At 72.9% G+C, this 56,485-nt stretch carries 50 protein-coding genes and 1 pseudogene (1 of these 51 cut by a window edge); 21 read left to right on the forward strand and 30 right to left on the reverse strand.

Translation table 11 applies throughout. The annotated features are described in order from the left end of the window. A pseudogene (locus tag ABZ215_RS21195) lies at positions 1-616 on the forward strand (iron-sulfur cluster-binding domain-containing protein); the annotation flags it as partial. On the opposite strand, the gene ABZ215_RS21200 reads toward ABZ215_RS21195, so the two are convergent. Further along, on the reverse strand, positions 578-823 hold the full coding sequence (locus ABZ215_RS21200) for a helix-turn-helix transcriptional regulator (protein ID WP_354711180.1): 246 nt from the start codon (positions 821-823) through the stop codon (positions 578-580). The pseudogene ABZ215_RS21195 and the gene ABZ215_RS21200 sit on opposite strands and share 39 nt — an antisense overlap. Further along, positions 824-1,303, reverse strand: a complete 480-nt coding sequence (locus tag ABZ215_RS21205; protein WP_020419835.1) for a DUF2975 domain-containing protein — start codon at positions 1,301-1,303, stop codon at positions 824-826. A gap of 154 nt (positions 1,304-1,457) precedes the next feature. Between ABZ215_RS21205 and ABZ215_RS21210 the strand changes: the two genes are divergently transcribed. Genes ABZ215_RS21210 through ABZ215_RS21230 form a run of 5 tightly spaced genes read left to right on the forward strand, consistent with a single transcriptional unit; the run spans position 1,458 to position 6,872 of the window. Next, a complete protein-coding gene (locus tag ABZ215_RS21210) occupies positions 1,458-2,819 on the forward strand; it encodes an SLC13 family permease (RefSeq protein WP_354950966.1) in 1,362 nt (453 codons plus the stop codon). A 16-nt stretch (positions 2,820-2,835) separates the two neighbouring features. Next, positions 2,836-4,041, forward strand: coding sequence for a CoA transferase (locus ABZ215_RS21215; RefSeq protein WP_020419833.1), 1,206 nt, complete (start codon positions 2,836-2,838; stop codon positions 4,039-4,041). Then, positions 4,034-4,954, forward strand: a complete 921-nt coding sequence (locus ABZ215_RS21220) for a hydroxymethylglutaryl-CoA lyase (protein ID WP_354950968.1) — start codon at positions 4,034-4,036, stop codon at positions 4,952-4,954. The genes ABZ215_RS21215 and ABZ215_RS21220 overlap by 8 nt, the downstream gene beginning before the upstream one ends. After that, positions 4,951-5,889 (forward strand): D-glycerate dehydrogenase, encoded by a 939-nt coding sequence (locus ABZ215_RS21225; RefSeq protein WP_354950970.1) that lies wholly within the window; start codon positions 4,951-4,953, stop codon positions 5,887-5,889. The genes ABZ215_RS21220 and ABZ215_RS21225 overlap by 4 nt, the downstream gene beginning before the upstream one ends. Beyond that, complete coding sequence (locus tag ABZ215_RS21230; RefSeq protein ID WP_354950972.1) at positions 5,886-6,872, forward strand: glycerate kinase; 987 nt, start codon at positions 5,886-5,888, stop codon at positions 6,870-6,872. Before ABZ215_RS21225 ends, ABZ215_RS21230 begins: the two co-directional genes overlap by 4 nt. Here the strand turns inward: ABZ215_RS21230 and ABZ215_RS21235 are convergent. Both ABZ215_RS21235 and ABZ215_RS21240 read right to left on the reverse strand, forming a co-directional pair. Further along, positions 6,838-7,632 carry an IclR family transcriptional regulator gene (locus ABZ215_RS21235; RefSeq protein ID WP_020419829.1) on the reverse strand — a complete coding sequence of 265 codons (795 nt, stop codon included), beginning with the start codon at positions 7,630-7,632 and terminating at the stop codon, positions 6,838-6,840. The genes ABZ215_RS21230 and ABZ215_RS21235 overlap by 35 nt on opposite strands. A 23-nt stretch (positions 7,633-7,655) precedes the next feature. Next, entirely contained in the window at positions 7,656-8,777 is a 1,122-nt protein-coding gene (locus tag ABZ215_RS21240; protein ID WP_354950974.1) for a PHB depolymerase family esterase, read from the reverse strand. Positions 8,778-8,951: 174 nt separating this feature from the next. On the opposite strand from ABZ215_RS21240, the gene ABZ215_RS21245 reads away from it, so the two are divergent. Then, a complete protein-coding gene (locus tag ABZ215_RS21245; protein ID WP_354950976.1) occupies positions 8,952-11,156 on the forward strand; it encodes a serine/threonine-protein kinase in 2,205 nt (734 codons plus the stop codon). A gap of 487 nt (positions 11,157-11,643) precedes the next feature. Here the strand turns inward: ABZ215_RS21245 and ABZ215_RS21250 are convergent, their stop codons facing one another. The 3 genes from ABZ215_RS21250 to ABZ215_RS21260 are packed head-to-tail and all read right to left on the reverse strand — an operon-like array spanning position 11,644 to position 14,075. After that, entirely contained in the window at positions 11,644-12,780 is a 1,137-nt protein-coding gene (locus ABZ215_RS21250; RefSeq protein WP_354950978.1) for a thiolase, read from the reverse strand. Beyond that, positions 12,780-13,184 carry a Zn-ribbon domain-containing OB-fold protein gene (locus ABZ215_RS21255; protein ID WP_354950980.1) on the reverse strand — a complete coding sequence of 135 codons (405 nt, stop codon included), beginning with the start codon at positions 13,182-13,184 and terminating at the stop codon, positions 12,780-12,782. The genes ABZ215_RS21250 and ABZ215_RS21255 overlap by 1 nt, the downstream gene beginning before the upstream one ends. 18 nt (positions 13,185-13,202) lie before the next feature. Beyond that, entirely contained in the window at positions 13,203-14,075 is an 873-nt protein-coding gene (locus ABZ215_RS21260; protein ID WP_354950982.1) for an SDR family NAD(P)-dependent oxidoreductase, read from the reverse strand. 184 nt (positions 14,076-14,259) lie between these two features. On the opposite strand from ABZ215_RS21260, the gene ABZ215_RS21265 reads away from it, so the two are divergent. From ABZ215_RS21265 to ABZ215_RS21275, 3 genes are all read left to right on the forward strand, one after another. Next, positions 14,260-15,105, forward strand: coding sequence for a MaoC/PaaZ C-terminal domain-containing protein (locus tag ABZ215_RS21265; protein ID WP_354950984.1), 846 nt, complete (start codon positions 14,260-14,262; stop codon positions 15,103-15,105). Between the two features lie 91 nt (positions 15,106-15,196). Continuing rightward, positions 15,197-16,507: an MFS transporter gene (locus ABZ215_RS21270; protein WP_354950986.1), complete on the forward strand. Its 1,311-nt coding sequence runs from the start codon at positions 15,197-15,199 to the stop codon at positions 16,505-16,507. A gap of 186 nt (positions 16,508-16,693) precedes the next feature. Further along, positions 16,694-17,317: a VCBS repeat-containing protein gene (locus tag ABZ215_RS21275; protein ID WP_354950988.1), complete on the forward strand. Its 624-nt coding sequence runs from the start codon at positions 16,694-16,696 to the stop codon at positions 17,315-17,317. 45 nt (positions 17,318-17,362) lie between these two features. Here ABZ215_RS21275 and ABZ215_RS21280 read toward each other — a convergent pair whose 3' ends face one another. Next, positions 17,363-18,832 (reverse strand): MFS transporter, encoded by a 1,470-nt coding sequence (locus ABZ215_RS21280; RefSeq protein WP_354950990.1) that lies wholly within the window; start codon positions 18,830-18,832, stop codon positions 17,363-17,365. Between the two features lie 121 nt (positions 18,833-18,953). After that, positions 18,954-19,562: a helix-turn-helix domain-containing protein gene (locus ABZ215_RS21285; RefSeq protein WP_354950992.1), complete on the reverse strand. Its 609-nt coding sequence runs from the start codon at positions 19,560-19,562 to the stop codon at positions 18,954-18,956. A 131-nt stretch (positions 19,563-19,693) separates the two neighbouring features. Between ABZ215_RS21285 and ABZ215_RS21290 the strand changes: the two genes are divergently transcribed. Beyond that, positions 19,694-20,866: an acyl-CoA dehydrogenase family protein gene (locus ABZ215_RS21290; RefSeq protein ID WP_354950994.1), complete on the forward strand. Its 1,173-nt coding sequence runs from the start codon at positions 19,694-19,696 to the stop codon at positions 20,864-20,866. 4 nt (positions 20,867-20,870) lie between these two features. Then, positions 20,871-22,967 carry an acetate--CoA ligase family protein gene (locus tag ABZ215_RS21295; protein ID WP_354950996.1) on the forward strand — a complete coding sequence of 699 codons (2,097 nt, stop codon included), beginning with the start codon at positions 20,871-20,873 and terminating at the stop codon, positions 22,965-22,967. On the opposite strand, the gene ABZ215_RS21300 is transcribed toward ABZ215_RS21295, so the two are convergent. Further along, positions 22,954-23,955, reverse strand: coding sequence for a YafY family protein (locus ABZ215_RS21300; RefSeq protein WP_354950998.1), 1,002 nt, complete (start codon positions 23,953-23,955; stop codon positions 22,954-22,956). The two genes, ABZ215_RS21295 and ABZ215_RS21300, sit on opposite strands and share 14 nt — an antisense overlap. Positions 23,956-24,017: 62 nt before the next feature. On the opposite strand from ABZ215_RS21300, the gene ABZ215_RS21305 reads away from it, so the two are divergent. Further along, positions 24,018-25,124: an epoxide hydrolase family protein gene (locus tag ABZ215_RS21305; protein WP_354951000.1), complete on the forward strand. Its 1,107-nt coding sequence runs from the start codon at positions 24,018-24,020 to the stop codon at positions 25,122-25,124. 296 nt (positions 25,125-25,420) lie between these two features. Here the strand turns inward: ABZ215_RS21305 and ABZ215_RS21310 are convergent, their stop codons facing one another. From ABZ215_RS21310 to ABZ215_RS21330, 5 genes are all read right to left on the reverse strand, one after another. Beyond that, entirely contained in the window at positions 25,421-26,236 is an 816-nt protein-coding gene (locus tag ABZ215_RS21310) for a class I SAM-dependent methyltransferase (protein WP_020419823.1), read from the reverse strand. After that, a complete protein-coding gene (locus tag ABZ215_RS21315; RefSeq protein WP_354951003.1) occupies positions 26,233-26,745 on the reverse strand; it encodes a GNAT family N-acetyltransferase in 513 nt (170 codons plus the stop codon). The genes ABZ215_RS21310 and ABZ215_RS21315 overlap by 4 nt, the downstream gene beginning before the upstream one ends. Next, entirely contained in the window at positions 26,742-28,118 is a 1,377-nt protein-coding gene (locus ABZ215_RS21320) for an FAD-binding oxidoreductase (RefSeq protein WP_354951005.1), read from the reverse strand. The genes ABZ215_RS21315 and ABZ215_RS21320 overlap by 4 nt, the downstream gene beginning before the upstream one ends. Before the next feature lie 81 nt (positions 28,119-28,199). Continuing rightward, the gene (locus ABZ215_RS21325) at positions 28,200-29,795 is read right to left on the reverse strand and encodes a helix-turn-helix transcriptional regulator (RefSeq protein ID WP_354951007.1); all 1,596 of its coding nucleotides are present in this window, start codon (positions 29,793-29,795) and stop codon (positions 28,200-28,202) included. Between the two features lie 40 nt (positions 29,796-29,835). Next, on the reverse strand, positions 29,836-30,468 hold the full coding sequence (locus ABZ215_RS21330) for a hypothetical protein (RefSeq protein WP_237334705.1): 633 nt from the start codon (positions 30,466-30,468) through the stop codon (positions 29,836-29,838). Here ABZ215_RS21330 and ABZ215_RS21335 point away from each other — a divergent pair. Beyond that, positions 30,461-30,823, forward strand: a complete 363-nt coding sequence (locus tag ABZ215_RS21335) for a hypothetical protein (protein ID WP_354951009.1) — start codon at positions 30,461-30,463, stop codon at positions 30,821-30,823. The genes ABZ215_RS21330 and ABZ215_RS21335 overlap by 8 nt on opposite strands. 369 nt (positions 30,824-31,192) lie before the next feature. On the opposite strand, the gene ABZ215_RS21340 is transcribed toward ABZ215_RS21335, so the two are convergent. After that, positions 31,193-32,788, reverse strand: a complete 1,596-nt coding sequence (locus tag ABZ215_RS21340; RefSeq protein WP_354951011.1) for an MDR family MFS transporter — start codon at positions 32,786-32,788, stop codon at positions 31,193-31,195. Beyond that, positions 32,785-33,360, reverse strand: a complete 576-nt coding sequence (locus ABZ215_RS21345; protein WP_020419816.1) for a TetR/AcrR family transcriptional regulator — start codon at positions 33,358-33,360, stop codon at positions 32,785-32,787. Before ABZ215_RS21345 ends, ABZ215_RS21340 begins: the two co-directional genes overlap by 4 nt. A 123-nt stretch (positions 33,361-33,483) precedes the next feature. Between ABZ215_RS21345 and ABZ215_RS21350 the strand changes: the two genes are divergently transcribed. Continuing rightward, positions 33,484-34,185 (forward strand): alpha/beta hydrolase, encoded by a 702-nt coding sequence (locus ABZ215_RS21350; RefSeq protein WP_354951013.1) that lies wholly within the window; start codon positions 33,484-33,486, stop codon positions 34,183-34,185. A gap of 57 nt (positions 34,186-34,242) precedes the next feature. Here ABZ215_RS21350 and argG read toward each other — a convergent pair whose 3' ends face one another. The 9 genes from argG to ABZ215_RS21395 form a co-directional block, all read right to left on the reverse strand. Then, a complete protein-coding gene (gene argG, locus ABZ215_RS21355; protein WP_020419814.1) occupies positions 34,243-35,700 on the reverse strand; it encodes an argininosuccinate synthase in 1,458 nt (485 codons plus the stop codon). Positions 35,701-35,860: 160 nt separating this feature from the next. Further along, complete coding sequence (locus tag ABZ215_RS21360; protein ID WP_020419813.1) at positions 35,861-37,012, reverse strand: VWA domain-containing protein; 1,152 nt, start codon at positions 37,010-37,012, stop codon at positions 35,861-35,863. Further along, the gene (locus ABZ215_RS21365) at positions 37,009-39,195 is read right to left on the reverse strand and encodes a DUF5682 family protein (protein WP_354951016.1); all 2,187 of its coding nucleotides are present in this window, start codon (positions 39,193-39,195) and stop codon (positions 37,009-37,011) included. Before ABZ215_RS21365 ends, ABZ215_RS21360 begins: the two co-directional genes overlap by 4 nt. Beyond that, positions 39,192-40,271, reverse strand: a complete 1,080-nt coding sequence (locus tag ABZ215_RS21370) for an AAA family ATPase (protein WP_027930041.1) — start codon at positions 40,269-40,271, stop codon at positions 39,192-39,194. The genes ABZ215_RS21365 and ABZ215_RS21370 overlap by 4 nt, the downstream gene beginning before the upstream one ends. Further along, on the reverse strand, positions 40,268-41,677 hold the full coding sequence (locus ABZ215_RS21375; protein WP_354951018.1) for a DUF5691 domain-containing protein: 1,410 nt from the start codon (positions 41,675-41,677) through the stop codon (positions 40,268-40,270). Before ABZ215_RS21375 ends, ABZ215_RS21370 begins: the two co-directional genes overlap by 4 nt. After that, on the reverse strand, positions 41,674-42,945 hold the full coding sequence (locus ABZ215_RS21380; protein ID WP_354951020.1) for an SWIM zinc finger family protein: 1,272 nt from the start codon (positions 42,943-42,945) through the stop codon (positions 41,674-41,676). Before ABZ215_RS21380 ends, ABZ215_RS21375 begins: the two co-directional genes overlap by 4 nt. Before the next feature lie 371 nt (positions 42,946-43,316). Next, on the reverse strand, positions 43,317-43,934 hold the full coding sequence (locus ABZ215_RS21385) for an antibiotic biosynthesis monooxygenase (RefSeq protein WP_354951022.1): 618 nt from the start codon (positions 43,932-43,934) through the stop codon (positions 43,317-43,319). Positions 43,935-44,038: 104 nt separating this feature from the next. Then, positions 44,039-45,721, reverse strand: coding sequence for a hypothetical protein (locus ABZ215_RS21390; RefSeq protein WP_354951024.1), 1,683 nt, complete (start codon positions 45,719-45,721; stop codon positions 44,039-44,041). Positions 45,722-45,979: 258 nt separating this feature from the next. Further along, on the reverse strand, positions 45,980-46,426 hold the full coding sequence (locus tag ABZ215_RS21395) for an SRPBCC family protein (protein ID WP_354951026.1): 447 nt from the start codon (positions 46,424-46,426) through the stop codon (positions 45,980-45,982). A gap of 103 nt (positions 46,427-46,529) precedes the next feature. Here ABZ215_RS21395 and ABZ215_RS21400 point away from each other — a divergent pair, with 103 nt between their 5' ends. After that, the gene (locus tag ABZ215_RS21400) at positions 46,530-47,255 is read left to right on the forward strand and encodes a ferritin-like domain-containing protein (RefSeq protein ID WP_354951028.1); all 726 of its coding nucleotides are present in this window, start codon (positions 46,530-46,532) and stop codon (positions 47,253-47,255) included. Between the two features lie 189 nt (positions 47,256-47,444). On the opposite strand, the gene ABZ215_RS21405 is transcribed toward ABZ215_RS21400, so the two are convergent. Then, the gene (locus ABZ215_RS21405) at positions 47,445-48,692 is read right to left on the reverse strand and encodes a LuxR C-terminal-related transcriptional regulator (protein ID WP_354951030.1); all 1,248 of its coding nucleotides are present in this window, start codon (positions 48,690-48,692) and stop codon (positions 47,445-47,447) included. Between the two features lie 127 nt (positions 48,693-48,819). On the opposite strand from ABZ215_RS21405, the gene ABZ215_RS21410 reads away from it, so the two are divergent. Together ABZ215_RS21410 and ABZ215_RS21415 are read left to right on the forward strand one after the other, a co-directional pair. Next, complete coding sequence (locus ABZ215_RS21410; protein WP_354710763.1) at positions 48,820-49,905, forward strand: S-(hydroxymethyl)mycothiol dehydrogenase; 1,086 nt, start codon at positions 48,820-48,822, stop codon at positions 49,903-49,905. Beyond that, positions 49,902-50,528 (forward strand): MBL fold metallo-hydrolase, encoded by a 627-nt coding sequence (locus ABZ215_RS21415; protein ID WP_354951032.1) that lies wholly within the window; start codon positions 49,902-49,904, stop codon positions 50,526-50,528. Before ABZ215_RS21410 ends, ABZ215_RS21415 begins: the two co-directional genes overlap by 4 nt. Positions 50,529-50,779: 251 nt before the next feature. On the opposite strand, the gene ABZ215_RS21420 is transcribed toward ABZ215_RS21415, so the two are convergent. The 3 genes from ABZ215_RS21420 to ABZ215_RS21430 form a co-directional block, all read right to left on the reverse strand. Continuing rightward, complete coding sequence (locus ABZ215_RS21420; RefSeq protein ID WP_354951034.1) at positions 50,780-52,222, reverse strand: DHA2 family efflux MFS transporter permease subunit; 1,443 nt, start codon at positions 52,220-52,222, stop codon at positions 50,780-50,782. Positions 52,223-52,373: 151 nt separating this feature from the next. Beyond that, positions 52,374-52,832: a MaoC family dehydratase gene (locus ABZ215_RS21425; RefSeq protein WP_354951036.1), complete on the reverse strand. Its 459-nt coding sequence runs from the start codon at positions 52,830-52,832 to the stop codon at positions 52,374-52,376. Between the two features lies 1 nt (position 52,833). After that, positions 52,834-53,727 (reverse strand): SDR family oxidoreductase, encoded by an 894-nt coding sequence (locus ABZ215_RS21430; RefSeq protein ID WP_354951038.1) that lies wholly within the window; start codon positions 53,725-53,727, stop codon positions 52,834-52,836. Positions 53,728-53,904: 177 nt separating this feature from the next. Between ABZ215_RS21430 and ABZ215_RS21435 the strand changes: the two genes are divergently transcribed. The 3 genes in view from ABZ215_RS21435 to ABZ215_RS21445 are tightly spaced (at most 12 nt apart) and all read left to right on the forward strand, a layout consistent with a single transcriptional unit that may run on beyond the window. Further along, complete coding sequence (locus ABZ215_RS21435; protein ID WP_354951040.1) at positions 53,905-55,527, forward strand: AMP-binding protein; 1,623 nt, start codon at positions 53,905-53,907, stop codon at positions 55,525-55,527. Between the two features lie 12 nt (positions 55,528-55,539). Then, entirely contained in the window at positions 55,540-56,118 is a 579-nt protein-coding gene (locus tag ABZ215_RS21440; protein ID WP_237334726.1) for a TetR-like C-terminal domain-containing protein, read from the forward strand. Then, a protein-coding gene (locus tag ABZ215_RS21445; RefSeq protein ID WP_354951042.1) for a GDSL-type esterase/lipase family protein crosses the window boundary here: on the forward strand, positions 56,115-56,485 show its beginning. The gene runs 763 nt beyond the window's last position; the window shows 371 of its 1,134 coding nt (coding positions 1-371); the start codon lies at positions 56,115-56,117; its stop codon lies off the right edge, out of view. Before ABZ215_RS21440 ends, ABZ215_RS21445 begins: the two co-directional genes overlap by 4 nt.

Raw genomic sequence — 56,485 nt, forward strand, 5'->3', positions numbered from 1 at the left:
GTTCGGTGCTCGTGCTGGCGGTCGCGCGGTTCCTCACCGGGCTCGCGGTGGGCGCCGCCGTCTCCGCGGGCATGGCCGAGTGGACCCTGCACTACGGGGGCCGCAGCCGGACCTCGATGGCGTTCGTCAAGGACCTGGAGTCCTACGGCTCGCGCGTCGTGGTGACGCCCGAGGACGAGGCGGGGATGCTCGACCTGGACGCGATCCTCGCCCCGCCACGGAAGTCCACAGTGGTCTACTGCTGCGGTCCGGCCGGGCTGATCGATGCGGTCGAGACCCGGTGCCAGGCCTGGCCGCCCGGTTCGCTGCACGTCGAACGGTTCACCGCGGTCGAGCACGGCGGCGAGGCCCGCGAGTTCGAGGTCGAGCTGCGCGCGAGCGGGATGGCGGTCACCGTGCCCGCGGAGCTGTCGATCCTGGAAGCGGTGGAGAACGCCGGAGTGCGGGTGATCTCCTCGTGCACCGAGGGGATCTGCGGGCCTGCGAGACGACCGTGCTGGACGGCGAGATCGACCACCGCGACTCGGTCCTCGACGACGACGAGCGCGCGGCCGGTGACGTGATGATGATCTGCGTGTCACGGGCGAAGGGCGCCCGCCTGGTCCTCGACCTCTGAGTCGTCGGGCACCCATTCCAGCAGGTCGCCGGGCTGGCAGCCGAGCACCCGGCACATCGCCTCCAGTGTGGAGAAGCGCACCGCCTTCGCCCGGCCGTTCTTCAGCACCGCGACGTTGGCCGGGGTGATCCCGACACGCTCGGCGAACTCCCCGACGCTCATCTTGCGCTTGGCGAGCTGGACGTCGATGCGCACGACGATCGGCACTCAGATCACCGCTTCCATGTCGGTGCGCAACGTGGTGGCCTGGCGCAGCAGGGCGCGCATCACGACCATCAGCAGGCCCACCACGGCGACCCCGACCACCAGCAGGAACAGCACGAGCGGGAGGCCGGGGTCGTCGGCGTTGACGCCGACGTAGAGGAACACCGCGACGAGCACGGCCCACCCGGCGGCGATCGCCCCGACGATCACGTTCACCCAGCGCATCGAGGCTTCGCTGAAGATGCGGTCCTTGCGGACCATGGTGAGCAGCTGCCACATCGCGACGATCACGACCTGGACGCACAGCACCCAGAACACGGTGATCGCGGTGGCCGGCCACCTGAGGTAGGCCATTTCGGGGTCTTCCCGTGCCATGTGTGCGAACTGCCCCGGCAGGGACATCACCTGGAACAGCACCAGGATCCCGAACAACGCGACGAGGAAGATCCGGAGGAGGGGGACGACCCAGCGTTCGGCGAGCATGCGCCGAGTATCGCGCGGTATCTATCGAAAATCAATGCATTCCTGTCGTTTCGCGTCTGTCGCGCATGATCGGCATCCACTGTTGACTCACATTGTGGGTCTGTGCTCATAATGTGGCGACAGTGCAACGAGGCACGAGCGACAGGACAACCGCATGTCAGACACCGCAATACTGATCAACACCGGGGTCACGGTCGCGGCCATCGTGGTGTTGATCGTCCGCTTCCGGCTCAACCCGGTGATCGCGCTGGTGCTCGGCTCCTGCTACCTGGGGCTGTCCACCGGTCTCGGCGTGAGCAAGACGGTCGAGGAGATCACCACCGGCTTCGGCGACGTGATGGCCGAGATCGGCCTGCTCATCGCGTTCGGCGTGCTCATCGGCGCGATCCTGCGTGATCTGCGGGCCATCGAACGCCTGGTGGACAAGCTGCTCAAGGTGTTCGGCGAACGCCGGATCCCCTACGCGATGGCGCTCACCATCGCCACCGTGCTGCAGTCGATCTTCCTGGACGTGCTGCTGGTGATCTCCGGGCCGCTGGCCAGGGGGATCGGCAAGCGGCTCGGGCCACGCGGCGTCGCGCGGATGGCGACGGCGCTGGCGATCGCGCTGGAGTGCGGCATCGTGTTCACCGTGCCCGGCGTCGGTGCGCTGGCACTGGCCGGGCTGCTGCATGTGCCGCTGGGCAAGTACCTGCTCTTCGGGCTCGTCGTGGTCATCCCGACGGTGACCATCGCGATCGCGATCATGTCGGTGCTGTTCGCCCGCGGCTGGTGGGACCCGGCCAAGGACGAGATGGCCGACGAGATCGTCGCCCCGGAAGCGCGGCCGCAGGGCGGTCCGGGCACCGTGGCCGCGGCCGACCTGCGCAAGCCGCCCGCCCTGCCGGTGGTGTTCAGCCCGCTGCTGGGCGCGCTGGTGCTGATCGCGACGGGCGCGGTGGCCGAGATGCTGGAGTGGTCCAACCCGGTGGTGGCGTTCCTGTCCAGCCCGGTGGTCGCCCTGCTGCTCGGCCTGGTCGGCACCTGCCTGATCGGCCGGCGGTACATGGGGCAGCCCGCGGTGGAATCGGCGCTCGGCTCCGGCCTGCGGGACAGCGGGCAGATCCTGCTGCTCAACGCCGTCGGCGGGTGCCTCGCGGCGGTGCTGGCCGCGGCCGGGCTCGGCGACATCCTCGGCAAGTACTTCTCCGCCAACACCTGGGCGCCGCTGCTGCTGGTGTGGCTGATGGCCGCGGTGCTGCACATCGCGGTCGGGTCGGTGACGATCTCCGCGATCACCTCGGCGGGCCTGCTCGCCCCGATCGCGCCGTCACTGGGCCTGGACCCGGTGCTGATCGCGTTGTCCGCGGGCGCCGGATCGCTGTTCATGGTCCACCTGACCAGCAACACCTTCTGGCTGCTGCAGTCGCTGCTCGGCCAGACCACGCGTGGCGCGCTGAAGACCGTCTCGGTGGGCGTCTCGGTCGCCTCCGTGGTGGCGCTCGGCCCGATCCTCGCGCTCAACCTCGTCCTCTGAGAACGGGAAGGAACAGATGGACACCGAACACGCACACCTGCCGCTGCGCGGCGTCCGCGTGCTGGAGCTCGGCAACTACATCGCCGGGCCCACCGCCGCGCGGCTGCTCGCCGACCTGGGCGCCGAGGTGATCAAGGTCGAGCGCCCCGGCCGCGGGGACGAGCTGCGCAACTGGCGGCTCTACGCGGGCACGGTGTCCATGCTGTTCCACACCGTCAACCGCAACAAGAAGTCCATCGCGGTCGACCTGCGCACCGGCGAGGGACGGGACATCGTGCTCGACCTCGTCCGGCGCTGCGACGTGGTGATCGAGAACTTCCGGCCCGGCACGCTGGAGAAGTGGGGGCTGGGGCCGGCGGAGCTGGAACGCGCCAACCCGGACGTGGTGCTCGCGCGGATCTCGGCGTTCGGGCAGACCGGCCCGCTGGCCGACCGGCCCGGGTTCGCCGCGGTGGCCGAGGCGATGGGCGGGATGCGCAACCTGGTGGGTGAGGCCGACCGGCCGCCGTCCCGGGTCGGCGTGTCCATCGGGGACTCGATCGCCGGGCTGTACGCCGCGTTCGGCGTGATGGTCGAGCTGTACGAGCGGGCCGTGGTGCCCCGGCGGCGGCCGCTGCGGGAACGGGTGGTCGACGTGGCGTTGCACGAGGCCGTGTTCTCGATGATGGAGTCGCTGGTGCCGGACCACCTCGCCTACGGCGTCGAGCGGCGGCGCGTGGGCGGGCGGATGGAGGGCATCGCGCCCAGCAACGCCTACGAGTGCGGCGACGGCGCGAGCGTGGTGATCGCGGGCAACGGCGACTCGATCTTCCGCCGGTACATGCTCGCGATCGGCCGCCCGGACCTGGCCGACGACCCCGGGCTGGCGGACAACGCGGGCCGCTGGGCGCGACGTGACGAACTGGACGAGGCGATCGGCGAGTGGACGCGTGGCCTGGACCGCGACGAGGTGCTGAAGATTCTCGACGAGGCCGGGGTGCCAGCCGGGCCGATCTACACGGCGGCCGACATCTGCGCCGACGAGCAGTACCGGGCGCGGGCGATGATCCAGCCGCTGCCGGTCGACCCGGGCACCGGAGAGGAGGTGCCGATCGGGTTCCCCGGGGTGGTCCCGGTGATCGGCACCGAGTCGCTGCCCCTGCGCACCCCCGGACCGCGGCTCGGCGAGCACACCGACGAAATCCTGAACCTGCTCGGCCGGAAGGACGCCGGAAATGACTGACCTGCGGGACGTGACGTTGCGGGACGGCCTGCAGCTCACCGGGAAACCGCTGCCCACGGCGCGCAAGGTCGCGGTGGTCCGGGAACTCCTGGCCGCCGGGGTGCCGAGCGTCGAGATCGGCTCGATGGCGCGGCCGGACCTGGTGCCGCCGCTGGCCGACACGCTCGACGTGATCCGCGCGCTGGACCCGGACGAGCTGGCGCGCTGCTGGGTGTGGGTCGCCACGCCCCGGCACGTCGAGCGCGCGGCGGAGGCCGGGGCGGTCAACTTCCAGTACTGCTTGTCCGCCTCGGACGCGCACAACCGCGCCAACATCGGGCGCTCCACAGAGGACAGTCTGGCGGCGATGCCGCGGGCGGTGGCTGCGGCGTCGGGTGGCCGTGTCCAGCTGTGCATCGCCACCTCGTTCACCTGCCCCTTCGAGGGAGTGGTGCCGGAGGAGCGGGTGCTGGCGATCGCGCGTGACCCGCGCGCCGAGGGCGCCGGGGACATCGTGCTGTGCGACACCCTCGGCCAGGCCGTGCCCGCGCAGGTGACCAGCCTGGTCGCGCGGGTGGCCGCCGAGACGCCGCCGCGCCGCATCGTCTACCACGGGCACGACACGTGGGGCCTGGGGGTGGCGAACACCCTGGCCGCCATCGCGGCCGGAGCGTCCGAAGTGGATGGTGCGCTCGGCGGACTCGGCGGGTGCCCGTTCGCCCCCGGCGCCAGCGGCAACGCGTCCACCGAGGACCTGCTGTTCGCGCTGCGGCCGTCGTGGCTCACGCCGTCGTCCTTCGCGCGGATCGTGCGGTTGTCCGGTGCGCTGCTGGACGAGCTCGGCGAACCCAACCGGTCGCGCGCGGCGCAGGGCGCCCGCACCAGCGCGACGGCCTTCCCGTGGGCGCTCGGCGAAGAGGTGAGCTGCCGGTGAGGTTCTTCGTCACCACGCCGCTGCCGGAACCCGGGATGACGCTGCTGCGCGAGGCCGGCACGGTGGTGGTGCCGGAACGGTCACCGGACCTGGGCGAGGTGTGCGCGTCGGGGGAGTACGACGTGGTCGTCGCGCAGCTGACCGACGTTTTCGACGCCGACGTGCTGGCGGGGGCCCGGTTGCGCGGCATCTCCAACTACGCGGTCGGCTACGACAACATCGACGTGGCCGCCGCGACCCGGCGCGGCATCCGGGTGTGCAACACGCCCAGCGTGCTCACCGACGCGACCGCCGACGTGGCCATGCTGCTGATCCTGGCGACCGCGCGGCGGTGCGTGGAGGCCGATGCGTTCGTGCGCGCCGGGCGGTTCACCGGGTGGGAGCCGTCGCTGCTGCTGGGCGGGGACGTCAGCGGCGCGTCGCTGGGGCTGGCCGGGTTCGGCCGCATCGCGCGCGCGGTGGCGCGGCGGGCGCTCGCGTTCGGGATGACGGTGCGCTGCACCAGCCGGCGGCCCGTCGACGAGCCGGGTGTCGAGCGGGTGGGCTGGGACGAACTGGTCGAGCGGTCGGATTTCCTGTCGCTGCACGTGCCGCTGACCGCGGAGACCCGGCACCTGGTGGACGCTTCCGTGCTGCGGCGGATGAAGCGCTCGGCGATCCTGATCAACACCGCGCGCGGCCCCGTGGTGGACGAGCGTGCGCTGGTGGAGGCGTTGCAGAGCGGGGAGATCGCGGGCGCCGGGCTGGACGTCTACGAGGACGAGCCCCGGCTGGCGCCCGGCCTGGCCGACCTGCCGAACACGACGCTGCTGCCGCACGTGGGCAGCGCGACGCGGTCGGTGCGGGCGAAGATGGCGGAGTCATGCGCCCGGAACGCGATCGCGCTTGCTTCGGGTGCGGCGGTGCGGGTCGTGAACCCGGAGGCCGCCGCGTGAGGGTGGTGGTCGCGCCGGACAGTTTCAAGGGCACCTACAGCGCGGGAGAAGTGGCGTCGGCGATCGCGGCCGGCCTCGGGTCGGCCGGTGCCGAGGCGGTGCCCCTGCCGGTGGCCGACGGCGGCGAGGGCACCGTGGACGTCCTCAGTGGACCGCTGGGTCTGTCCGCGCGTGCTGCCGCGTCCCGCAACCCCTGGGGCGCCGAGTGTCCCGGCTCGATCGCGCTCAGCCGCGACGGCGCCGCCTTCGTGGAGCTGGCGTCGGTGTGCGGAATCACGACCCCGCACGACGGGGTGCGGGACCCCGTCACCGCGTCGACCTACGGCGTCGGGATGCTGATGGTCGCCGCGGCGCGCGCCGGTGCGCGGGAGGTCGTCGTCGCGGCGGGCGGGTCGGCCACCAGCGACGGCGGCGCGGGCGCGCTGCGGGCCCTTCGCGCGGCCGGCGGGCTTCCGGTGCCGGTCACGGTGCTGACCGACGTGACGACGCCCTACCGCGACGCCGCGCGGGTGTTCGGCCCGCAGAAGGGCGCGGACCCCGCGCAGGTCGAGGTGCTGACGTCCCGGTTGCGCGCGGTGGCGTCGGCCCTGCCGCGGGACCCGTGGGACGTGCCGGGAACGGGCGCCGCCGGTGGTTTCGCGGGCGCGATGTGGGCGTTCGGCGCGTCACTCGTGCCGGGCGCCGGATACGTGCTCGACGCGCTGAACTTCGACGCGCAGGTGGCGTCCGCGCAGGCGGTCGTGGTGGGGGAGGGGCGGCTGGACGGGCAGAGCACGCAGGGCAAGATCGTGTCCGCGGTGCTCGCCCGCAGCCCCGGCGTGAACCGCTTCGCGGTGGTCGGCTCCCTGGGCCCCGGCGCCGAAACGATCCGCGACGAGTTCACCGGCGTGCTGGTGGCGAGCACCCCGGAGAAGATGCGCGCCGCGGGGCGGGTGATCGCCGGGCGGCTCAGGCCGGGTAGCGGCCGCCCAGGGCGCGCGTGATCCGTTCGGCGTGCTCGACCAGCACGTCGACCCACTCGAGGCACTTCTCGTACGGCATGCGCATGGTCGGGCCGCTCACCATCACCGCGCCCACCAGGTCCGCCGCCGAGTCGAACACCGGGGCCGCCAGGCCCGAGGCGCCGTCGACGCGCTCGCCGACCGTGATGGCGTACCCGTCGGCCGCGGTCTGCTTGATCAGGCGCCGCAGCTCGTCCCGGTCGGTCACCGTGCTCTCGGTCAGCTGCGGCAGGTCCTCCCGCAGCACCTCGTCGGCCAGGCCGGGCGACCAGGCGAGCAGCACGCGCCCGGACGAGCCGACCGTGATCGGCGCGATCTTGCCGACCGACATCTCCCGCCGCAGCGCGTGCCGCGTCTCGGCGACCGCGATGCACACCCGGTGGCGCCCCTCGGCACGGAAGAAGCACGCCGTCTCACCGGTGGCGTCCCGCAGGTCCTTCAGCACCGGGTTCACCACCGACAGCACGTCGAGGTCCTTGCCCGCCGCCGCGCCCCAGTACGCCATCCGCACCCCGAGCCGGAACCCGTCCCCGGCGCGGTCGAGGAAACCGTGCGCCACCAGGTTCGTCACCAGCCGCTGGACCGTCGACTGCGGCAGCCCCGTCTTGTGCTGCAGCTCCCGCAGCGTGAGCGACGGCTGGTGCAGCGTGAATGCGTCCAGGATGTCGACGATCTTGCCCAGCACGAGCAGCGGACGCTGACCGCCCTCACCGTCCGCCCTGCGCTCGTCCGCGGTGCTCATACCGAAAAGGTACGGCACGGGCCTCAGATCGGCGCGCAATCCGGCTTGTCGGTCCAGTTCGCGCCGCACAGGTACAGCGTGATGGGCGCGGTGTAGCCGTAGCGCGCGCCGAGCGCGTTGTACTCGGTGACGTCCACCCGCCCGGCCACGTAGTGGTCGGTGGCGGTGCCCACGGCGGTGTCGCTGTACGTCGGCGTGCCCGGGCCGGAGCTGTCGTCGGCGATGCCCCAGAAGCGGCCCATGTAGTAGGCCGCGCAGATGTTCACGTCGAGCAGGTACGCGCCGGCGGCGCCGCACTGCGTGGTCCCGGTGCCCGGGTCGACGGGCTGGCCGTGCCCCATTCCGCTGATCTCGTAGTACTCGACCTTGCCGCCGTAGACCCGGTGCCGCTGGCCGGCGACGGTGTCGGTCACGTCCGGCGTCTGGTCGGTGCCCGCCACGTTGGTCCACTGCTCGACCAGCTCGGTGGCGTTGCGCGGGGCGACGGTCGTGTCCGCGGTGCCGTGCCAGATCGACACCAGCGGGTGGGCGCCGGTGTGGTCGGCGGCGGCGCGCACCTTGTCGCCCCACTGGGCGGGGGTCAGGTCGGTGCCCGGGTTCATGCAGCTGAAGGCGGTGACGGTGGTGGTCGCGCAGCCGTAGGGCAGCCCGGCGACGATCCCGCCGCCTGCGAACACGTCCGGGTAGGCGGCGAGCATGACCGCGCTCATCGCGCCACCCGCGGACAGCCCGGTGACGTACGCCGACGACGAGCCGAGATCGGCTTTGGTGCGGTCGACCATCTGCTTGACCGACAGCGCCTCACCCGAGCCGCGGCGGGTGTCGGCGGGCTCGAACCAGTTGAAGCAGCTGTTGGCGTTGTTGGCGGAGCTCTGCTGCGGGAACACCACCGCGACGCGCCACTGGTCGGCCAGCTTCATCCAGCCGGTGCCGGAGGCGTAGCCGGTGGCGTTCTGGGTGCAGCCGTGCAGCGCCACCACGACCGGGCGGCCGGCGGGCAGGCCGTCCGGGGCGTAGCGGAACATGCGCAGGTTGCCCGGGTTGGAGCCGAAGCCGGTCACCTCCTGCAGGCTCGCGGCCTGCGCCGGTGGGGAGAAGCCCATCAGGGCCAGTACGATCGCGAGCAGGACGGCACGTCGGAACATCGGGACACCTCCACGTCGAGGCCGGAACCGGTGCCGCTGATGGTAAGAACCGGTCATCGCGCTGACCGCGTTGCCGGGCAACACAATCGCGAGGACGATCATGGTGGCGGTCACCATCGCGAATACCGCGGTTTCGGTGGCGCGACCGGGCCGTTCGTGCTCTGATACCGGATCATGGACCAGCGGTGGCGGGTGCCCGGCTACAGCGAGGTGGAGGTGCTCGGCGCCGGCGGTTTCGGCCAGGTCGTCCTGGCCAAGCACGAGGCCTCCGGGCAGCTCGTCGCGATCAAGTACCTGCACTCCGAATTCCTGAGCGACCCGGGGATCCTCGACGGGTTCCGCCGTGAGGCCCACCTGTTGCACGGTGTGCGCAGCCCGCACGTGGCGCGGCTGCACGAGTTCGTCGAACGCCCCGAGGGCGCGGCGCTGGTCATGGAGGCAGTGCCCGGGGTGTCGCTGCGGGTGCTGCTCAACGCCGAGAAGCTCCTGGCGCCGGAGTCGGCGCTGGCGATCCTGAAGGGCTCGCTGCTCGGGCTCGCGGCCGCGCACGCCGTCGGCGTCGTGCACCGCGACTACAAGCCGGGCAACGTGCTGGTGTCGCAGGCCGGGGAGTCCAAGCTCGTCGACTTCGGCCTGGCCACGCTGGACGGGCAGGCCGGGCTCGCCGCCGGGTCGCCCTCCTACATGGCGCCGGAGCAGTGGGCGGGCCTGCCGGGGATGCCCGCCACCGACGTCTACGCCGCCACCTGCGTGTTCTTCCAGTGCATCACCGGGCACAAGCCGTTCGAGGCCGACACGTCGGAGCGGTTGCGGGCCCTGCACCAGTCCGCGCCGGTGCCCCTCGCCACCGTGCCCGAGCCGCTGCGGGCGCTCATCGCGCGCGGCATGGCCAAGGACCCCGGGCACCGTCCGGTGACCGCGGACGCGTTCGTCGCCGAGCTCGAAGCCACCGCGCGGGCCGCCTACGGCCCGGACTGGGAGGAGCGCGGCTGGAAGCGGCTCGCGGCGCCGATCGCGGCCCTGACGGCGTTGACCCCGTTGGCGTTGCTGGTCACCGCCGGGTCGGCCGCGGCACCGGCCGCGGTCGCCAGTGCGCCCGCCGGGGCGGGGATCGCGGCCGCGACGATCGGCAAGGCCGTGGTGGGTGTGCTGGTGACCGCGTTGCTGGCGGTCGGCGGTCTCCTGGTGTACCAGCAGTTCGACGACGAGCCGCCGCGGCAGGCGGTGCTGAGTGTCGAGCTGACGAGCACGACGGGCAGCGATCCGGCGTTGCCGGTCACCTACGACCTGCAGTACCCGGTGGTGTCCGGGCACGCGGACTCCGGCGCCGAGCAGCGCCTGAACGCGGCGTTGAAGGCGCCGGTGGACGAGCGGCTGGAGTCGATGCGGCGGACGCTGGCCGATCCGGACACCCTGGCCGAGGTGCGGCGCCGCGGCGAAACCATCGGGATGCGCACCGTCGCCGCGATCACCATGCGGACGCAGGCGTTGCTGTCGGTGCGCTACGACCACGACCTGGAGTCGGAGTACTTTTCCCATTCGAGCTGGCGGTTCCCGGAGAGCGTCACCGTGAACCTGACGACCGGGCAGGTGCTGGGCCCGAGGGACGTCTTCCGCGCCGACATCCTCACGGCCGATGGCATGGCCGCGCTGACCGAAGCACTGGTCGCGCACTCGGACCGGGGTTTCTGCCACCTGACCGGCATCGACGGCGAGGGCCCGCTCGCGTCGATCGACCTGGCGGAATCCCCGGCGGGCGGCGACCACGTGCCGGCCGCCGACGTGTCCTTCACCGACACCGGGGTCGATTTCCTGGTCCAGTACGAGGACCTGGGCTGCGCGACCGCCAGCGGGATGGAGACGATCACCGTGCCCTACGGGGAGGCCGGTGACCTGCTGCGGCCGGAGCTGCTGGCGATGCTGGACCGGACCGCGCCGGGCGCGTCGTCCACCTCCGCGGCGCCGGCCCCGGACGTCTACCGGGACGCCCGGTTCGGCTTCAGCGTGCGGATTCCGGAGGGCTACCAGCAGCGCGCCTCGGGTGACGGCGTCGAGTTCACGCGCGGCGGCGCGACGATGCGGGTCTGGGGAGCCAACAACACCACCGGACTGTCCACAGCGGACGCCCTGGCCGAGGCGGTGCGGACCGCGGAGTCCGAGGGCGGCCGCGTGACGGTGCAACGAGTCGAGGGCGAGCTCTACACGCTCTCCGGCTACGCCGGCGACGGCCACATCTTCTACGAACGCGGTTTCGTGGGCCCCGGCTCGAGGGCGACCCTGCGCTGGGACTACCCCCGGGCGAGCAAGGAGTCCCTCGACGCCGCCGTGAGCCGCACGGTGAAGACCTTCACCCCCGGCGACCTGACGAAGCCCCACTGAAACCGGTGAGCACCGCCGCCCACCGGTTCGGCCCTTCGCCGGCCCTGGGCCGTGTCTGACAGAGATCGCGGTCGGTGCTTTGGTGGTCGGAATGCCGCTGGTCGTGTCGCGGCTCGAGGCGCTTTCGGATGAGCAGTGGGCGTTGAGCGAGAACGTGTTGCCGGTGCGGACGGGGAGGCCAGGCGTCCGTTTCGGATGCGCCGGCCCATCAGCACGCCACGACCATCACCCACCACACAGGGGCTGGTTCGAACCACACGAAACCCCGAATCGAGCCGGCTGACCGCGCCATCGGCCGCCTCGCGCGGCGGCTGGACCACCAAGCGCTCAGGACTTCTGCGGACGCAACGTCATCGAACGCAGCCGGAACCAGCTCGAACAATGGCGCGGCATCGCCACCCGCCACGACGAACTCGCCACCCTCTACCGCGCCGCCATCCTCATCCACGACGTCATCACCTGGACAAAGACACTGTCAGACACGCCCCTAGGTGTGGTTGCTCAGCACGAGCGTGCCCGCGGCCATGAACATGCCGCCGTTTCCCTGCGCCACGCTGATCTCCACGCCGGGCACCTGGGCGGCGGCCTGGCCGCGCAGCTGCCGGACCGATTCCTGCACCAGGAACATCCCGTACATGCCCGTGTGGGTGTAGGACAGGCCGCCGCCGTTGGTGTTGAGGGGGAGGTCGCCGCCGGGGGCCGTGTGGCCCTCCGCGATGAAGGCGCCGGCCTCGCCGCGGCCGACGAAGCCCATGTCCTCCAGGCCGTAGACCGGGACGTGCGCGAACGCGTCGTAGATCATCAAGTGGTCGACGTCGGCGTGGGTGATGCCGGCCTCGGCGAACGCGTCGGCGGCCGAGCGGCGGAACGCGGCGGAGGTGGTGAAGTCCGCCATCTGCGAGATGAGCGGCGACTCGAACGTCTCGCCCGTGCCGAGGATGTGCACCGGCGGCTGGGGCAGGTCGCGGGCCCGCTCCGCGGAGGTGATCACCAGCGCCCCGCCGCCGTCGGTGACCAGGCAGCACTCCAGCAGGTGCAGGGGGTAGGAGATCATCCGGGACGCCAGCACGTCCTCGACCGTGATCGGGTCCCGGTGGCGGGCCCGCGGGTTGCGCGCGGCCCACATGCGCTGCACGACCGCCACCGACGCCAGTTGCTCGGCGGTCAGCCCGAACTCCTTCATGTACCGCAGCAGCGGGATGGTGAACATGCTCGGCGGCCCGGTCACCCCGTACGGCGCTTCGAACTGGGCGTTCGGGCCGGACGCCGGGAACGCGCCGCGTGCCGCGCCGACCCGGAACCGGCCGGACTCGCCGTGCGTGATCAGCACCGTCGTCGCGTGCCCGGCGCGGATCGCTTCGACCGCGTGCCGCACGTGCAGCAGGAACGACGTGCCACCGACGCCGGTGCCGTCGATCCACCTCGGCTGGATGCCCAGCGCGTGCGCCACCACCACCGGCCCGGGCGAGGACACGCTCGCGATGCCGTCGATGTCGGACATGCGCAGGCCCGCGTCGGCGACGGCGTTGCGCGCGCCTTCGGTGTGCAGGCGCAGCGTGGAATGCCCGGGCAGCACCCCGATCTCGTCGGTCTCGGCCGCGCCCGCGATCACCACGTCGGACATCACGCCACCTCCACCGGGGTGAACTGGGGGATGGTGACGTCGCCGCGCTGTTCGAACACCACCCGCAGGTCCATGTCGAGCACCAGGTTGCCGGGCGTGTTCGCCACACCCACGATGTTGGTCATCATCCGCGGCCCCTCGGCCAGCTGCACCACCGCGATCGCATAGGGCGCCTCGTCCTCGAAGCCGGGGGCGGGGCGGTGGGTGATCGTGTAGGAGTAGAGCGTCGCGCGCCCGCTGGTGGTGAACCACTCCAGCGCGCCGGAAGCGCAGAACGGGCAGCACGGGCGTGGGTAGAAGAACGGCCGCCCGCAGTCGAGGCAGCGTTGGATTCGCAGCTCGCCGCGCGCGGCGGCGTCGAAGAACGGCCGCGTTTCGGGGGTGGGCACCGGGACCGGTTTCATGTCGCTCCTTGGGGCGGGTCAGCGGCCGAGCAGCGGGCCGAAGGCCTGCTCGATCCGCGCGGCCAGGGTGTCGGCGTCCCACGGGCCGGTGCCGAAGATCCGGCTGACCGGTTCGGGGTTGTTGTAGAGCGCGACCTGGTAGCCGGCGGCGTGCAGGATCCGGCCGGTGATCCACCCGGACCCGGTGCCCGCCAGGTACCCCACGAGCGGGGCGACGTTGTCCGGCGAGTGCTCGCCGGAGGCGGGGGAGCGGCGCCGGTCGTCCGGGATCGAGTCGGTCATCCGGGTGGCGGCGCCGGGGGAGACGGCGTTGACGGTGACGCCGTAGCGTGCGAGCGCCCGGGCGCTGGAGTAGGTCAGCCCGACGATGCCCATCTTCGCGGCGGCGTAGTTCGGCTGGCCGGGCGCGCCGTGCAGGCCGGAGACCGAGGTGAAGTTGATGATCCGGTTCTGCGCGCCGGCCTCGCCCGCCGAGCGCCAGTGCGCCGAGGCGAATCTGGTGGTGTTGAACGTGCCCTTGAGGTGGACGCGGATGACGTCGTCCCACTCGCGCTCGCTCATGTTGAAGATCATCCGGTCCCGCAGGATGCCGGCGACGTTGACCAGCACGTCCAGCCGTCCGAACTCGGCGAGCGCGGTGCCGACCAGCTTTTCCGCCGCGGTGTGGTCGGAGACGTCGGAGGTGTCGGCGACCGCCTTCCCGCCCGCCGCGGTGATCTCCCCGGCGACGGTGGCGGCGGGCCCGGTGTCGGTGCCCGAACCGTCCAGTTCCGTCCCGAGGTCGTTGACCACGACCTGGGCGCCCTCGGCGGCGAGCAACCGCGCCACCGACGCCCCGATCCCCCTGCCCGCTCCGGTCACGATCGCGACCCGTCCGTCCAGGCGTCCCATGCGTTTCCGCCTTCCCGCCGCAGGTTTTAGAACTTGGTTCTGGAATTACTGTCGGCTCGGCGGGAACGCCTGTCAAGAGTCTTGACAGTGGTCGCCGGGATGTCCGTTAATAGACGAATCGAATTCTAATATTCGTGTCTGGTCCACCGAAGCGGCAACGGCGCCGCAGCGAGGAGGAAGGCACGTGCCCCTCAACCACGACGTGATCGGGCTGGCGTCCGAACCGGCCGAGAAGAGCTGGACCAGCACGGACGCGCTGCTCTACGCACTCGGCGTCGGCGCGGGCCAGGACGATCCGGCCGGCGAGCTCGAGTTCACGACGGAGAACTCGGCCGGTGTCGAACAGCGCGTGCTGCCCACGTTCGGGGTCCTGGTCGCGCAGGCGCCGGGGCGCCGCGACCTCGGCGACTTCGACCGGGCGATGCTGGTGCACGCCGAGCAGGCCGTGGAACTGCACCGGCCGCTGCCGCCGTCCGGCACCGTCCGGGTGAGCACCACCGTGACCGGCATCCACGACAAGGGATCCGGGGCGCTCGTCGTCAGCGAAGCGCGCGCGGCCGACGCCGCGGGAACACTGGTGACCACGCGGAGTTCGGTCTTCATCCGCGGCGAGGGTGGATTCGGCGGCTCACGCGGCCCGGTCACCGAGTGGAAGGAACCGGCGCGGCCGCCGGACCACCGCGTGACCTACCGGACCCGGCCGGACCAGGCGCTGCTGTACCGCCTGTCCGGGGACCGCAACCCGCTGCACTCCGACCCCGCGTTCGCCGCCAGGGCCGGGTTCCCGCGCCCGATCCTGCACGGCCTGTGCACCTACGGCGTCACCGGCCGGGCACTGCTGCACACGCTCGCCGGGTCCGACCCGGCGCGCTTCGCCGGGATGTCGGGGCGGTTCAGCGCGCCGGTGTTCCCCGGCGAGGCGCTGACGGTCTCGATGTGGACCGACGGCGAGCGGGTCGCGTTCCGCACCACCAAGGAGGACGGGACCGTGGTGATCGACCGCGGCACCGCCACGATCCGGCTCGGCTGACTCCCGATCACACGTACCCGGCGCGGCACCCGCGCCGGTGATGCCGCACGCGTTTGTCCACCCAGGGAAGGGGCGATCCCCAGTGAGGTTGTTGCCGATACGCGAGCTGACCGAGTACCCGACCGGCGCGCGCCGGATGCGGATCCTCACGATGGCGGTGCTCGCGATCCTGATCGGGTCGTACGAGGCGCAGATCGCCCCGGTGGTCCCGTTGCTGCTCAAGGATCTGCACATGTCGCTGGCCACCTACGGGCTGGTGTCGGCGGCCGGTGTGCTGGCCGGCGCGATCGCCTCGGCGATCGGCGGCAGGCTGACCGACCACGTCGGACGGGTGCGGCTGCTGGTGCCGTTGATGTTCGCCACGGCGGTGTGCTGCTTCCTCATGGTGACCGTGCATTCGCCGACGCAGCTGCTGCTGGTGCGGGTCGTGCTGTCTGTTGTGGACGGCATGGCGATGGCGGGCACCGCGCCCCTGGTGCGGGACTTCTCGCCGCGGATGGGGCGCGCTCAGGCGTTCGGGTTCTGGACGTGGGGACCGGTCGGCGCGAACTTCCTCGCCGCCGCGGTCGCCAGCGCCACGTTGCCGGTGTTCGACGACAACTGGCGCTCGCAGTTCGTGATCATGGGCGCGTTCTCGCTGGTGGTCTCGGTGGTGATCATGTTCAACATCGCGGACCTGTCGCCGGAGCTGCGGGCGCGCATCCAGCAGACCGAGCAGCAGGCGGTGCGGGTCGGCCGGGACGGGCCGGCGCGGGCGCGGGAGCTGTTCCGGCACCGCAACATCTGGGCCCACGTCGTCGGGATCTCGCTGTGGCTGGTCATCTACATGACGCTGTCGCTGTTCGGGCAGACGATGCTCGCGGCGGCGTTCGAGCTGAACGCGTCGACGGCGTCGGGCATCATGTCGGCGTTCTGGGTGCTGAACCTGCTCACGCTCGTGGTGATCGGCCGGGTGTCGGACCGGTTGCAGCTGCGCAAGCCGATCTGCGTGGCCGGGTCCGTGGCGGCCGTGCTGGTGACCGGGTACCTGATCCTGCTCATGGGCGATCCGGGGGTGTCGCACCTGCACCTGATGATCACCGGCGCCCTGCTGGGTGGCGCGCTGGGCGTGGCCTACGGCCCGTGGATGGCGAACTACTCGGAGGACGCCGAAGACGTGGACCCGCGGTTGCAGGGCAGCGCGTGGGGCATCTTCGGGGCGCTGTCGAAGATCATGGCGGTGGTCGTGCTGTTCGTGATCCCGCACCTGGTGGAGGCCGCCGGGTGGCGCACTTGGCTGGCCATCGCGGCGTTGTGCCTGGTGCTGTTCATCCCGGCGGTCTTCGCCTTCCACGGCCCGTGGCGCGCACACCGCGGCCGCACCCCGGAGACCACTTCGTCGCTGGAACGCACGGCGAACTGACGGCTTTGTACACGCGACAGCGGGGCAGGAGGTTGCCTCGCTGTCGCACATGCCACTGCCGATGCACGCGATCCTCCCGGGCAGCGTGAACCCCGGGAGGACCGCGCTTCGCCAGTCGTTCCCGGCGGCGGGCCGGTCCGGACGCCGGGACAGCAGTCCCGGCCGGACGACGGGAGGTTCGCGATCATGAGAACTCTGTCCTGGACCGCCGCGGCGGCGGCGTTGCTGGCCTCGGTGGCGCTCGTGCCCGGGGTGGCGTCCGCCGCGCCGGCACCGCAACGGGCCGCCGTGGACCTCGACGGCGACGGGACACCGGACCTGGCGACGCTCCGCACGACGGGCGTCGACGCGCAGCGGCTGGAGTTCACCGTGCGGGGCGTGACGACGGGGGCCGACCTGACCGGGCAACCCGCGCCGATGCGCGTCACCGACGTCGACGGCGACGGCAGGCAGGAGGTGGTGGTGACCGAGGTCGTCGGCGCCAACACGCTCTGGTACGGCGTGTGGGACTACGACGGCACCGGCCCCCGCACGCTGTCCACATCGGACGGTGAGAAGCTGTACCTGTACGAGGGCGGCGGAGTCACGACCCGGCTGGGCTACGAATGCGCAGGCAACTCCTTCGGGGGCCGGGATCTCATCACCCTGCGAGCGCGCATGGACGAGGGCACCCCGGCCCTGACCTACAGCGGGCTGCGGGTGCTCTACGAGATCAGCGACGGGATCGCCCGCGAGGTGACCACCTACACCATCACCTCGGTGCCGCAGGACGATCCGGTGCTGCGCACCACGCCGGAGAGCTGCGCCTGACGGTGGCGGACCGGCGGGCACCGGGATTCCCGGCTGCCCGCCCGGTCAGCCCACCGTGGTCCGGTCGGCGGCGAGCCGGTTCGCCGTGGTCCGGCCGGTCAGCGACACCAGGACCGCCATCAGGGAGATCGCCGTCATCACGCCGAGCGCGAGGCGGTAGCCCGCGACCAGGCGGCCGATCTCTGAGGGGTGCGCGTGGGACAGGGTGCCCGCGAACACCGACGGCCGCACCGCCGCCGGGAGCGGGCTCGTCACCAGGGACAGCGCCAGCGCGGTGCTCATCACCACCCCGGTGTTCTGCACCATCAGCCGCATGGCGTTGACGATGCCGACGCGGTCCGGGGGCAGCTCGTCGAGCAGCGCCGTGGTGTTGGCGGGCATGAACATCCCCGATCCGGCGCCCAGCAGGACCAGTGCGGCGCACACCGGGAGGTAGGCGCCGTCCGCGGAGAGGAACACCAGCAGCACCGCCAGCCCGGCCGTCCCGACGACCGTGCCCAGCGCGGCGACCGCCCGTGCGGACATCCGCGCGTGCAACGGGCCGGCGCACGCCGAGGCGATCATCGCCGCGACCGACAGCGGCAGCACCTTCAGCCCGGCCGACACCGGGTCCTCGCCGTGCACCGCCTGGTAGAACAACGCCACCAGCAGCACCACGGCCATCCGCGCCACCGTGTTGAGGAACGACGCCAGCAGCCCGAAGGTGAACACCCGGTCGGTGAACAACCGCACGTCCACCACCGGGTGCGGGCTGCGCCGCTCGACCACCGCGAACACCGGCACCAGCGCGGCGAACACCGCCAACCCGGTCAGCACCACCGGATCCGTCCAGCCGCGGTCCCCGGCCTGGGACAGCCCGAACAGCAGCCCGCCCAGGGACACCAGCACCAGCAGGTTCCCGGGCACGTCGATGCCGCGGTCCTGGCCGGCGCCGCTCGTGCGGCGCAAGGTGACCGCGCCCCACGCCAGGCACACCAGGCCCAGCGGCACGTTGAACCAGAACACCCACTGCCAGCCGAACCGGTGGGTCAGGAACCCGCCCAGCGTGGGCCCGATCAGCTGCGCCACGGAGAACGACGCGATGTAGACACCCATGCCGCGGCCGAGGTGACCGCGGGGAAAGGCGTCGGTCAGGATCGCGGCGCTGTTGGTCAGCAGCATCGCGCCACCGGCCGCCTGCACGACCCGCAGCCCGACCAGCCACCACGCGCCGGGGGAGAAGCCCAGCAGCAGGCTCGCGCCGGTGTAGGTGGCCAGCCCGCACAGGTACAGCGCGCGCCGCCCGAACAGGTCCGCCAGCCGCCCGAACACCACCATCAGCACGGTGTTGGCGAGCATGAACGACAACAGCATCCAGCTCGCCGCCGCGGTGCCCGCGGAGAAGTGCCGGACCACCTCGGGCAGCGCCACGTTGAGCGAGCTGCTGCCCAGCGCCGTCAGGATGCTCGCCATGCTCACCACCGACAACGCCCGCCACGCGTAGCGGAGCTGCTCCCGATCGGCCGGCTCGGACATGCGTGCGCCCTCCCGAGGTAATCCTAGAATCTCATTCGATCCTATGCAGCCCACGCGGACAGGCACTCCCGCAAACGGGTTGTCCGGAAGGGGATTGCGTCCGGGGTGTCCGGTTTGGACCTCAGACGTCGAGCGGGTTGAGCCGCCGGATGAGCACGATCGCCGCGTCGGCGATCCGGTTGGCCTCACGCCGGGTGGACGACGTCGCGATCTCGCGGGCCGCCTCGCCGATGAGGCTGGTCAGCACCGCGACGGTCAGCCGGTCGACCGAGCTCGTGCCCTTGCCGAGCAGGACCGCGTTCTGCCGCACCCACTCCCGGCCGCGCGTGCGGCGGACCAGCTCGAACCCGGGCGGGCCGTCGCCGTCCATGAACATCCGCACCAGGTCCCGCCGCTGCCACGAGCCCTCGAAGAACGCCCGCGCGCCCACGATGAACAGCTCCAGCGGGTCCTCCTCGCCGCCTGCCCGCGCCTTGGCCACCGCGGCCGACGCCGCGTGCTCGTGGGCCGACTGGTGGTCCTCCCACAGCGCCAGGAACAGCTCGGTCTTGCCGCCGAAGTGGTGGTAGAGGCTGCCGACGCTGGACTCGGCCCGGCGCACCACCTCGGCGATGCTGGCGTCGGCGAAGCCCTGCTCGCAGAACACCTCGCGGGCGGCAGTGAGCATCACCCGGCGCGTTTCCGCGGTCCGGCTCCACTGCCAGGCGTTGCCGCTCGACTTGCGTGGCATTCGGGCCTCCTCGCTGTCCGCTCCGATGATAGGACAGGTTCCCGCCGTGCTCTTGACACGGCGGCGCGCGGACTCCAATCTGAGTTGATTCCTAGAGTTCGGTTCTAGAAATTCCCGAGAGGACCTCGCCCATGGTCGACTTCTCGCTCTCCACCGAAGAACGGCAGATCCGGGACACCGTGCGCGCGTTCGTCACGCGCGAGGTGGTCCCGCTGGAACCGGAAGTGCTGCGCAACGAGCGCGCCGGGCGGCCCGGTCTCGACCCCGACGTCATCAAGGAGCTGCGCGCGAAGGCGCGCGAAGCCGGCTTCTGGGGTGTCAACACGCCCGAGGAGTACGGCGGGATGAACCTGGGCGCGGTGATGGCCGCGATCGTCGCCATGGAGACCGGCCGCACGTTCGTGCCGTTCAGCTTCGGCGGCACCGCCGACAACATCCTCTACTTCGCCAACGAGGAGCAGAAGCAGCGCTACCTGATCCCGACCATCGAGGGTGAGCGCCGGTCCTGCTTCGCCATCACCGAGCCCGGCGCCGGGTCGGACGCGCGCAACATCCGCACCCGCGCCGTGCGCGACGGCGGCGACTGGGTGATCAACGGCGAGAAGGTGTTCATCACCGGCGGCAACGAGGCCGACTTCGTCATGGTGTTCGCGGTGACCGACCCGGACAAGGGCGCGAACGGGGGCGTCACCTGCTTCCTCGCCGACCGCGACATGGGCTGGAAGTCCGAGCCGATCCCCACCATGGGGCAGTGGGGCCCGGCCTCGCTGGTGTTCGACAACGTCCGGGTGCCAGCCGAGAACGTCCTCGGCGAGGTCGGTCACGGCTTCGACCTGGCGATGCGCTGGATCGGGCAGGGCCGCTACCTGATCCCGGCGCGCGCGATCGGGGCGGCGGAGCGGATGCTGAAGATGGCGATCGACCACGCGAACATCCGGCACTCGATGGGCCACCCGATCGCGGAGTACCAGGCGATCCAGTGGCAGATCGCGGACTCCCAGGTGGAGATCGAGGCGACGAAGTGGCTCACGCTGTACGCGGCGTGGCGGGTGGAGAACGGCCTGGACGCCCGGCACGCGTCGTCGATCGCGAAGCTCAACGGCGCGCTGATGGCCAACCAGGTAGTCGACCGGGTGCTGCAGATCCACGGCGGCATGGGGTACACGAAGGAACTGCCCATCGAACGGTGGTATCGGGAGCTGCGGTTGCTGCGCATCTTCGAGGGCACGGACGAGATCCAGCGCCGGACCATCGCGCGCAACCTGCTCAAGGGGCACGTGCGGCTCGGCGGGATCGGGGAGTGACCGCATGACGGGATCGCTGCGCGAGCTGTTCCGCCCCGAGTCGATCGCGCTGGTCGGCGCCACGGACAAGTCCGGGTGGTCGCTGTCCACTTTCGACAACCTGCGCAACCACCTGTTCGCGGGCAAGGTGTACCTGGTCAACCCGCGCACCGAGGTGGTGCACGGGGAGGCGGCGTACCGCAGCCTGTCCGAGATCGGCGAGCCGGTCGACCTCGTGTACGTCATGGTGCCCACGACGGCGGTGCTGCCGGTGCTGCGCGAGGGCGCCGGGCTGGGGATCCGCAACTACGTCGTGCTCACGGCGGGGTTCGGCGAGACCGGGCCCGAGGGCAAGCGGCTCGAGGACGAGATCGTGGCGTTCGCCCGCGAGCACGGGCTGACGGTGCTCGGCCCGAACGGCAACGGCTACATCAACGCCGCCGGCCGGACCACGCCCTACGGGCTGCCGATCCCTGCGCCACTGCTGGCCGGCCCGGTCGGGGTGGTGCTGCAGAGCGGGGCGCTGGCCAGTTCGGTGCTGTCGTTCGCGCAGGCGCGCAACGTCGGGCTGAGCCTGCTGACGTCGATGGGCAACGAGGCGATGGTCTCGGTGACCGACGTGATGTCCTACCTGGTGGACGATCCGGACACGTCGGTGATCGCGTTGTTCCTGGAGTCGGTGCGCCATCCGGAGGAGTTCGCCCGGGTGTGCCGCCGCGCCGCGCGGGCGGGCAAACCGGTGGTCGCGTTGAAGATCGGGGTCAGTGCGCTGGCCTCGCACACCGCGCAGGCGCACACCGGCGCGCTGGTGGGCGACGACCGGGTGATCGACGCGGCGTTCCGCCGCCTCGGCGTGGTGCGGGTGCACTCGCTGGAGGACCTGATCATCACGGCCGGGCTGCTGGCGTCGGTGGGCCGGGTCGGCGGGCCGCGGCTCGGGGTGGTGACGCCCTCGGGTGGCGCGTCGGAGATCATCGCGGACCGGGCCGAGCAGGAGGGGCTGGAGCTGCCCGCGTTCGCGCCGGAGACGGTGCAGCGGCTGGCGGCGATCGTGCCGGACTTCGCGACCGTGCAGAACCCGCTGGACGTCACCGGGTACGTGGTGGTGGACCGGACCCTGCTGGGGCGGGCCCTGGAGGTGGTGGCCGCCGACCCGGGGATCGACGCGGTGGTGCTGCTCAACGACCTGCCGCGGGTGCAGCCGGCCGATCCGTCGGTGACGCTGCAGATCGCGGGCGCGACCGCGGAGCGGATCCGGTCGGCGCGGGTGCCGGTGGTCGTGGTCAGCAACGTGCTCACCGACGTCACCGAGTTCGGCCGGTACGTGCAGGCGCAGACCGGTTTCCCCTACGTGGCGGGCGGGATCGAGCACGGCATGACGGCGATCGGCCACGTCGTGCGGTGGTCGGCGGGCGTCGAGGCGGCCGGCGCCGAGCCGGGTGCGCCGCCGCCCGCGCTGCCGGCGACGGCGGGCGCGGGTGAGGTGTGGGCGGAGCACCGGGCGTCGGCGGTGCTCGCGTCGTCCGGGGTGCCGGTCGTGCCGTCGCAGCGGGTGTCCGGGGCGGAGGAGGCGGCCGCGGCGGCCGGGCGGTTCGGCTACCCGGTGGTGCTCAAGGCCGCGGCCGAGGGCCTGGGGCACAAGAGCGACATCGGCGGCGTGCGTCTGGGACTGGGTGGTCCGGAGGAGGTCCGGTCGGCGTACCGGGAGGTGACCGCGGCGCTGGCGGCGCGGGGCCTGTCCGGTGACGCGGTGGTGCAGCCGCAGCGGCGCGGTGGGGTGGAGCTGCTGGTCGGCGTCGTGCGAGACCCGTCGTGGGGGCTGACGATGGCGATCGCCCTCGGCGGCGTGTGGGTGGAAGTGCTGGGGGACAGCGCCCTCCGGCTGTTGCCGGTGACTTCCGACGACGTGCGGGAAGCTCTGGCGGACCTGCGCGGCTACCGTCTCCTGACCGGCGCACGCGGCACGGAACCGGCCGACCTCGGCCGCCTCGCGGAGGTGATCGCCGGCATCGGCGAGCTGGCCCAGCGCCTCGGCCCGGACCTGGCCGCGCTGGAGGTGAACCCGTTGCTGGTCCGCGGCGCGGAGGTGGAGGCGCTGGACGCGCTGATCACGTGGCGGTGAGCCCTGTCGAGCGGTCAGCACTGCACTTCCGGCCCGTGACCGCGTGCAGGCAGCGTTCGCCTTGCCGCCGCAGGGCTTCCGCGAGTTCGGGCGGGCCGTCGGCGAGCGTGAACGCCGCGTCGACGGAGGTGATCATCCACACCAGCGCGTGCAGGGTGTCCGCTCCGACGTGCAGCACGCAGCTGGTGTCGTCGACCGGTTCGAGCGTGCCGGTTCCCGGCCAGACCCGGCCGGCCACGGCGGTCGCGGATTCGTGCAGCAGGACCGTCGCTCGGTACGGCCACATCCGCGACGACAACTGCCGCTCCAGGTACACGGCCACGTCCCCGCACGGCGGCTCCCGCGGCGTGAACCGGGCGCCGCCGGGGGACTTCGGCGTCAGGCGGTCCACGCGGAAGGTCCGCCAGTCGCCGCGGGCCGCGTCCCAGGCGATCAGGTACCACCGCCGTCCCCAGCTGACCAGCGAGTGCGGCTCGACCTCGCGGCGGGACGCGGCGCCGGTGTGGTCGGCGTAGTCGAACCGGAGCCGCTCGTGACGCCGGCACGCCTCGGCGATCGCCACCAGCGTCGCGGCGGGCACCTGCGGCCCGGGGGCGAGCCCGGCCCGCACCGTCGCCTGCTGCAAGGTGCGCACCCGGTGCCGCAGCCGCGACGGCAGCACCTGCTCCAGTTTCGCGAGCGCCCGCACCGCGGTTTCCCCGATGCCCGCGACCGAGCCGCCGGCCGCCGTGCCGAGGCTGACCGCCACCGCCACGGCCTCCTCGTCGTCGAGGAGCAGCGGCGGCAGCGCGGCGCCCGCGCCGAGCCGGTATCCGGCGGAGCCCCGCGTCGCGTGCACCGGATAACCGAGGTCGCGCAAGCGGTCCACGTCCCGGCGCACGGTGCGCGTGCTGACCCCGAGGCGTGCGGCGAGTTCCGCGCCCGCCCAGTCGCGCCGGGTCTGGAGCAGGGACAGCAACTCGAGCAGCCGCGCCGAAGTCTTCAACACCCGGCCAGTGTGGCGGACGGTTAGGACCGGATCCGGCCTAAGCCGTTCCTACCGTCACCGCCATGACCGAGATCCACCCCTTCCGCATCGACATCCCGCAGGACCAGCTGGACGACCTGCACGCCAGGCTGGACGCCACCCGGTGGCCGGACGAGCTGCCCGGCGTCGGCTGGAGCCGCGGCGTGCCGGTCGGCTACCTGCGCGAGCTGGCCGGGTACTGGCGCACCTCCTTCGACTGGCGCAAGCAGGAAGCGGAGATCAACAGCCACCCCCAGTTCACCACCACGATCGACGGGCAGAACCTGCACTTCCTGCACGTCCGGGCGGCCGATCCGGACGCGCTGCCGCTGGTGCTGCTGCACGGCTGGCCGGGCGGCGTGACCGACTTCCTCGACGTGCTCGAACCCCTGTCGCGGGAGTTCCACCTCGTCGTCCCGTCGCTTCCCGGGTACGGCTTTTCCACGCCGTTGAACGGGCCGGGCATGCGCCCGTCGAAGATGGCCGCCCTGGTCGTGGACCTGATGACCCGCCTCGGGTACGGGCGGTTCGGCGTGCAGGGTTACGACCTCGGGGCGTGGGTGGCGCCGTCGATCGGCAGGCGGGCGCCGGACCGCGTCGCCGGGATCCACCTCAACGCGCTGCTGACGTTCCCGGCGGGCGAGGAGGGCGAGCTCGACGGCCTGACCGATGCCGAGCAGGCCCGATGGGCGGCGATGCAGGACTTCAACGACGGCTACTTGCAGTGCAACTCGAAGCGCCCGCAGACGGTGACCTACGGCCTGCACGACTCGCCCGTGGGGCAGCTCGCGTGGATCGTGGAGAAGTTCAAGGAGCTGACCGACCCGCCCGAGGGCCTGCCGGAGGACAGCATCGACCGGGACCGCATCCTCGCCGACGTGTCGCTGTACTGGCTCACCGGCACGGCCGGCCCGGCCGCGCAGGTCTACTACGAGGAGATCACCGCGGGAGAGTGGGAGCCGGTGGCGCGGGGCACGGTGCCGACGGCGGTGCTGGTGTCCCGGCACGACAAGACGATCCGCCCGTGGGCCGAGAGGGACCACAACGTGGTGCGGTGGACCGAGACCGCGCGGGGCGGGCATTTCCTGTCGATGGAGGAGCCCGAGTTGCTGGTGGCGGATGTGCGGGAGTTCTTCGCGGAGTTGGGGTGAGGTAGCCGGTTCGGGCCAGGATCGCGCGCAGGATGACCGGCCGGTCCACCATCTGACCCTGGTGGACACCCACGGAGCCGTCACCCACCGAGGCCAGCACCCCCTCCGCCCACTCGACTTCGGCGGCGGTGGGGGTGCAGGCCTCGTGCACGGGGCCGACCTGCCGGGGGTGGATGCACAGCTTCCCGGTGAAGCCCAGGTCGATCGCGTGCGCGAGGTCCGCGACGATCGCCGTCTCGTCCCCGGTCAGGCCGTCCATCCGTGTCCTTCCTGCCTTGCGTGGTTCTCACTATCGCTCACCCGACGGTCTTCGTCGCGACCGCGACCAGGTACTCCCAGTCCGCGGCGAACGTGCCGTCGTCGGCGAGGTTGTTCTCCTCGGCGAGGGCGATGAGATCGGCGCGGAAGGCCTCCCGCCCGTCCGGGGACAGGCGTTGCGCGGCCATGTGCGTCGGGCCGTAGTGGGTGAGGAAGAAGTCGGCGAAGTGCGCCGGGTTCGCGAACTTCTCCCGCACCGTCGCGGTGGTGCACGTCAGGCCGGTGACCCGGTCGCCGAACAGTTCCCGCACGGTCTCCTCGGTGCCCCAGCGGGTGGGCGGCAGGGCGCCCGCCGGTGGTGGCGCGTGCCGTCCGACGGTCGCGAGCAGCTTGCCGATGAACCCGGCCGGCGTCCAGCTGGCCATCGCGATCGTGCCGCCGGGGCGGCAGACGCGGAGCAGTTCGTCGGCGGCGCGCTGGTGGTCGGCGGTGAACATGACGCCGATGGCGGAGAGCACGACGTCCCACTCGCCGTCGGCGCAGGGCAGGTTCTCGGCGTCCGCCTCGCGGAACCGCACGTCCAGCCCCTCCGCCTCGGCCCGCCTGCGGGCGACGTCGAGCAGCGCGGGCACGTAGTCGATGCCGGTGACGCGGCAGAACCGGCGGGCCGCGGCGAGCGCGACGTGCCCGGTCCCGGTGGCGACGTCGAGCACCTTGTCGCCGGGCCGCAGGTCCGCCGCGGCGCACAGGGTCTCCGCGAGCGGGACGGTCAGCCAGGCGACGCGCCCGTAGTCGCCGCTGCTCCAGGTCTTGTGCTGCCTGGCCTTGATCTCGTCGAAGGTGGTGGTGGTCATCGTGATCCTTTCTCCGGTTGTGACAGGGGCAGTGCGAGCGTGGTGACGCCCTCGGTGTGGAGCCCGCCGTAGGGCGCGATTTCGGTGAAGCCGTACGAGCGGTACAGGTACTCCGCGCCTGGCATGGCGTCCGGTTTGGTCTGCAGCCACAGCGCGGTGAACCCGAGGTCGGTGGCGGCCGCGACGGCCGCGGCGATCAGGTCCCGGCCCAGGCCGTGCCCGCGCACCCGCGGGTTCACGTACATCCGCTTCAGTTCGCCGGTGCGGCCGGCGAGCCGGTGGACCGCGACCATCCCGGCCGGCCGGGAATCGAGCCGCGCCAGCACGAGCGCGCCGGCGGGCGGCCGGTAGAAGCCGGGCAGGTCGTCGAACTCGGCGACGGCCGCCGGCTGCGCGGCGGTCAGGTCGAGACCGACGTGCGTGCCCATCCAGTCCAGGTATTCGCGCAGCAGCGACCGGGCGTCGCGCCAGTCGCGGTCCGCTTGCGCGTGGGTGAGGGTCGCGGTCACGGCTGGACCTCGCCCGCGGGGATGCGCTGGTGCGTGCGGAAGACGTCGTGCGGGTCCCACGCGGCCTTGACCCGGGCCAGCCGGGCGGCGCTCGACCCGAAGGCGCGGCGCATCCGGGCGCCGCCCTCGTCGCCGAGGAAGTTCGGGTACGTCGCGCCAGCCGACCAGGGCCGCAGGTCGTCGCGGAAGGCGTGGGCCAGCGCGCGGCACCGGTCGTCGTCGGCGGGGTCCTCCCACATCAGCAGCGGGTGCACGATGAACCGCGCGTCGCGCCCGGCCAGCGGCGAGTGGTCCGGCCCGGTGCGCGCCACCGCGCCGCCCCACGCCACGATGAACAGCTGCGACGGCCCGGCGGGCAGCTCGGCGGCGCGCCACACGAGCGCGTCGATCGCCGGATCGGGCAGGTCGGTGACGTTCTCGGCGGTCCAGTAGTTGCGGTAGCCGGGCGGATCGTCCAGCGAGCACTGGAAATCCGCGTACGGAGTGGGGCCGAAGAAGTCGGCGTCGGGACCCAGTGTCCGGATTGGACCGAGCGCCCGTGCGCCCGCCTCGGCCGCGCCCGCCCACATCCCGGCGATCGCCACCGCGGGCCGTCCCCGCAACGGAGTGTCGTCCGCTCCGGTGACGAACGCGCACGCCAGCGACAGCGCGTCCGGGGCTGTCCGCATCACGTCGCGGAAGGCACGCAGCACCTCACGCCCCCGGCCGGCGTCGAACAACGTCACCCCGGCGTACACCTCGGGGCCGACCGGGTGCAGCGCGAGTTCCAGCGCGGTGACGACGCCGAAACCCCCGCCGCCACCGCGCAGCGCCCACAGCAGGCCCGGGTTCTCGTCCGGGGTGGCGCGGACGATCCGGCCGTCCCAGGTGACCAGTTCGGCGGCCAGGAGGTTGTCGCAGGCCAGCCCGTGCTTGCGTTCGAGCCAGCCGGAGCCGCCGCCGAGCGTCAGCCCGGCGACGCCGGTGGTGGACACGCGCCCGCCGGTGGTCGCCAGGCCGTGCACCTGGGTCTCCCGGTCGAGGTCCGCCCAGATCGCGCCGCCGCCGACGCGGGCGACGCGGCGATCCGGGTCGACCTCGACGTCGGCGAGGTTGCGCAGGTCGAGCACCAGACCGTCGTCGCACAGCGAGAGCCCGGCGACGGAGTGCCCGCCGGCGCGCACCGCGACCGGGAGGTCGTGCTCGCGGGCGAAGGCCAGTGCGGCGACCACGTCCTCGGCGGCGACGCATTCGGCCACCAGCCGCGGCCGCCGCCGCACCATCGTGTTGAACAGGCGGCAGCTGTCCTCGAAGTAGGGGTCGCCGGGTTCGTGCACGCCACCGTCGAGGCGGAAGCGGAACTCCGCGATGCCGGCGGAACGGGTCGTCGTCATGGCCCCAGCATCGGCGCGGCGGTGCCCGCGCGGCTTCGCCCGGACCGGCCATGCCGGCGAATGGCCGGAACGGGCCAGTGCTCAGAGCAGTCCGTCGCGGGTCGCGGCCGCCACCGCCGCCGCGCGGGAGGGCACGCCGAGTTTCGTGCGGATGTTGGCGATGTGCCGGTGCACGGTGTGGGCGCTGAGGAACAGCCGCCGCGCGATCGCGGCGTCGTTCAGGCCCTGCGCGACCAGGCGCAGGATGTCGGTCTCGCGCGGACTGAGGTCGCCGCTCGCGCGGCCGGCCCGGGAACCGAGGAGCGCGAGCGCGTCCCGTGCCGCCTTCGCCGCCGCGGCCGCCTGCCCGGCACGGCCGAGCGCGCCGAGGGCCTCGGCCAGGACGAGCCGGGCCTGCGCCGCCTCGAAGGGGGCCGAGCACGCGGTGAACAGGTCGAGGGCGTCCTCGGCGGCGCGCCGCGCGGGATCGTGCTCGCCGCCCGCGACGAGCACCTGCGCGCGGACGAGCCGTCCCCGCCCGCGCATGTACGGCGTGGCGAGCGGCTCGATCTGCTGTTCCAGCCGCCCGGCCGCCGCCGCGGCGCCCTCGTGGTCGCCCGCGGCCGCCAGTGCGCGGGCGAGGAGTTCGAGCGCGGGCAGGCGGTCCAGGACACCGGCCTCGTCGAGCCGCCGCAGCACGCGGTCGGCGGCGTCGGCGGCCGCGGTCGGGTCGCCGGCGGCCAGGTCCAGTTCGCCGAGCGCGACGATGGCCTGCGGCAGCGGCAACGCGGTCTCGAACAGCGCCCGCGCCTCGGTGAGGTCGCCCTGCCGCACCCGCAGGCGGCCCAGCCGGACGGCGGTCGGGCCGGCCAGCGCGGGCCGCGTGGTGCTCAGGTCGGCCATCGCGTCGAGGAGTTCCTGCTCGGCCGACCGCCAGTCGCCGCCGGTCGCGAGGACCTCGCCGTAGGCGGTGCGGCAGGCGCCGAAGAAGTGCCTGCCGTGCCACGCCGACGACCAGGTGTGCAGGGCCCGGCACCACTGCTCCGCGCGGGCGAAGTCGCCGACGTCCGCGCACGCCGACACCGTGTGGCACAGCGCCCAGCCGGGGGCGACGGCCTCGGCGAAGTCCTCGCCGACGGCCAGCGCCGCGGACTCGTCGAGGAAGCCGAGTCCCTCGGCGATCGATCCGGACGCGACGAGCGCGCACCCGAGCACCGCGAGCGCGACGACCTCCACGCCGGTGTCGGCGATGCTCCGGGCCAGGTGCAGCGCCTCCCGCGCGAGCCGCTCGCCGGTCACTGGGTCGAAGTGCGCCAGCAGCGCCATGTCCGCCTCGAGCACGACCAGGAAACCCAGCTCGGGACAGGCGCCGGTGACCAGTGCGCGGCCGCGCCGGATCCACGCCGCGGCGAGCGCGTCGTCACCGCGGAAGTCGAGGTGGTCCGAGGCCAGCCACATCGCCATCCGCGCCGCCGCGCGGTCGTCGCCGCGGGCCCGGTAGCCGCGGTAGGCGCGTTCGCGGGCGGCGATCGTGCCCGCCTCGTCGCCCAGCCACCAGGCCGCGCGGCTCAGACCGTCCCAGGCCTCGGGCGTGTCCGCCGCCGACGCCGTGGCGAAGTGCGCGTGCGCCTCGGCCCACGCCGCGCGTTCCAGCGCCAGCCGGCCCGCGGCCAGCGCGTCCGTGGTTGCCGCACTCATCCGGTGCTCCCCGCGTTGGTGGGACCACCGTAGAGCGGAATCAGTTCATCGTCACGGAGAAGTCGGTGACGGTGAAGCGGGCAGGCACGCCGCCGGTGGAGCAGAACTCGATGCCGTAGCCGATCTGGTTGACGGTCGGGTTCGGCGGGATGTAGCCGCGGCCGACCGACCAGTCGATCATCGCCTTGATGTCGATGGCGCCGGAGTACTGGGTGGACTGCGCGACGAAGGCGAGGTAGTCGTCGCCGTCGTACCAGACGTCGTAGGTCACGCCGCCCGCGGTGTAGGTCGCGACCTTCTCCCCGGAGGGCACCTGGTTGTGGTTCTCCGTCCACACCATCAGTTCGGTGACCCCGGGCTGCTGGCCGACGCCGTTGAGCCAGATGTCGTAGGCGACGTTGTAGATCCCGGTGGCGGGACCGCGGCCGGCGAACGTGGAGGTGATGGTGGAGTAGTCCGACAGCGGGGCGCCGTCGAGGTTGTTGATGTCCTTGTGGACGTTCGGGTAGGTCTTCACCGACGTGGTGTCGGGCTGGGTGGAGTCGACGTACCAGTTGTCGTAGGAGCAGGCGTACAGGGTCTCCGGGCCCGCCTCGTCCTGGTTCCACATGTTGTTGTGCACGTAGTAGCCGCCATTCGACCAGCCGCCGTCGGGGTCGCTGGTGGTGAACACCGGGTCGGTGCAGGTCTCCTCCGGCGCCGGGGTGCTCGCGGCGGAGGTGGCGGACGTGCTCCGGGGCGTCGTGCTGCTGGACTCGCTGGACGAACTGGGTGTGCTGGGTGTGCTGGACGGGGCGCTGGTCGTGCTGCTCGCCGCGGCGCCCGTCGGACTGGGCGCGGGGCTCGCGCTCGACGAGGCGGCCTGGCTACTGCGCGAGGCCTGCGCGGCCCAGGAACTCCCGGGCTCGCAGGCGGTGGCGCTGAGCAGGACCAGGGGAGCGGCGAGCAGCACCGCCGGCAACGTGCGTTTCATGTGCGATCTTTCCGTGTTCCGGTTGGTCCCCCAGCCGAACGGTTCGGAAAGCTAGCACAGATAACGGGAAGATCACATCACCATCACGGGAAAGTGTCCGCTGCGCCACGTCCTCCCTCGCAGCGCGGTGAACACGGGGCCACGTGAAGACCTCGCGCACGACGAGATCCTCCTGTCCATGAGCAGGCGGCCCAGTACACCTCGGACAGCCACCCCGCGAAGTCCACCGGCGGGATCGGGTCAGCGGTGTCCCGACCGCCTTCGACTTCTCCGACAGCGTTTACCGGGTCGCGACCCGGGAGGCGCGCGCGGGCGCGAAGGTCATCCCGGAAGCCCGGAACAGCCCGCGATTGCCGCCTCGCGCCAGCCCTCGGCGAGTCCAGCGCCGTCTGTGTGCGGTGTTCGACGGCCGCTCGTGAGGGGGTCAGGTGCGGCGCTGCTCGGCCTCCAGGCGTTCGGCCTCCTCGCCGCCGATGGCTTCGCCGCGGGCGACCAGCCCGGCCACGTCGGAGAGCGGGATCTGCTTCAGCACCAGCGACAACGCGAACGCGATCCCGATGAACGGCAGCAGGTACCAGAACACCGGGGCGAGTGCGTCGGCGTAGGCGGTCACCACGCCGTCGCGCACCGGTGCCGGCAGCTGGTTCAGCACGGCCGGGTCGAGGGTCGCGGTGGCGGCCGAAGCGTCCGCCGCTGACGCGCCGGCCGCGGTGAAGACGCCGTTGAGGTTCTCCGTCAGCCGCGTGGTGAAGATCGTGCCGAACACCGCCGTGCCGAGCGCCGCGCCGACCTCGCGGAAGTAGTTGTTCGTGCTCGTCGCGGTGCCGATCATCGCCGCGGGCACCGCGTTCTGCACCACCAGCACGACGACCTGCATGATCAGCCCGAGCCCGGCGCCGAACACGAACAGGTACACGCAGATCAGCCAGATCGGCGTGTCCGCGGCGAGCGTGGTCATCAGGACCATCGCCACGGCGGTGACCACCGTGCCGAGGATCGGGTGGATCCGGTACCGCCCGGTCTTCGTGATCGCCGACCCGGACGCGATCGAGGTGCCGATCAGGCCGACCATCATCGGCAGGAGCAACAGGCCGGACGCGGCCGCCGAGGTGCCCGAGGACATCTGCAGGAACGTGGGCACGAACCCGATCGCGGCGAACATGCCGAGGCCCAGCGCGAGCCCGATCGCGGTGGCGTTGACGAAGATCCCGTTGCGGAACAGGCTCAGCGGGATGATCGGGTCCGCGGCGCGCTTCTCGGCCACGACGAAGGCCACCGCCGACACGAGCAGGCCCAGGCCCCACGCCCAGGTCTCCATCGCGGCCCAGCCATGGTCCTTGTCGCCCCCGAAGTCGGTGAAGAAGATCAGGCAGGTGGTGGCCAGCGACAGGGACACCACGCCGGCCAGGTCGATGGGCTGGGTCGCCTTCTTGCTCGGCAGCGTCAGCGCGACCAGCGCGATGACGAACGCCGCGACACCGACCGGGATGTTGATGTAGAACGCCCACTGCCACGTGAGGTGGTCGACGAAAAACCCGCCGAGCAGCGGGCCGCCGACGGCCGACAGCCCGAACACGCCGCCGAGCGGGCCCAGGTACTTGCCGCGCTCGTTGGCGGGCACGATGTCCGCGATGATCGCCTGGGACAGGATCATCAGCCCGCCGCCGCCGAAGCCCTGCAGCGCGCGGAACACCACGAACACCCAGAAGTCGGTGGCGAACGCGCACCCCACGGAGGCGAGGGTGAACAACGCGATCGCGACGAGGAACAGCCGCCGGCGGCCGAGGACGTCGCCGAACTTGCCGTAGATCGGCATGACGATCGTGGTCGCGAGCAGGTAGGCGGTCGTGATCCACACCTGGTGCTCGACGCCGCCGAGGTCGCCGACGATGGTCGGCATCGCGGTCGCCACGATCGTCTGGTCGAGGCTGGACAGCAGCATGCCCGCGATGAGGGCGCTGAAGATGATCCAGATCCGCCGCTGGGTCAGCAGCAGCGGGGCGGGCGCGGTGGTCGTCATGGCGTCCGTTCGGTGTCGGGGGACAGGAGGGTGCGCGCGGCGGCGAGCCGGCGCGTGAGGAGGTCGCCGAAGCTGGTCGTGTTGCCCTCGCGGAGGAACTCGCGCACCGAGGCGCCGGCGAGGGCGCCGACGATCTGCACCGCGGCGGCGGCCCGCAGGTCGCCCGCGGGCAGTCCCTCGCGGCGCTCGACCAGCTCCACATCGGACTGTTCGTCGCGCAGCAGGTACTCGAAGAACTTGGCGAGCAGGCGGGGTTCCCGCTCGACGGCGGCCTGGACCTCGCGGCACTTCTCGACCGTCATGTCGGCGCGCACCCACCGTCCCGCGGTGAGCCGCACCAGGTCGCCGAGCAGGTCGCCGCCTCCGGCCAGGAACTCCTCGACCAGGTCGTGATCGTCCCGGTGCGCGGACCGGCCGAGGACGGCGTCGTCCTTGGTGGCGAAGTAGTTGAAGAAGGTGCGGCGTGAGATGCCGGCCCGCTCGCACACCTCCTCGACGGTGAAGCCGGTCAGCCCCCGCTCGGCGGTGAGCTGTCGCGCCACCGTCGTGACCAGGGCTGCGGTGGCGGCCATCCGCCGAGTAATTGCACTATTCATCTCAAAGTGCATTCTTCCACGCCAGCCCTGTCGTTCGCCACCCGGTTCTGTTATGTTCGGTTGTGCACAACTCAATTGGACACAACTGGAGGGACGGACATGACTGAGACGGTGGTCCTGGTGCACGGCGCGTTCGCCGAGTCGGCCAGCTGGAACGGGGTCATCGCCCGGCTGCGGGAGCAGGGGCGCCGGGTCGTGGCGGTGGCGAACCCGCTGCGCAGCCTGGCGGGTGACGCCGAGTACCTGCGGCGGGTGCTGTCCGGGATCGACGGCCCGGTGGTCCTGGCCGGCCACTCGTACGGCGGGATGGTCGCCACGGAGGCCGCGGCGGGGAACCCGCAGGTCAAGGCCCTGGTCTACGTCGCGGCGTTCGCGCCGGAGGCGGGGGAGTCGGCGCTCGGGCTGTCCGGCAAGTACCCCGGCAGCACGCTCGGCGGGACGCTCGACTCGGTCCCGCTCGGCGACGGCAGCAACGACCTGTCGATCGGACCGGACGAGTTCCACGGCCAGTTCGCGGCCGACGTGCCGGCGGACGAGGCCGCGCTGATGGCGGCGACGCAGCGCCCGGTGCGTGACGTGGCCCTGTCGCAGGAGGCGACGAACACGGCGTGGCGCGACATCCCGTCGTGGTTCCTGATCCCGCTGGCGGACAAGAACATCCCGGCGGCGGCGCAGCGGTTCATGGCCGAGCGGGCGGGCGCGCGGAAGGTCGTCGAACTCGACGGCGCCTCGCACGCGGTGGCGGTCTCCGAGCCGGCGGCGGTCGCGGACCTGATCCTCGAAGCGGCGAAGTCCGCCTGACGTGAAACGGAAGACGGGGCCCGCGCGGAGTGCGCGGGCCCCGTCGTTTCAGGAGCGTCAGTCGTTGCCGGCTTCCAGCGCGGCGTGGTCGAGCAGCTCGACGTCCTCCGCGGCGCCGCCGCGGGAGGCGATCACCTCGGCACCGCCCTCGGTCATGGCGCCGATCAGGCCCGTCGAGGCGGCCTGGGCGGCGCCCACCAGCTTCGGCTGCTGGACGTCGCCGGTGCCGACCAGGCCGAGGCCGGCGTACTGCTCCAGGCGTGAGCGCGAGTCGGCGATGTCGAGGTTGCGCATGGTGAGCTGGCCGATGCGGTCGACCGGGCCGAACGCCGCGTCCTCGGTGCGCTCCATCGACAGCTTGTCCGGGTGGTAGCTGAACGACGGGCCGGTGGTGTCGAGGATCGAGTAGTCCTCGCCGCGCCGCAGCCGCAGCGTGACCTCGCCGGTGACCGCCGTGCCGACCCACCGCTGCAGCGACTCGCGCAGCATGAGCGACTGCGGGTCGAGCCAGCGGCCCTCGTACATGAGGCGGCCGAGGCGGCGGCCTTCGTTGTGGTAGCTGGCAATCGTGTCCTCGTTGTGGATCGCGTTGAGCAGCCGCTCGTAGGCGGCGTGCAGCAGCGCCATGCCCGGGGCCTCGTAGATGCCGCGGCTCTTGGCCTCGATGATCCGGTTCTCGATCTGGTCGGACATGCCCAGCCCGTGCCGCCCGCCGATCGCGTTGGCCTCGAGCACCAGGTCGACGGCGGTGGCGAACTCCTTGCCGTTGATGCGCACCGGGCGGCCCTGCTCGAAGGCGATGGTGACGTCCTCGGCGGGGATCTCGACCTCGGGGTCCCAGAACCGGACGCCCATGATGGGCTCGACCAGCTCGATGCCGGCGTCGAGGTGCTCCAGGGCCTTGGCCTCGTGGGTCGCGCCCCAGATGTTCGCGTCGGTCGAGTAGGCCTTCTCGGTGCTGGCGCGGTAGGGCAGGTTCCGGGCGGTCAGCCACTCCGACATCTCGGTGCGGCCGCCCAGTTCGGTGACGAAGTCGGCGTCCAGCCACGGCTTGTAGATGCGCAGGGCCGGGTTGGCGAGCAGGCCGTACCGGTAGAAGCGCTCGATGTCGTTGCCCTTGAAGGTGGAGCCGTCGCCCCAGATCTGGACGTCGTCCTCCAGCATCGCGCGCACCAGCAGCGTGCCGGTGACCGCGCGGCCCAGCGGAGTGGTGTTGAAGTAGACGCGGCCGCCGGAGCGGATGTGGAAGGCGCCGCAGGCCAGGGCGGCCAGCCCTTCCTCGACGAGCGCCTCGCGGCAGTCGACGAGCCGGGCGATCTCCGCGCCGTAGGTCTTGGCGCGGCCCGGCACGGAGGCGATGTCGGGCTCGTCGTACTGCCCGATGTCAGCGGTGTAGGCGCAGGGGACCGCCCCCTTCTCGCGCATCCACGCGACCGCTACCGACGTGTCGAGGCCTCCGGAGAAGGCGATCCCGACACGTTCACCGACAGGCAGAGAGGTGAGCACCTTGGACACGGGAACAGTATATGCATGGCGATGCATGATCATGCAATCGGGTGTGGCTGGCGTCTCCGCTCCGGCCCGTGCGGGGTTGGTGAGGCCTCCTAGGTTGCCTCGGCCGCGGCTGGCCGCCGGCTCGCGGCTGTCGCCGAACCTCGCTGGCCGCATCCCCTTGTCAGTCCTCCGCCGCCGCGGTGGGGATGTCGTTCGCTGCCGCCCAGGTGGCCACGTCCTGCCGCTGGACGGCCGCCGCCATGAGGTCCGGGAAACGGTCCGGCGTGCAGGCGAACGCGGGAATCCCCAAGGCCGCCAGCGCGGCCGCGTTCTCGTGGTCGTAGGCGGGCGCTCCGTCGTCGCTCAGGGCGAGCAGGCACACCACCTGCACGCCGTCCGCCTTCAGGGCCTGCGCGCGCTGCAGCATCTCCTCCTCGTCACCGCCCTCGAAAAGGTCGCTGATCAGCACCAGCACGGTGTCGCGCGGGGCGTCGATTCGGCTCTGGCAGTACGCCAGAGCCGCGTTGATGTCGGTGCCGCCGCCCAGCTGGACCCCGAACAGCAGCTCCACCGGGTCGGACACCGACTCGGTCAGGTCCGCCACCGCGGTGTCGAACGCGATCACCTGCGTCCGCAGCGACCGGATCGACGCCAGCACCGCCCCGAACACGCTCGCATACACCACCGAGGCGGCCATCGACCCGCTCTGGTCCAGGCACAGCACGATCTGCCTGGACACGCTCGGCAGCCGCCGACCGAAACCCACCAGCCGCTCCGGAACGACGGTCCGCTGCTCGGGCTGGTAGTGCTTCAGGTTCGCCAGGATCGTGCGGTTCCAGTCGATGTCGCCGTGCCGGGGCCGGTTCGTGCGGTTGGCCCGGTGCAGCGCCCCGCCCACCGCCTGCCGCGTCGGCTGCGCCAGGCGCTTCTCCAGGTCCTCGACCACCTTCCGCACCACCGCGCGCGCCGTGTCCCGCGACCGCTCCGGAATGGCCCGGTTGAGCGACAGCAGCGTGCCCACCAGGTGCACGTCCGGCTGCACGGACTCCAGCATCTCCGGCTCCAGCAGCAACTGGCGCAGCCCCAGCCGCTCCATCGCGTCGCGCTGCATCACCTGCACCACCGAGCTGGGGAAGTAGCCGCGGATGTCGCCCAGCCACCGCGCCACCCGCGGGGACGACCCGCCGAGCCCGCCGCGCCGGTCCTTTTCCTTGTCGTACAACGCTTCCAGCGTGGCGTCCCGCCGGGCGTCCGCACCGGACAGCGACACGCCGGTGCCGTCGGCGTCCTGCCCGCCGAGCATCATCCGCCACCGCCGCAGCCGTTCACTCATCCCAGCAGCTCCAGGATCCGCGGCACCACCAGCGCCGCCCGCTCGTGGTCCAGGTCCTCGTCCGCCGCGCGCGCCCCGGCCGCGCCCTCGCCGCGGTCGATCCGCCGCACCCGCAGCCCGATCTCCCGCCGCTCCGGCGCGCTGAACTCGGCGAACGTCCGGCGCAGCAACGGAAGCAGGTGGTCGAACACCTCCTCGCCGACCCCGGTCGCCCACCGGTCGACGATCTCCAGCAGCTCCGGCTCGTGCACCAGCAGCGCCGCCTCGCCGGACAGGAACCCCTCCAGCCAGCCCGCGGCCTGGGTCGCGTCCGCGGCGACGGACAGCTGCCGGGACAGCCTGCCCGCGGCGTCGGCCACGTCCAGCAGCCCGGCGTCCAGCAGCAGCCGCACCGCGCGCCCGGCGATCAGCCCCGGCACGCCGAGCCGGTCGGCCACCGTCCGCAGCGCGCCGTACCAGACCTCCCGCAGCTCCTGCTGGTCGAGCAGCCCGATGCCCCGCTGCACACCGTCCACCAGCTGCTGCACCTCACGGCCGGCGTCCTCGTCGAGACCCGCGCACGCGGCGGGCAGCCCGACGGCGATGCGCGTGACCACTCCGCTCAGCACCCGCTGCACCAGCTCGGTGTCCGCGCGGCGCACGTTGCCGTAGCGGCGCACGCGCGCCATCGGCTCCACCGCCGCCATCAACCGCGTGGTGTCGTGCTGGCGCGCGGCCCGCTCGTCGAGCGCCGCGAGCACCCCGGCCAGCGCTTCCGGCAGGTCCGCGGTGAGCGTGTCCTCGACCAGGACGCTCAGCTCGGCGATGTCGGCCTCGGCGGCCCGCTGCGCCACCACCGCCGTCGCCGCGGACTCGATGGTCGTGCCGTAGCCGCTCGCCTCGATCAACGCGACCGCCAGGTCCGGCCGCCACTCCAGCACCCACGACTCCCGGAACGTGCCCCGCGTGCGCGCGGTCTCCGCGGGCTCGCCCCACCGCACGCCGAGCAGCAGCAGCCGGTGCAGCAGCTTGCTGCGCTCCAGGTGCGTCGGCGTGCGCAGGTCCAGGTCCAGCTGCTGCTCGGCCGCGCTCTGCTTGAGCCGCAACCGTTTCCGGGTCGCCTCCAGGTCCTTGGCCAGCGGCACCATCGGCGTCTCGGCGGGCACCCGGCCCAGGATGTCGCCGACCAGCAGCTTGCGGGCCACCAGCCGCATCGGGATGTCCGACCCTCCACACAGGACGGCCTGGCAGGCCTCCAGCACCTCGGGCAACCCGGGGTGCGGGCGGTTGCGCAGCACGGCCAGCGCGTCGGCGAGCCGGACGGCCTCGATGACCGCGGCCGGGGACACGTCGTGCTGCTCGCGGCGCAGCAGATGCGCCACCCGCACCATCCATCGGCCCACCGCCTCGTCGTGCGCGGTGGTGAACAGGTGGTGGTACCAGCCGGGGGAGGAGATTCCCGCGCCGTAGCCGCTGGCCCTGGCCAGCCGCGACGACGTCCACGGCACCCAGGTCGCCGCGACCTTCGTCGTGCGCAGTCCCTTGAGCAGCCGGTTGTCCGCGGCCTGCGACGGGAACTCCGCGGGCACCAGCACCGGCGCGTGCCAGGCGCCGCACACCACCGCGATCGTGCCTGCCCCGCCGCGGATGACCGCCCGCAGCACCTTCCGCATCGCCGCTTCCCGCCGCTGCGTGCGCAGGTCCGGCACGTGCCCTTCGCGCAGCGCGCGCATGGCGTCGATCAGCGCGTCGAACACCTCGAGACCGTGGTAGCGCAGTTCGACCGCGTCCTCCCACCAGCGCTCCGGATCGTCGTACCCGGCGGCTTCGGCCAGCGTCGCGATGGGGTCGATCGGTGGCTCGGCGTCCGGGTCCTCGGCGTCCTCCAGCACGAGCGCGACGTTCGCGGGCAGGTCGAGGAACCTCACCTGCCTGCCGTGCTCCAGCGCCCATCGCAGCGCCACCCACTCCGGGGAGAACACCGCCATCGGGTAGAACGCGGCCGTCGCCGGGCGGTCGGCGGCGTAGACCAGCCCGGCGACCGGCGGGCGCATGCCCGCGGCCGCGGCGAGCGGGGCGACGGAGTCCAGCTCCGGCGGCCCCTCGATCAGCACGACCTCGGGGTCGAGCCGGTCCAGGGCGTCGGCGACCGCGCGGGCCGAACCGGGCCCGTGGTGCCGGATGCCGAGGACGTGAACGCTCACACCAGTTCCCGGCACGCGCGGTAGAGGTCGGACCACGGCTTGCGCTCGCGCACCACGGTCTCCAGGTACTCCTGCCACACGATCCGGTCCTGCACCGGGTCCTTGACCACCGCGCCGTGCAGGCCGGCCGCCACGTCGTCGGCCCGCACCACGCCGTCGCCGAAGTGCGTCGCGAGCGCGATCCCGTTCGTCATCACCGAGATCGCCTCAGCGGTGGACAGCGTCCCCGACGGCGACTTGATCTTCGTCCGCCCGTCGGTGGTGACCCCGTCGCGCAGCTCGCGGAACACGGTCACCACGCGGCGGATCTCGTCCACGTTCTCCGCGCCGGCCGGCAGCTGCAGCGACCGGCCCAGCTGCTCTACGCGCAGCCGGACGATCTCCACTTCGGACTCGGCGTCGTCGGGCAGCGGCAGCACCACGACGTTGAAGCGGCGTTTCAGCGCGGCGGACAGGTCGTTCACGCCGCGGTCGCGGTCGTTGGCCGTGGCGATCACGTTGAACCCGGCGAGCGCCTGCACCTCGCTGTCCAGCTCCGGGATCGGCAGGGTCTTCTCGCTGAGGATCGTGATCAGCGCGTCCTGGACGTCGGACGGGATGCGGGTCAGCTCCTCGATCCGCGCGATGCCGCCGGTCTCCATCGCGCGCAGCACCGGGCTGGCGACCAGCGCCTTGGGCGAGGGTCCCTCGGCGAGCAGGCGCGCGTAGTTCCAGCCGTAGCGGATCGCCTCCTCGGCGGTGCCGGACGTGCCCTGCACGAGCTGGGTGGAATCGCCGGAGATGGCCGCGGCGAGGTGCTCGGACAGCCACGTCTTCGCGGTGCCGGGGACGCCCAGCAGGAGCAGCGCGCGATCGGTGGCGAGCGTGGCGATCGCGACCTCGACGAGGCGACGCGAGCCGAGGTACTTCGGCGTGATCGGGGTGCCGTCCGGGGCCTCGCCGCCCAGCACGTAGGTCGCGACGGCCCACGGCGACAGCTTCCAGTTGGGCGGTTTGGGCCGGTCGTCGGCGGCCGCGAGGGCGGCCAGCTCGTCGGCGTGCTGCTGCTCGGCGTGTGCTCTCAGCACGTCGGTCATGTGAACTCCTGCCGGATGGTCGCTCGGATGGTCAGCGCGTGGGCGATGCCGCGCAGGGTGCGCGCGGTGGGTTTGTGGTCGGTGCCGAGGGCGAGCAGCCAGTTCTCGACGGCGGCGAGCGCGGCGGGGTGCAGGTGCTCGGCCATCGCGCGGGCGGCCAGCCGCAGCACGGCCTCGGCCTTGGCGGTGCGCAGCCGCGCGACGATTTCGGTGGAGAACTCCGCGGGCCACGGGCCGGGCGCGGCGGCGAGCAGCGCGCCGAACCGGGCGTCGAGTTTCCGGCTGCCACCGAGGATTTCCGCGGCGGTCGCCGGAGTGAGCGCGGCGATCAGCTCGGGGGCCGGCTGGTGCCGGGCCAGCGCGGTGAGCCACTGCTGGTCGCGCTGGCGCAGCGCGGCTTTCGTCCAGCCGAGGAGGACGTCGTGGCCGGCCTCGGGGATCCAGTCCGGATCCCAGGCGGCCAGCGGGGTGGCGGCGAGGATCTGGATCAGCCGGGACGCGCCGCGGCCGAGACCCGGTTCGCGGTGGTCGGTGACGCCGTCGCGGCGGGCCGCGTCGTCGGGTTCGCCGGGCAGGTCGAAGGCGCCGCGGCCCTGGTGCAGCCGCCGGGCGCGCTCGGCCATGCGCTGGGCGCGGGCCGAGCCGGGCAGGTGGTCGAGCAGGGCAGTGGCGGCGGCGCGGACGGTCGCGGCTCGGTCGTCGAGGGCGCGTTCGAGCAGCGGTTCGTCGTCGCCGGACAGGCCGGTGCGCAGGGTGTCGAGGAACGCGGCGCGGGTGGCGGCCGGCTCGTCGGCCCAGGTTTCCTCGACCAGTTCGCGCGCGCGGCCGGGCGCGGTGGCGCGCAGGTCGGTCAGCAGCGCCACCCGCTCGGCGCGGGTGCCGGTGGCGAAGCGCTCCGCCACGTCGGCGGGCGGGACGGTGGCGGCCCAGCTCCACGCCGGGTTGTGCGCGGCCAGCCAGGCGCCGCGCGGGCCGAGGACGTCGCGGACGAGAGGGCGGGCGGTGGCGGTGGTCGTGCCGAAGCGGAGCAGGTCGGGCAGCAGCCGGTACGGCGGGCGCCGCCCGGTGTCGCGGGCGGCGGTGAGCCAGTCGCCGGTGAGCAGCTCGGTGCCGACTTCGAGGCGGATGGCCTTGGTGAGCAGCAGTTCCAGCAGCTGGGCGGCGGCCGGGGTGCATTCGGGACGGTCGTCGGGGCCGGCCGGTTGTCGCGGGGTGCCGCGCCAGACCGGCGGTGTCCAGCCCGCGCGCCGGTGCCCGGCGGCGAGGGCGGCCGCGGCCAGGACCGCGGCCTCGGGCGAGTCGGCGGTGACGCTGCTTGCGCCCGGGATGCCGGAGGCGGCGAGGTCGAAGGGGCGGCGGCCGGTGCCGACCAGCGCCGTGCCCAGCAGGTCTTCCCACGCGGTCACAGCGCCACCAGCCGGTCGCCGACCTGCACGCTCAGGGGGTGCAGGCGCTCGTCGATCCACTCGCCGAACACCGGCACCGGGTGCCCGCCGGAGAGGGCGAGCAGCTGCCACACGTCGGTGCCCGCGGCCAGGGTGAGGGCGGCGCCGCCGGGGTCGACGAGCAGCGGCGGGTCGCCGGGGACGACGGTCATCCCGGCCAGCGCTAGAGGGATGCGGCGCAGCCACGGGTTCCCGGCGAGCCACCGGGCGGCCTGGCCGAGCGCGGTGCGGACGTCGGTGGCGTGCGGGAGGCCGGAACCGGGCGTGACCTTGTGCTCGTCACCGGCGAGCAGCGCGCGGCGGGGCGGGCCGCCGGGGTAGCGGGCCACCTCACCGTCCACAACGGACCCGAGCACGTGCGCGACCTTCAGCGCCTGCCCGGCGGCGGCGAAGTCCAGCAGCACCACGGTTTCGCCGGTGCGCTCGCCGTGCAACCAGGTGCGCTGGGACAGCAGGCGCTCGTCCTCCTCCTGGCTCAGGCCGACGACCCACCACCGGTCGGCGACCCGGTCGCCGATCTCGTCGCGGCGGCGGGCCCAGCCCAGCACCGTGCGCAGGTCGCCCATCGCGGCGTCGTCCAGCTCGGCGCGGCGCCGCCACGCGCGGACCGCGAGGTACCAGCGGCCGAGCTCGCCGAGCAGGTGTGGCGCCCAGTCGGCGCGGGCGTGGATGTCGGCGCCGGCGGCGCGGACCCGGTCGGCGAGCCCGGGCAGCTGGGCGTCGACGAGCCGGGCCGCGGCGGTGTCCCAGAACCCGGGCGGCTGGCGGCGGGCGGCCGCCAGGCCCTGGCGGACGAGGTCGTGCAGCCACAGCTCGAAGTCGTCGAGGCCGGCCGACATGAGCGACTCGCGCTCGGCCAGGCGCTTGGCCTGCGCCTCGGGGTCCGGTTTGGCGGCTTCCCGGCGGGGCGTGGCGGGGGTGACCCAGTCGGCGGGCCCGGCGTCCTCGGACACGGAGCCGTCGCCCGCGGCCCACATGAGCAGCAGGGCCAGGCCGTGCTTGCAGGGGAACTTGCGGCTCGGGCACGTGCAGCGGAAGGACGGTTCGGTGAGGTCGACGGTGACCTGGTAGGGGGTGCGGGCGCTGCCCTGGCACTTGCCCCAGACGAGTGAGCTGGTGCTGCCGAGGTCGGACCAGGTGCGCGGGTTGGCGAGCCCGCGGGCGGCCCGCGCGGACCCGGCGTCCGGGGCCAGCGCGAGCACCCGAGCCACCGTCCACCGCGATCCCACGCGGCCAGCCTATCCGCCACCCCCGGCGGCGGCCGGGCACCCGGGCGGGCCGGTTCGCCGGCCGGATGTGGAGCCGCCCCGGCGGGAGGCAGTGGCCGGCAGCCGCGTCCGGCGGTGCTCGCCCGGCGCGGCGGCCATGGCCCCGGTACGGGGCCACCGCTGGTTCCGGCTGGACGACCAGGGGCCGCCGCCGCGTGCCCCGGCGGCGGCCGGCTTGCGGTGAAGCTGGTGCCTCGTCGGATTCCGGTGGCCCACCTCGGCCCGGTGGCGTGGTCCGGCTTGGTTCCTGTCCCGGCCCGATCGGCGGGGCAGGCTCGATGGCCCGCCCCGCTCGGTGGTCCGGCCCGGTCCGCCCTGGCCCGGTCGTTCGGTCAGGCCATTTCGGGGACCCGCAGGTGCGCCAGTGCCAGCTCGAACTCGGCCACCTCGAGGATCTCCACCCCGGCCTCCTCCGCGCCGCGCGAGCGGAGGGCGTCGGCGCGGTTGCGGGTGCTCGCCATGTTCGCGTGGTTGTCGTAGGTCACCGAGGACACCGCGATGCCCGCCTCGCGGTCGATCATCAGGCTGGCGCTGCAGAACCCGTCGAGGCGTTCCAGCTCGGGCAGCAGGCCCATGCGGTAGGTGTCGATGGCGCGGTCGAGCTGGTCGAACCGGGTCCAGGTGACGCGGCAGCAGGCGCCCTCGGGCGCGGGCCGCGTGCGGTGCAGCACCGCGATCTCCCACTCGTCGACCTGGGCGCGGTTGCCGCCCATCACCTCCGCCGCGTGGTCGCGCAGCGGGCGCACCCGGTCCGCGCTGTCCCGCATCGCCTCCATCGACTCCCACGAGCTGGTGGCGATGCAGCGTCCGGAGTCGCGGTCGACGAGCATCGACAGTCCGACGCAGCCGGGCATCTCCATCAGCTCCGGCATGACCTCGTCGCGCAGGTGGGCGATCCCGGCTTCGATCGTGTCCTGGTGAGCTTGCACCGTGGTGGAACGCGCGAACACGCCTTCCACCCCCTCTCCGGTCGAGGCGGCGTCCCGGCGGCGCCGCCGGTAGCCCTCCACCTTGCGCCGCGGGGCGAGCGGGCGCAACCGCGGCCGGCGCCGCCCTAGTCGACGACGTACCACTGGCCGCCGCGGTATTCGAGGACCGCGTCGCCCAGGTCGCTCTCCGTGAACGGGGTGTCCGCACGCACCGCGCGCGCCGGGATCTCGATCCGCCCGGCGGTTTCAATGACTCCGGCCCGGTCGACCGTCGCGGTGCGCAGGGCCCGCTTCTGGGCCGGCGAGATCATCTGGAAGGTGATCGGCATGGTCTGCTCGCACGGCCCGAAGCCCTGGTCCTCGGCCTTCTTCGCGGCCGGGCCCGCGATCTCGCAGACCACCGCGAGGTCCTCGCGGCCCACCGCGTGCAGGAACTCCTCGTAACGCCGGATGCCCTCGGACGCCGACGGGCCCGACGACGTCGGCGGTGCCGACGACGTGGACGGTGGCGGGCCGTCCTGCTTGCGGTACAGCGTGGCGGATCCCGTCACACTGCCGCCGGAGTAGGTCATCTTCAGCGACTCGCCGTCCCGGTGGAGCGTCACCGTGCCCTCGGTGACGCAGTTGCCCGCGTCCTTGTCCAGGATCGTCTCGCGCAGCTCCAGCCACTGCGTGGTCGCGTCGACCAGCCGGAGGATGCCGCGGCACGCCAGGTCCGGATCGGGGCCGGTCCAGGTCGTGCGGTACTCGACCGGGTTGCTGTCGCCGCCGAGGACCACCCGCATGTGGTACGGGCGGGCCGCCGGGGACTGCTCGACCGGGTCGCGGGTCTCCCACGTCCCGGCGAAACCGTCCGGCAGCCGGGCGGGCATGGCGCAGCGGCGGTCGGTGAACACGTCGGCGAGTTGCCGCCCCGGGTAGGGACCGGCCGGGCCGGAGAAGCCGGGCACGAGCGACTGCGCGCCCCACGCGCCGCGGTAGCCGTACCACGGCTCGCCGTCGAGCGCGCGTGGCTGCGTGCGCCACAGGTTTCCCTGCGAGGTCCAGTCGAAGGTGGCGCCGGAGACGTGCCAGCCCTTCGACGGGTACGACGCGTGCGACCCCTTGGCCGAGTACACGACCGGGTGGCCGTCGTCGTGGTCCAGGTCCGCCCACGGCACGGAACACGGCTCGGCGCCGTGGCCGAAGAAGGTCACCGCGACCGGTTCGCCGTTCCGCAGCTGGACGGCGACCCGCTCCCAGTCGCCCTCGTGCGTGTTGCCCACGGGGGTGCCGGCCGGGCGGAGTTCGTTGCGGCCGTAGAAGAACCAGTACACGTACGCGGAGCGCTCGTCGTCGGCGCGGTGGTGCTCCCAGTACATCGGCGGGGGAGCGTCGTCGGGCTGGACGTCGTCGTGCGCATCCAGGTAGAACCCGCCGTCGGAGTTCGGCGAGACCTCGTCGCCCGAGTGGCGGGCACAGGGGAACAGCGGCTTGTCCGGGGACGGCACGGCGGGGTCGGCGTCCTTGTGGTGCTTGTAGACAGTGCCGCGAAGCTTGCCGGGATCGACCGGATCGGCCACCGGCTCGGGGTCGGCGCAGTCGTCGTGCTCGTACCGCAGCACCGACTGCCGGATGTAGGCGGTCGCGTCCATCGGGGTGAACCGCTCGTCGCCGGCCAGCCACACCCGCGGCGCGAACTGCAGCGCGGTGGGCTCGTCCACACGCGCCGGTGCGGGCGCGGTCTGCTCCTTCGGCCCAGGATCGTGGTCCTCGCAGGCCGTCAGCAGCGTCATGGCCAGCAGGGCCACCCCCAGCAAAACGCGCATCTTGAGGACTGTACGCAAGGGACGCCACGCGCGTGGCCGTTTTCCGGAATCAGCTGCTGGCCGAACTCAGCCGCCGGTGGATCACCGCCGCCCGAGGGAACGTCGAGGCCGAAGTGGACGGACACGGCAACCTGACCGGCCTGCGACTGGCCGCGGGCGCCCTGCGGCTGGCGGAGGCGCTGGTGAGCGCGATCAGGCGGGCCGGGCACGGGGCTCGTCGGCGGCGTGCTGCCCGCACTGCGGCGGTGCGTTGCCCGCTCAGACCTGAGGCTGCGCTTCGAGGTGCTGCTTCAGCAGGCCGAGCGTGGCGGGCACTTCCTTGCGCGCGTTGCGGCGCGCCAGGGGAGCGATGAACCTGCCCACGCCGTGCCCCTCGAAACCGATGCCGTACTCGACGTGGGTGCCCTCGCCCTCCGGGGTGAACGTGACGTCCACCTGCGCCCGGACCGGCCCGTCCACGCCGCGGACGCCGTAGCGCCGGCCCGGGTCGTAGGCCGTCACCTCCCACGTGATGGTCCGGTCGGCGCCCATGACGTGGCGGACCTCGTGCCCGCGGGTGCCGACGGTGACCGGGACCGGGCCATCGAAGGCGGCGGTGCGGACGTCGGGCTGCCAGTCGGGCAGGTGGGCGGCGTCGGCGAGGAAGCCGAACACCTCCTGCGGGCTGCGTGCGATGTCCACTGTGGCGGTGGTCTTCCCGGACATGACGCGACTCCTCTCGTGGTGCGTCGAGGGTAGGCCGGTCGTGCGACGCCCGGAAGGAGCTCGGTCCGGCAACCTCGCCCGCGCTCAACCGTCCTGTCAAGGAGTGACCGGACGCGAAGGGGTTCTGGTGCGGGATGCCGGCGGTTGGCTGCGGGAGTTCCAGGAGGCCGCGCGGGCCAGGCAGGACCGCGGTGATCCGGACTGGGCCCGGGCCGCCCGGCTCGACCCGGCGGTGGTGCGCAGCCTGCAGCGGTTCCAGGTCGGCGAATCCGGCGACGGCGTGCGGCTCAACCGCGCCGCCGAGCGGACCGGCGATCGTGCCTACGCCGCGGCGGTGCGGTTGTTCGTCGCCGAGGAGCAGAACCACGCGCGGCTGCTCGCCCGCCTGCTCGAGGCCGCCGGGGTGCCGGCGATCACGAGCCACTGGACCGACAAGGCGTTCGTCGCACTCCGGCGCGGGCTGGGGCTGCGGCTGGAGCTTGCGGTGCTGCTGATCGCGGAGACCGTGGCGCTCAGCTACTACCGCATCCTGCGCGACGGTTCCCGTGACGCCCTGACGCGCGACGTGGCGGCCCGCATCCTGGATGACGAGCAGCGGCACGTGCCCTTCCACCGGGACCGCCTGCGCGGGTCGATGCCGCGCCCGGCGTGGTGGCTGATGCGAACCGCGTGGCAGCTGCTGCACGCCACCACCGCGGCGGTGGTCGCCTGGGATCACGGGGCCGCGTTGCGCGTGCTCGGTGTCGGTCGGCGGGACTTCGTGGCCGAACAGGTCCGCCTGTTCAGCCGGTTCCTGACCACGCTGCGAGCGGAGCACGCCCGGACCTGAGGCCGGCGATGGGGTGCACGGCGCCGAAATCACCGAACCGGAGACCGCCTGCCGGCGGCATCGAGCAGGAGGCGGGCCGCCGGGGATGACGTGAACGCGTCGAAGTCGATCAGCGGTTGCAAGTGGGTGAGCTGCTGGACGCGCGACCAGCACGGTGAAACGGCCGTGGATCCGCCGAAACGCGCGACCTCAGGCGTGCGCCACACCGAGCCCGGCGCCCAGGGCCAGCGCCGCGGCCTCGCCGCGGGAGCTCACTTCCAGTTTCTGCAGCACGCCGGTCACGTGGAACTTCACGGTGCTCTCGGTGACGCCCAGCTCCGCCGCGATCGCCTTGTTCCGCTTGCCCTGCGCGAGCAGCGCCAGCACCTCCCGCTCGCGGCGGTTGAGGTTCGTCAGCCGCGTTTCGCCGGAGGGCTCGGGTGCGTCCAGCGGCAGCGAGATCGTCACCCGGCTGCCCCAGCCCGGCGCGGCGTCGATGTCCAGCGTGGCGCCCAGCGTGCGCGCCCGGCCCTGGAGGCCACGGCGCAGCGCGTCCACGTCCAGCTCGCCGGACCCCTGGTCCCGCACGTCGACCACCAGGCTCGCGCCGTCGCTCGACCACGCGATCCGCAGGCGCGCCAGGCCCGGCTGGGCGGTGAACGCCAGCACGGCCGTCCGCGTCATCGCCCGCGCGGCGTGCGCGATCTCGCCGGGCACGGAACCGCCGGACGGGGCGACGAACTCGATCGGCGCCTCGTGGTGCCGCAGCATCTGCCGGATGTCCTCGCGCAGCCGGGCGAACGCCTCCGGCGCGGCCTCCTCGGACAGCGCCTGGTCCGACTTCCGCGCCGATCGCAGCGCCAGCAACGCCGCCGACGCCGAGTCCGCCGCCGACAGCCGCGCCCGGCGGTCGTCCAGACCGGCGGACCGCAGCGTGGTCAGGATCGCCACCAGCGCCGCCTCGTGCGCGGCCGCCAGCTCGGCGATCGTCCGCTCCCGCTCGCTGGAGGCGGCCCGCGACTCGGCGAGGTAGTCGGGGCTGGCCTGGGCGACCTGCTGGCTGATCGAGGTCACCACCAGGCCGAAGATCGCGGCCAGCAGCTCCGGCTCGGGCAGCCGCCGCCGCGCCGCGCGGGGGACCAGGACGAGCAGCGTGCCGGCCGGATCGAGCACCACCCACACGGTCCGCTCCGCGCCCGCGATCGACGCGGTCGTGCTGACCGGACGGCCGGGCTCGACCGCGGCCTTCAGCTCCTCCAGCTCGCCGATCGTGACCTTGTTGATCATCTCGGTGGCGCCGGCGACCTTGCGCGGCCGCCCGGTGCACTCCCGGGTGAACACGACGAGCGCGGTGTGCGGCCACCGCTCGCCGAGGAACCGCGAGAGGCGGCGGGCGATTTCGTGCAGCGGCCCGTCCACGACCTCGCGCAGAGCCACCAGATCGGACACCGGATCCATGCGGCCACTCTAACCGGAGGTCGAGGTTTTACTGATCCGACGACCAGGTCGCGGAAACGCCACTCAGGGCTACCGTCGCCAACGGTATGCGTCACCGCGCATGCTTCTCCACCGAAAGGAACAGCCGATGCCACAGACGGTCCGCGGCGTGATCGCCCGCTCGAAGGGAGCTCCGGTCGAGCTCACCGACATCGTGATCCCCGACCCCGGTCCCGGTGAGGTCGTGGTCGCGATCGCCGCGTGCGGGGTGTGCCACACCGACCTGACCTACCGCGAGGGCGGCATCAACGACGAGTTCCCGTTCCTGCTCGGGCACGAAGCCGCCGGCACCGTCGAAAGCGTCGGCGAAGGCGTCGATTCGGTCCAGCCGGGTGACTACGTCGTCCTCAACTGGCGCGCGGTGTGCGGCCAGTGCCGGGCCTGCAAGCGCGGCCGCCCGCAGTACTGCTTCAGCACGTTCAACGCCACCCAGAAGATGACCCTGACCGACGGCACCGAGCTGACCCCGGCGCTGGGCATCGGCGCGTTCGCGGACAAGACGCTCGTGCACGCCGGGCAGTGCACCAAGGTCGACCCGGCCGCCGACCCCGCCGTCGCCGGCCTGCTCGGCTGCGGCGTGATGGCCGGGCTGGGCGCGGCGGTCAACACCGGCGCGGTGAGCCGCGGCGATTCCGTCGCGGTGATCGGCTGCGGTGGCGTCGGCGACGCGGCCATCGCCGGGGCCCGCCTGGCCGGGGCGAACAAGATCATCGCCGTCGACCGCGACGCGAAGAAGCTCGAGTGGGCTACCGAACTGGGCGCCACCCACACGGTCAACGCGACCGAGACCGACGTGGTCGAGGCCGTCCAGGCCCTGACCGGCGGGTTCGGCGCGGACGTGGTGATCGACGCGGTGGGCAGGCCGGAGACCTGGAAGCAGGCGTTCTACGCCCGCGACCTCGCCGGCACGGTCGTGCTGGTCGGCGTCCCGACCCCGGACATGCGGCTGGAGATGCCGCTGCTCGACTTCTTCTCCCGCGGCGGCGCGCTGAAGTCGTCCTGGTACGGCGACTGCCTGCCGGAACGGGACTTCCCGGTGCTGGTCGACCTGTACCTGCAGGGCAGGCTGCCACTGGACAAGTTCGTCACCGAGCGCATCGGGCTGGACGACGTCGAGAAGGCCTTCCACACCATGCACGCCGGCGAGGTGCTGCGTTCGGTGGTGGTCTGGTGAGCTTCCGGATCGACCGGGTCGTCACCTCCGGCGTGTTCGAACTCGACGGCGGCAGCTGGGAGGTCGACAACAACGTCTGGCTCATCGGCGACGACCACGAGGTGGTGGTGGTCGACGCCGCGCACGACGACAAGCCGATCGTCGAGGCCGTCGCGGGGCGCAAGGTCGTCGCGGTGGTCTGCACGCACGGCCACAACGACCACGTCACCCACGCGCCGCAGCTCGGCGAGCGGCTCTACGCGCCGGTGCTCCTGCACCCGGGCGACCAGGAGCTGTGGGACATGACCCACGCCGGGCAGGCGTTCTGGAAGGCCGACGACGGTCAGCGCATCGCCGTCGCCGGCACCGAGATCGAGCTGATCCACACCCCGGGCCACTCGCCCGGCTCGGTGTGCCTGCACCTGCCCGAGGCGAAGGCGCTCTTCACCGGCGACACGCTGTTCGCCGGCGGGCCGGGCGCGACGGGCCGGTCGTTCTCGGACTTCCCGACGATCATCGACTCGATCCGGGACCGGCTGTTCAAGCTCCCGGAGGACACCCGGGTGCACACCGGTCACGGCGACGGGACCACCATCGGGACCGAGGCGCCGCACCTGGCGGAGTGGATCGCACGCGGCTACTGAGCCGGCGTGGTCGCCCACGCCGTGGCCGTCGTAGCGCGCCTGGCTACCGCGCGGGCTGCCCGGCCACGATGCTGCCACCGCCGCGGTGAGCGAGAACTGGGCAGCCCGCGCTCAGCGCGCGGGCTGCCCAGCAGCGATGACGGCGAGGTGGTGCGTCGGCGGGGCAGCGTCTGCGCTCAGTGCGCGGCAGGCGTCGGCGACGTGCAGGCAGGTGATGTCCCGCAGCGCGGCCACCCGCCGGGTGCCCCCGCTCAGTGCGCCGCAGGCGCGGGCGTCGCGGCGGCGGGCTTGCGCACGAACAGCGCGGTCACCAGCGCGAGCACCCCGACGACGCCGGCCACCACGAACGCCGTGCGCAGGCCCGTGGCGTCCGGGATGCCCGCCGGGTCGTTGCTGGCCAGCGTGGCCACGCTGACGAACACCGCGGTGCCGAACGCGCCCGCGACCTGCTGCAGCGTCGCCAGGATCGCGCTGCCGTGCGAGTACAGGTGGTCCGGCAGCACGCCGAGCGACTCCGTCATCAGCGGCGTCATCATGAAGCCGAGCCCGGCCATCAGCAGCACGTGGATGGCGATCACCGCGGCCAGCGGCGAGCCCGGCCCGAGCAGCGCGAACAGCCACATCGACACCGCCAGCGCCACCGCGCCGGGGATCACCAGCGGCCGCGCGCCGAACCGGTCGAACAGCGCCCCGACCGGGCGGCCCAGCAACCCGAGCGTCAGGCCGCCGGGCAGCACCGCCAGCCCGCTGACGAACGTGCTGGTGTGCAGCACGGTCTGCAGGTACAGCGGCAGCATGATCGACGCGACCCCGAGCAGGCACACGAACAGCAGCGCGGCCAGCACCAGCGCGACGACGAAACTGCGGTGGGTGAACGGCCGCAGGTCCAGCAGCGCCCTGTCCTCGCGCTGCAGCCGCGTCTGCCGCCAGGTGAACACGGCCAGCAGGGCGAGCCCGCCGACGATCGTGGCCCACGGCGGCACCGGCGCGTGCCCGCCGCCTTCGCCGACGCCGGCCAGGCCGTAGAGCACGCCGCCGAAACCGAGCGCGGACAGCAGCACCGACGGCACGTCCAGCGGCACCTTGCGGGTCGAGCTGTCCAGCCGGAACCACGCCGCGCCGATCGCCAGCGCGGCCAGCGCCAGCGGGAGCACGATCCAGAACATCCAGCGCCAGCCCAGCGACGCGAGCACCGCGCCGCCGATCGTCGGCCCCACCGCGGGGGCCACGGCGATCACGATGGTGATGGTTCCCATCGTCGCGCCGCGCTTGTTCTCCGGCACCAGGCGCATCACCGACGTCATCAGCAGCGGCAGCATCACGGCCGTGCCGCAGGCCTGGACCACGCGCCCGGCCATCAGCATGCCGAAACCGGGCGCGAGCCCGCTGATCGCGGTGCCCGCGCTGAACAGGGTCAGCGACGCGAGGAACACCTGGCGCGGGGTGAACCGTTCGAGCAGGAACCCGGTGGTCGGGATGACCACCGCCATCGTCAGCAGGAACCCGCTGGTCAGCCACTGCACCGTGGTGGTGGAGACGGCCAGGTCGGCGGTGAGGTCGCGCAGCGCGACGCTCAAGATCGTCTCGTTCAGGATCATCACGAACGCGGAGACGACCAGCACGCCGATGAGCAGCCCGGACCGCGGCGGCGCCTCGTGCGCGGCGTCTGGCGGAGTGGTCGCGGGGGCGGCCATGGAAGCACCTCACAGGGAATTCAGTGGTCGGGATCGCGGCCTCGGCGCCGCCGGAACGGCCGCACCCATCCCCCAGCAGGGCAGGCGAAAACAGCCGAACCACTTATACGGTGCGAACGCACCGCCCGTCCATCGAATTCCCGCTGCGGCGCTAGGTCATCTGGCGGATGAGGATCGTCGCCACGCAGGCCGGTTTCGGCGCGTCCTCGACGGCGATCGTCATCGTGATCGCCAGCTGCAGCCCGCCCCGCACCTCGGTCACTTCTTCGAGCGTGGCGGTCGCGCGCACCTTGCTGCCCACCGGCACCGGGGAGGGGAAGCGGACCTTCTCGCAGCCGTAGTTGACGGTCAGCCCGAACCCGGTGAACTCCACGATCTCCGGCAGCAGCCGCGGCACCAGCGACAGCGTCAGGTAACCGTGCGCGATGGGTCCGCCGAACGGTCCCGCCTTCGCCCGCTCGACGTCGACGTGGATCCACTGGTGGTCCCCGGTCGCCTCGGCGAACCGGTTCACCGCCTCCTGGGTGACCTCGACCAGCCCGCTGCTGCCGAGCGGTTCCCCGAGCGGCAGGGCGCGCACGCCTTGGATGCCGTGCACCACGATCGCCACGTCAGACCTCCTCGAGGGCCAGCGGCGCGGGTTCGAACTCCTGCAGCGGCGCTCCGGCGAACAGCCGCGCGACCTCCGGCACGGTCCAGCCACCGGGCCGCAGCTCCTCGGCCACCTCGCCCGGGTGCGTCCACAGCGCGATGCGGTCGCCACCGGCGGCGATGGCCTGGCCGGTGACGTGCGCGGATTCCGCCGACGCGAGGTAGACCACCAGCGGCGCCACGTCGTCCGGGGTGCCGAGGCCCTGGCGCCGCAGCGGCTCCGGCACCGGCTCCCCGGCGTCCACCCTGGACACCAGCTCGCCCAGTCCCGGCATGGTCGCGACCATCCGGGTGAGCGCGGTGGGCACGATCGCGTTGACCGTCACGCCGATCTTCGCGTGCTCCACCGCCCAGGTGCGCATCATCGCGACGATGGCGCCCTTCGACGCGGAGTACGCGGTCTGCCCGAAGCTGGCGCGCTGCCCGGCGGGGGAGCCGACGAGGATCAGCCGCCCGCCCTCGCCCTGCTCCCGGAACCGCCGCACCGCCGCGCGGCCGCAGGTGAAGGTGCCGCGCAGGTGGCTGGTGACCACGAGGTCGAAGTCGTCGTCGCTGGTGTTGCGCAGCGTCCGGTCGCGCAGCGCGCCGGCGTTGGTGACCATCACGTCGAGGCGGCCGAACTCGCCGACCGCCCGCCGAACCAGCGCGTCGGCCAGGTGGCTGCCGCCGACGGAACCGACCACGGCGACCGCCCGGCCGCCCGCGGCGGTGATCTCCGCGACCGTCGCCTTGGCGACGTCGGCGTCGAGGTCGTTGACGACCACGGCGGCGCCCGCGGCGGCCAGCGCCCGTGCGTAGGACCGGCCCAGGCCGCGGCCGGCCCCGGTGACCACGGCGACTCTGCCGTCGAGCATGTGCCCTCCTTCGATCGCGGATCTCCTCGACGGTATGAGCCGCGGCTGCCCGGCACGCTGGCCTTGCGTCGCCACCGTGGTGCGACGTTTGTCCCGCCCGTCCTGCGGTTCCCGGCCGTGTCGCTCCGGCCCCGCGCCTTCCTACGCTGGACGCCGAGCCGAGGAGGTGCGGACCGGATGGACGTCTCCTTCGGCACCGTCTGGGAGGCCGTGGCCCGTGGCCTGCCGGACGCGGTCGCTATCTCCGAACCGGGGCGCGACCTGACCTACGCCCAGTTCGACGACCGCGCCGCCCGGCTGGCCACCGCGTTCGAGGAGGCCGGGGTGCGGGCCGGCGACAAGGTGGCCTGCTACCTGCACAACGGCGCGGCCTACCTGGAAACCGTGTTCGCCGCGTTCAAGATCGGCGCCGTGCCGGTCAACGCGAACTACCGGTACACCGCGGACGAGCTGACGGCGCTGCTCACCGACGCCGACGCGGCCGCGGTGGTGTTCAGCGGGGTGCTCGCGCCGAACCTGCGCCACGCCGCGGAGCACGTGCCGACCCTGCGGCTGCTGGTCCGCGCCGGCCCCGCCGTGGAGCCCGGGCCGTCGGCGCCGGAACTGGAGGACCTGCTCACCGTCACCCCGCCGCGCCTGCCGGAGCACCGGTTCGGCTCGGACGAGATCTTCATGTACACCGGCGGCACCACCGGCAAGCCGAAGGGCGTCATCTGGCGGCAGTCCGACCTGCTGCACTCGCTGTTCGTGCCGGTCTTCCGACCGCTGGGCGCGCGGGAGCTGCCCGCCACCCTCACCGAGGCCGTCCACCTCGCGATCGACGCCCACGCCGAGGACCGCTCGCACGCGACGATGCCGGTCGTGCCGCTGATGCACGGCACCGGCCTTTTCAACTCGATGGGCGCCCTGCTCACCGGCGGCCGGGTGATCACCACCAGGCCCGGCGCGCTCGACTCGCACCACGTCTGGACGACGGTCGCCGCGCAGCGGGCCCGCACGATCATCGTCGCCGGCAACGCCGTCTGCCGTCCACTCGTCGACGAGCTGGTCGCGGCGGAGCGGCGGGGGAGCCCGCACGACCTCGGCTCGCTGCGGTCGGTGATCAGTTCCGGCACGGCGCTGTCCGACCGGCTCAAGCACGCGCTGCACGAGCGGGCGAGCCTCACGATCTTCGACGCGATCGCCTCGAGCGAGGGCGGGCCGTTCGCGTTCGCGGTCACCTCCACTGTGGACGATCTGCCGTCGCGGTTCTTCCCGGTGCCCGCGACGAAGGTGTTCGGCCCCGGCGACGCCGAAGTGACGCCCGGCAGCGGCGAGACCGGCGTCCTCGCCTACCGCGGCCCGATCCCGCTCGGCTACTACAAGGACTCGGCGAAGACGGCCACGACGTTCCGCACGATCGGCGGCGTCCGCTACGCCATCCCCGGCGACCTGGCCGCTGTCGAGGCCGACGGCGCGATCCGGTTCCTCGGCCGCGGGTCCGGCGTCATCAACACCGGCGGCGAGAAGGTGCACCCGCAGGAGGTCGAGGACGCGTTGCTGACCCACCCGGAGGTCACCGACGCGGTCGTGGTGGGCCTGCCGGACGAGACGTGGGGCGAGCGCGTCGCGGCGGTGGTCGCGACGGCTTCGGCGACGTTGTCGGCCGGGGAGCTGCGGGAGTGGGTGCGCCGTGGCCTGGCCGGGTACAAGGTGCCGCGCACGATCGCGCTGCTGCCCGAGCTGCGCCGCACGCCAACCGGGAAGCTCGAGCTGGCCTGGGCCCGCGACCTCCTCCTAAAACATTTAGGAAGTTCCTGATATGCTTTAGGCATGGTGCGAGCGGGACTGACCACGGAACGCGTGGTCCAGGCGGGGGCGGAGCTGGCCGACGAGGCCGGGTTCGACGAGGTCACCCCGTCGGCGCTGGCCCGCCGGTTCGGCGTCCAGGTCGCGAGCCTGTACTCGCACGTGCGGGGCGCCCACGACCTCAAGGTCCGCGTCGCGCTGCTGGCGCTGGGCGAACTCGCCGACCGGGCCGCCGACGCGCTCGCCGGGCGAGCCGGCCGGGACGCGCTGGTCGCCTTCGCCGGCGTCTACCGCGACTACGCCCGCGAGCACCCGGGCCGCTGGGCGGCGGCGCGGTTCCGGCTCGACCCGGAGCACGCGGCCGCGAGCGCCGGGCCCCGGCACACCCGGATGATGCAGGCGATCCTGCGTGGCTACGACGTGCCGGAGGCCGACCACCCGCACGCCGTCCGGCTGCTGGGCAGCGTCGTCCACGGCTTCGTCGAACTCGAATCGGGCGGCGCGTTCGGCCACAGCGCGCCCGAGCCCGGCGAGTCCTGGTCGCGGATCCTCGAGGTCCTCGACGTCACCCTGCGGAACTGGCCCGGGAGGACCGGATCGTGATCACCACACCCCTGACCGCGGACCTGCTGCGCGGAGCCCTGGACGTCGAATCTGGTGCGCACGGCCTGGTGCCGCACCGGCTGCCCGCGTGGGCGCGCGGCCGTGCCGACGCGCCGCTCCGCATGGCGGAGTCGCAACCGTCCGGCGTGCGGCTGGTCTTCCGCACCCGCGCGACCGTGATCGAACTGGACGCGCTGCGCACCACCCGGTCCTACGTGGGCACCCCGCCGCGCCCGGACGGCGTGTACGACCTGCTGGTCGACGGGCGGCTGACCGCGCAGGGCGGGGTCGGCGGCGGCAACACCGTCCACATCGACCTGTCCACCGGCGCGGCCCGGATGGAGCCCGGGCCGCCCGGCACGGTGCG

Origin of the sequence: Amycolatopsis sp. NPDC006131, assembly GCF_040614175.1 — a bacterium.
In the GTDB taxonomy this organism is placed as follows: Bacteria; Actinomycetota; Actinomycetes; order Mycobacteriales; family Pseudonocardiaceae; genus Amycolatopsis_E; species Amycolatopsis_E tucumanensis.

What these genes read in the sequence shown, in the direction of transcription:
- ABZ215_RS21205 (WP_020419835.1), bottom strand. Translation starts at nt 1,303, where the DNA reads ATGCTCGCCGAACGCTGGGTCGTCCCCCTCCTCCGGATCTTCCTCGTC.
- ABZ215_RS21210 (WP_354950966.1), top strand. Translation starts at nt 1,458, where the DNA reads ATGTCAGACACCGCAATACTGATCAACACCGGGGTCACGGTCGCGGCC.
- ABZ215_RS21215 (WP_020419833.1), top strand. Translation starts at nt 2,836, where the DNA reads ATGGACACCGAACACGCACACCTGCCGCTGCGCGGCGTCCGCGTGCTG.
- ABZ215_RS21220 (WP_354950968.1), top strand. Translation starts at nt 4,034, where the DNA reads ATGACTGACCTGCGGGACGTGACGTTGCGGGACGGCCTGCAGCTCACC.
- ABZ215_RS21235 (WP_020419829.1), bottom strand. Translation starts at nt 7,632, where the DNA reads ATGAGCACCGCGGACGAGCGCAGGGCGGACGGTGAGGGCGGTCAGCGT.
- ABZ215_RS21240 (WP_354950974.1), bottom strand. Translation starts at nt 8,777, where the DNA reads ATGTTCCGACGTGCCGTCCTGCTCGCGATCGTACTGGCCCTGATGGGC.
- ABZ215_RS21245 (WP_354950976.1), top strand. Translation starts at nt 8,952, where the DNA reads ATGGACCAGCGGTGGCGGGTGCCCGGCTACAGCGAGGTGGAGGTGCTC.
- ABZ215_RS21250 (WP_354950978.1), bottom strand. Translation starts at nt 12,780, where the DNA reads ATGTCCGACGTGGTGATCGCGGGCGCGGCCGAGACCGACGAGATCGGG.
- ABZ215_RS21255 (WP_354950980.1), bottom strand. Translation starts at nt 13,184, where the DNA reads ATGAAACCGGTCCCGGTGCCCACCCCCGAAACGCGGCCGTTCTTCGAC.
- ABZ215_RS21260 (WP_354950982.1), bottom strand. Translation starts at nt 14,075, where the DNA reads ATGGGACGCCTGGACGGACGGGTCGCGATCGTGACCGGAGCGGGCAGG.
- ABZ215_RS21275 (WP_354950988.1), top strand. Translation starts at nt 16,694, where the DNA reads ATGAGAACTCTGTCCTGGACCGCCGCGGCGGCGGCGTTGCTGGCCTCG.
- ABZ215_RS21280 (WP_354950990.1), bottom strand. Translation starts at nt 18,832, where the DNA reads ATGTCCGAGCCGGCCGATCGGGAGCAGCTCCGCTACGCGTGGCGGGCG.
- ABZ215_RS21285 (WP_354950992.1), bottom strand. Translation starts at nt 19,562, where the DNA reads ATGCCACGCAAGTCGAGCGGCAACGCCTGGCAGTGGAGCCGGACCGCG.
- ABZ215_RS21290 (WP_354950994.1), top strand. Translation starts at nt 19,694, where the DNA reads ATGGTCGACTTCTCGCTCTCCACCGAAGAACGGCAGATCCGGGACACC.
- ABZ215_RS21295 (WP_354950996.1), top strand. Translation starts at nt 20,871, where the DNA reads ATGACGGGATCGCTGCGCGAGCTGTTCCGCCCCGAGTCGATCGCGCTG.
- ABZ215_RS21305 (WP_354951000.1), top strand. Translation starts at nt 24,018, where the DNA reads ATGACCGAGATCCACCCCTTCCGCATCGACATCCCGCAGGACCAGCTG.
- ABZ215_RS21310 (WP_020419823.1), bottom strand. Translation starts at nt 26,236, where the DNA reads ATGACCACCACCACCTTCGACGAGATCAAGGCCAGGCAGCACAAGACC.
- ABZ215_RS21320 (WP_354951005.1), bottom strand. Translation starts at nt 28,118, where the DNA reads ATGACGACGACCCGTTCCGCCGGCATCGCGGAGTTCCGCTTCCGCCTC.
- ABZ215_RS21325 (WP_354951007.1), bottom strand. Translation starts at nt 29,795, where the DNA reads ATGAGTGCGGCAACCACGGACGCGCTGGCCGCGGGCCGGCTGGCGCTG.
- ABZ215_RS21340 (WP_354951011.1), bottom strand. Translation starts at nt 32,788, where the DNA reads ATGACGACCACCGCGCCCGCCCCGCTGCTGCTGACCCAGCGGCGGATC.
- ABZ215_RS21345 (WP_020419816.1), bottom strand. Translation starts at nt 33,360, where the DNA reads ATGGCCGCCACCGCAGCCCTGGTCACGACGGTGGCGCGACAGCTCACC.
- ABZ215_RS21350 (WP_354951013.1), top strand. Translation starts at nt 33,484, where the DNA reads ATGACTGAGACGGTGGTCCTGGTGCACGGCGCGTTCGCCGAGTCGGCC.
- ABZ215_RS21360 (WP_020419813.1), bottom strand. Translation starts at nt 37,012, where the DNA reads ATGAGTGAACGGCTGCGGCGGTGGCGGATGATGCTCGGCGGGCAGGAC.
- ABZ215_RS21370 (WP_027930041.1), bottom strand. Translation starts at nt 40,271, where the DNA reads ATGACCGACGTGCTGAGAGCACACGCCGAGCAGCAGCACGCCGACGAG.
- ABZ215_RS21390 (WP_354951024.1), bottom strand. Translation starts at nt 45,721, where the DNA reads ATGCGCGTTTTGCTGGGGGTGGCCCTGCTGGCCATGACGCTGCTGACG.
- ABZ215_RS21395 (WP_354951026.1), bottom strand. Translation starts at nt 46,426, where the DNA reads ATGTCCGGGAAGACCACCGCCACAGTGGACATCGCACGCAGCCCGCAG.
- ABZ215_RS21405 (WP_354951030.1), bottom strand. Translation starts at nt 48,692, where the DNA reads ATGGATCCGGTGTCCGATCTGGTGGCTCTGCGCGAGGTCGTGGACGGG.
- ABZ215_RS21410 (WP_354710763.1), top strand. Translation starts at nt 48,820, where the DNA reads ATGCCACAGACGGTCCGCGGCGTGATCGCCCGCTCGAAGGGAGCTCCG.
- ABZ215_RS21420 (WP_354951034.1), bottom strand. Translation starts at nt 52,222, where the DNA reads ATGGCCGCCCCCGCGACCACTCCGCCAGACGCCGCGCACGAGGCGCCG.
- ABZ215_RS21430 (WP_354951038.1), bottom strand. Translation starts at nt 53,727, where the DNA reads ATGCTCGACGGCAGAGTCGCCGTGGTCACCGGGGCCGGCCGCGGCCTG.
- ABZ215_RS21435 (WP_354951040.1), top strand. Translation starts at nt 53,905, where the DNA reads ATGGACGTCTCCTTCGGCACCGTCTGGGAGGCCGTGGCCCGTGGCCTG.
- ABZ215_RS21440 (WP_237334726.1), top strand. Translation starts at nt 55,540, where the DNA reads ATGGTGCGAGCGGGACTGACCACGGAACGCGTGGTCCAGGCGGGGGCG.